48 protein-coding genes (2 of these 48 only partly in view) are annotated in these 57,671 nt (G+C 66.2%); 39 read left to right on the top strand and 9 right to left on the bottom strand.

The features are described from left to right. From F8O06_RS10620 to F8O06_RS10560, 13 genes are all read left to right on the top strand, one after another. A protein-coding gene (locus F8O06_RS10620) for an O-acetylhomoserine aminocarboxypropyltransferase/cysteine synthase family protein (protein WP_158038536.1) crosses the window boundary here: on the top strand, window positions 1-165 show its 3' end. 1,152 nt of this gene lie to the left of the window's left edge; the window shows 165 of its 1,317 coding nt (coding positions 1,153-1,317); the start codon falls outside the window, past its left edge; it ends in the stop codon at window positions 163-165. Between the two features lie 391 nt (window positions 166-556). Next, the gene (locus tag F8O06_RS10615) at window positions 557-1,624 is read left to right on the top strand and encodes an ATP-grasp domain-containing protein (protein WP_225733479.1); all 1,068 of its coding nucleotides are present in this window, start codon (window positions 557-559) and stop codon (window positions 1,622-1,624) included. Beyond that, window positions 1,621-2,649, top strand: a complete 1,029-nt coding sequence (locus tag F8O06_RS10610; RefSeq protein WP_158038535.1) for an LLM class flavin-dependent oxidoreductase — start codon at window positions 1,621-1,623, stop codon at window positions 2,647-2,649. The genes F8O06_RS10615 and F8O06_RS10610 overlap by 4 nt, the downstream gene beginning before the upstream one ends. Window positions 2,650-2,891: 242 nt before the next feature. Continuing rightward, window positions 2,892-4,184, top strand: coding sequence for an LLM class flavin-dependent oxidoreductase (locus F8O06_RS10605; protein ID WP_158038534.1), 1,293 nt, complete (start codon window positions 2,892-2,894; stop codon window positions 4,182-4,184). A 69-nt stretch (window positions 4,185-4,253) separates the two neighbouring features. Continuing rightward, window positions 4,254-5,636: an NtaA/DmoA family FMN-dependent monooxygenase gene (locus F8O06_RS10600; protein WP_158038533.1), complete on the top strand. Its 1,383-nt coding sequence runs from the start codon at window positions 4,254-4,256 to the stop codon at window positions 5,634-5,636. Beyond that, window positions 5,629-6,621 (top strand): PLP-dependent cysteine synthase family protein, encoded by a 993-nt coding sequence (locus F8O06_RS10595; protein ID WP_158038532.1) that lies wholly within the window; start codon window positions 5,629-5,631, stop codon window positions 6,619-6,621. The genes F8O06_RS10600 and F8O06_RS10595 overlap by 8 nt, the downstream gene beginning before the upstream one ends. A 206-nt stretch (window positions 6,622-6,827) precedes the next feature. Further along, the gene (locus F8O06_RS10590; protein ID WP_192496924.1) at window positions 6,828-7,415 is read left to right on the top strand and encodes a CE1759 family FMN reductase; all 588 of its coding nucleotides are present in this window, start codon (window positions 6,828-6,830) and stop codon (window positions 7,413-7,415) included. Between the two features lie 169 nt (window positions 7,416-7,584). Beyond that, complete coding sequence (locus tag F8O06_RS10585) at window positions 7,585-8,631, top strand: LLM class flavin-dependent oxidoreductase (protein WP_158038530.1); 1,047 nt, start codon at window positions 7,585-7,587, stop codon at window positions 8,629-8,631. Beyond that, a complete protein-coding gene (locus F8O06_RS10580; RefSeq protein WP_158038529.1) occupies window positions 8,631-9,716 on the top strand; it encodes an ABC transporter permease in 1,086 nt (361 codons plus the stop codon). The genes F8O06_RS10585 and F8O06_RS10580 overlap by 1 nt, the downstream gene beginning before the upstream one ends. Further along, a complete protein-coding gene (locus F8O06_RS10575; protein WP_158038528.1) occupies window positions 9,713-10,594 on the top strand; it encodes an ABC transporter permease in 882 nt (293 codons plus the stop codon). Before F8O06_RS10580 ends, F8O06_RS10575 begins: the two co-directional genes overlap by 4 nt. Next, window positions 10,591-12,291 carry a dipeptide ABC transporter ATP-binding protein gene (locus F8O06_RS10570; protein ID WP_158038527.1) on the top strand — a complete coding sequence of 567 codons (1,701 nt, stop codon included), beginning with the start codon at window positions 10,591-10,593 and terminating at the stop codon, window positions 12,289-12,291. The genes F8O06_RS10575 and F8O06_RS10570 overlap by 4 nt, the downstream gene beginning before the upstream one ends. A 102-nt stretch (window positions 12,292-12,393) precedes the next feature. Beyond that, the gene (locus tag F8O06_RS10565; RefSeq protein ID WP_158038526.1) at window positions 12,394-14,016 is read left to right on the top strand and encodes an ABC transporter substrate-binding protein; all 1,623 of its coding nucleotides are present in this window, start codon (window positions 12,394-12,396) and stop codon (window positions 14,014-14,016) included. Window positions 14,017-14,180: 164 nt separating this feature from the next. After that, entirely contained in the window at window positions 14,181-14,831 is a 651-nt protein-coding gene (locus F8O06_RS10560; protein WP_158038525.1) for a hypothetical protein, read from the top strand. Here the strand turns inward: F8O06_RS10560 and F8O06_RS10555 are convergent. Next, window positions 14,726-15,259 carry a GNAT family N-acetyltransferase gene (locus F8O06_RS10555; protein WP_158038524.1) on the bottom strand — a complete coding sequence of 178 codons (534 nt, stop codon included), beginning with the start codon at window positions 15,257-15,259 and terminating at the stop codon, window positions 14,726-14,728. The genes F8O06_RS10560 and F8O06_RS10555 overlap by 106 nt on opposite strands. Window positions 15,260-15,590: 331 nt before the next feature. On the opposite strand from F8O06_RS10555, the gene F8O06_RS10550 reads away from it, so the two are divergent. The 4 genes from F8O06_RS10550 to F8O06_RS10535 all read left to right on the top strand — a co-directional run bounded on the left by F8O06_RS10550 (window position 15,591) and on the right by F8O06_RS10535 (window position 19,512). After that, window positions 15,591-15,836, top strand: coding sequence for a hypothetical protein (locus F8O06_RS10550; protein ID WP_158038523.1), 246 nt, complete (start codon window positions 15,591-15,593; stop codon window positions 15,834-15,836). Window positions 15,837-15,936: 100 nt separating this feature from the next. Further along, a complete protein-coding gene (locus F8O06_RS10545) occupies window positions 15,937-16,830 on the top strand; it encodes a DUF1684 domain-containing protein (protein ID WP_158038522.1) in 894 nt (297 codons plus the stop codon). Between the two features lie 5 nt (window positions 16,831-16,835). Beyond that, a complete protein-coding gene (locus F8O06_RS10540) occupies window positions 16,836-18,002 on the top strand; it encodes an LLM class flavin-dependent oxidoreductase (protein WP_158038521.1) in 1,167 nt (388 codons plus the stop codon). After that, the gene (locus F8O06_RS10535; RefSeq protein ID WP_158038520.1) at window positions 17,950-19,512 is read left to right on the top strand and encodes an MFS transporter; all 1,563 of its coding nucleotides are present in this window, start codon (window positions 17,950-17,952) and stop codon (window positions 19,510-19,512) included. Before F8O06_RS10540 ends, F8O06_RS10535 begins: the two co-directional genes overlap by 53 nt. Before the next feature lie 16 nt (window positions 19,513-19,528). Here F8O06_RS10535 and F8O06_RS10530 read toward each other — a convergent pair whose 3' ends face one another. Further along, on the bottom strand, window positions 19,529-20,482 hold the full coding sequence (locus F8O06_RS10530; RefSeq protein WP_225733478.1) for a GNAT family N-acetyltransferase: 954 nt from the start codon (window positions 20,480-20,482) through the stop codon (window positions 19,529-19,531). A 195-nt stretch (window positions 20,483-20,677) separates the two neighbouring features. On the opposite strand from F8O06_RS10530, the gene F8O06_RS10525 reads away from it, so the two are divergent. The 3 genes from F8O06_RS10525 to F8O06_RS10515 all read left to right on the top strand — a co-directional run bounded on the left by F8O06_RS10525 (window position 20,678) and on the right by F8O06_RS10515 (window position 23,711). After that, window positions 20,678-21,763, top strand: a complete 1,086-nt coding sequence (locus F8O06_RS10525) for an amino acid ABC transporter permease (RefSeq protein WP_158038519.1) — start codon at window positions 20,678-20,680, stop codon at window positions 21,761-21,763. Beyond that, complete coding sequence (locus F8O06_RS10520) at window positions 21,760-22,593, top strand: amino acid ABC transporter ATP-binding protein (RefSeq protein ID WP_158038518.1); 834 nt, start codon at window positions 21,760-21,762, stop codon at window positions 22,591-22,593. The genes F8O06_RS10525 and F8O06_RS10520 overlap by 4 nt, the downstream gene beginning before the upstream one ends. Before the next feature lie 98 nt (window positions 22,594-22,691). Beyond that, a complete protein-coding gene (locus F8O06_RS10515; protein ID WP_158038517.1) occupies window positions 22,692-23,711 on the top strand; it encodes an ABC transporter substrate-binding protein in 1,020 nt (339 codons plus the stop codon). A gap of 8 nt (window positions 23,712-23,719) precedes the next feature. Here the strand turns inward: F8O06_RS10515 and F8O06_RS10510 are convergent, their stop codons facing one another. After that, window positions 23,720-25,069: a M20/M25/M40 family metallo-hydrolase gene (locus F8O06_RS10510; protein WP_158038516.1), complete on the bottom strand. Its 1,350-nt coding sequence runs from the start codon at window positions 25,067-25,069 to the stop codon at window positions 23,720-23,722. A 138-nt stretch (window positions 25,070-25,207) separates the two neighbouring features. On the opposite strand from F8O06_RS10510, the gene F8O06_RS10505 reads away from it, so the two are divergent. Further along, window positions 25,208-26,407, top strand: coding sequence for an LLM class flavin-dependent oxidoreductase (locus tag F8O06_RS10505; RefSeq protein ID WP_158038515.1), 1,200 nt, complete (start codon window positions 25,208-25,210; stop codon window positions 26,405-26,407). 3 nt (window positions 26,408-26,410) lie between these two features. Further along, complete coding sequence (locus F8O06_RS10500; RefSeq protein WP_158038514.1) at window positions 26,411-27,766, top strand: NtaA/DmoA family FMN-dependent monooxygenase; 1,356 nt, start codon at window positions 26,411-26,413, stop codon at window positions 27,764-27,766. Window positions 27,767-27,808: 42 nt separating this feature from the next. On the opposite strand, the gene F8O06_RS10495 is transcribed toward F8O06_RS10500, so the two are convergent. After that, entirely contained in the window at window positions 27,809-30,481 is a 2,673-nt protein-coding gene (locus F8O06_RS10495; protein WP_225733477.1) for an excinuclease ABC subunit UvrA, read from the bottom strand. A 61-nt stretch (window positions 30,482-30,542) separates the two neighbouring features. Continuing rightward, window positions 30,543-31,190, bottom strand: coding sequence for a GNAT family N-acetyltransferase (locus F8O06_RS10490; protein ID WP_158038513.1), 648 nt, complete (start codon window positions 31,188-31,190; stop codon window positions 30,543-30,545). A gap of 149 nt (window positions 31,191-31,339) precedes the next feature. On the opposite strand from F8O06_RS10490, the gene F8O06_RS10485 reads away from it, so the two are divergent. The 7 genes from F8O06_RS10485 (at window position 31,340) to F8O06_RS10455 (ending at window position 40,294) form a co-directional block, all read left to right on the top strand. Next, a complete protein-coding gene (locus F8O06_RS10485) occupies window positions 31,340-33,448 on the top strand; it encodes an FAD/NAD(P)-binding protein (protein ID WP_158038512.1) in 2,109 nt (702 codons plus the stop codon). After that, window positions 33,366-34,385, top strand: coding sequence for an LLM class flavin-dependent oxidoreductase (locus tag F8O06_RS10480; RefSeq protein WP_158038511.1), 1,020 nt, complete (start codon window positions 33,366-33,368; stop codon window positions 34,383-34,385). Before F8O06_RS10485 ends, F8O06_RS10480 begins: the two co-directional genes overlap by 83 nt. Window positions 34,386-34,491: 106 nt before the next feature. After that, window positions 34,492-35,142 carry an NAD(P)-dependent oxidoreductase gene (locus tag F8O06_RS10475; RefSeq protein ID WP_158038510.1) on the top strand — a complete coding sequence of 217 codons (651 nt, stop codon included), beginning with the start codon at window positions 34,492-34,494 and terminating at the stop codon, window positions 35,140-35,142. Between the two features lie 213 nt (window positions 35,143-35,355). Continuing rightward, on the top strand, window positions 35,356-36,732 hold the full coding sequence (locus tag F8O06_RS10470; RefSeq protein ID WP_158038509.1) for an aldehyde dehydrogenase family protein: 1,377 nt from the start codon (window positions 35,356-35,358) through the stop codon (window positions 36,730-36,732). Between the two features lie 183 nt (window positions 36,733-36,915). Next, a complete protein-coding gene (locus F8O06_RS10465; RefSeq protein ID WP_225733476.1) occupies window positions 36,916-37,746 on the top strand; it encodes a YceI family protein in 831 nt (276 codons plus the stop codon). A gap of 32 nt (window positions 37,747-37,778) precedes the next feature. After that, window positions 37,779-39,005, top strand: a complete 1,227-nt coding sequence (locus tag F8O06_RS10460; protein WP_192496923.1) for a glycosyltransferase — start codon at window positions 37,779-37,781, stop codon at window positions 39,003-39,005. A 2-nt stretch (window positions 39,006-39,007) separates the two neighbouring features. Further along, window positions 39,008-40,294: a glycosyltransferase gene (locus F8O06_RS10455; RefSeq protein ID WP_158038507.1), complete on the top strand. Its 1,287-nt coding sequence runs from the start codon at window positions 39,008-39,010 to the stop codon at window positions 40,292-40,294. On the opposite strand, the gene F8O06_RS10450 is transcribed toward F8O06_RS10455, so the two are convergent. Then, window positions 40,235-41,188, bottom strand: a complete 954-nt coding sequence (locus tag F8O06_RS10450) for a hypothetical protein (RefSeq protein ID WP_158038506.1) — start codon at window positions 41,186-41,188, stop codon at window positions 40,235-40,237. The genes F8O06_RS10455 and F8O06_RS10450 overlap by 60 nt on opposite strands. A 345-nt stretch (window positions 41,189-41,533) precedes the next feature. Here F8O06_RS10450 and F8O06_RS10445 point away from each other — a divergent pair, with 345 nt between their 5' ends. The 3 genes from F8O06_RS10445 (at window position 41,534) to F8O06_RS12525 (ending at window position 47,248) form a co-directional block, all read left to right on the top strand. Then, window positions 41,534-43,732 carry an ATP-dependent Clp protease ATP-binding subunit gene (locus F8O06_RS10445; RefSeq protein ID WP_158038505.1) on the top strand — a complete coding sequence of 733 codons (2,199 nt, stop codon included), beginning with the start codon at window positions 41,534-41,536 and terminating at the stop codon, window positions 43,730-43,732. Between the two features lie 352 nt (window positions 43,733-44,084). Further along, on the top strand, window positions 44,085-45,470 hold the full coding sequence (locus tag F8O06_RS10440) for a quaternary amine ABC transporter ATP-binding protein (RefSeq protein WP_158038504.1): 1,386 nt from the start codon (window positions 44,085-44,087) through the stop codon (window positions 45,468-45,470). After that, window positions 45,470-47,248 carry an ABC transporter permease/substrate binding protein gene (locus tag F8O06_RS12525; RefSeq protein ID WP_158038503.1) on the top strand — a complete coding sequence of 593 codons (1,779 nt, stop codon included), beginning with the start codon at window positions 45,470-45,472 and terminating at the stop codon, window positions 47,246-47,248. Before F8O06_RS10440 ends, F8O06_RS12525 begins: the two co-directional genes overlap by 1 nt. Window positions 47,249-47,293: 45 nt before the next feature. Here F8O06_RS12525 and F8O06_RS10430 read toward each other — a convergent pair whose 3' ends face one another. Further along, a complete protein-coding gene (locus tag F8O06_RS10430) occupies window positions 47,294-48,385 on the bottom strand; it encodes an alpha/beta hydrolase (RefSeq protein ID WP_158038502.1) in 1,092 nt (363 codons plus the stop codon). A gap of 65 nt (window positions 48,386-48,450) precedes the next feature. Here F8O06_RS10430 and lipB point away from each other — a divergent pair, with 65 nt between their 5' ends. The 3 genes from lipB to F8O06_RS10415 all read left to right on the top strand — a co-directional run bounded on the left by lipB (window position 48,451) and on the right by F8O06_RS10415 (window position 51,300). Continuing rightward, entirely contained in the window at window positions 48,451-49,116 is a 666-nt protein-coding gene (gene lipB, locus F8O06_RS10425; protein WP_225733475.1) for a lipoyl(octanoyl) transferase LipB, read from the top strand. Between the two features lie 203 nt (window positions 49,117-49,319). Then, window positions 49,320-50,357 (top strand): lipoyl synthase, encoded by a 1,038-nt coding sequence (lipA, locus tag F8O06_RS10420; protein WP_158038688.1) that lies wholly within the window; start codon window positions 49,320-49,322, stop codon window positions 50,355-50,357. 22 nt (window positions 50,358-50,379) lie between these two features. Beyond that, window positions 50,380-51,300 (top strand): AEC family transporter, encoded by a 921-nt coding sequence (locus F8O06_RS10415; RefSeq protein WP_192496922.1) that lies wholly within the window; start codon window positions 50,380-50,382, stop codon window positions 51,298-51,300. A gap of 285 nt (window positions 51,301-51,585) precedes the next feature. Here F8O06_RS10415 and F8O06_RS10410 read toward each other — a convergent pair whose 3' ends face one another. Continuing rightward, the gene (locus tag F8O06_RS10410; protein ID WP_192496921.1) at window positions 51,586-52,092 is read right to left on the bottom strand and encodes an endonuclease domain-containing protein; all 507 of its coding nucleotides are present in this window, start codon (window positions 52,090-52,092) and stop codon (window positions 51,586-51,588) included. Between the two features lie 662 nt (window positions 52,093-52,754). After that, complete coding sequence (locus F8O06_RS10405; protein WP_158038499.1) at window positions 52,755-53,567, bottom strand: exodeoxyribonuclease III; 813 nt, start codon at window positions 53,565-53,567, stop codon at window positions 52,755-52,757. A 151-nt stretch (window positions 53,568-53,718) separates the two neighbouring features. Between F8O06_RS10405 and pyrE the strand changes: the two genes are divergently transcribed. The 4 genes from pyrE to F8O06_RS10385 all read left to right on the top strand — a co-directional run. Next, window positions 53,719-54,282 (top strand): orotate phosphoribosyltransferase, encoded by a 564-nt coding sequence (gene pyrE / locus F8O06_RS10400; protein WP_158030673.1) that lies wholly within the window; start codon window positions 53,719-53,721, stop codon window positions 54,280-54,282. A 129-nt stretch (window positions 54,283-54,411) separates the two neighbouring features. After that, complete coding sequence (locus F8O06_RS10395; protein ID WP_158030674.1) at window positions 54,412-55,221, top strand: HAD-IIA family hydrolase; 810 nt, start codon at window positions 54,412-54,414, stop codon at window positions 55,219-55,221. 25 nt (window positions 55,222-55,246) lie between these two features. Beyond that, window positions 55,247-55,957 (top strand): TrmH family RNA methyltransferase, encoded by a 711-nt coding sequence (locus tag F8O06_RS10390; protein WP_158038498.1) that lies wholly within the window; start codon window positions 55,247-55,249, stop codon window positions 55,955-55,957. Window positions 55,958-56,156: 199 nt separating this feature from the next. Continuing rightward, on the top strand, window positions 56,157-57,671 hold the 5' portion of the coding sequence (locus F8O06_RS10385) for a phosphoenolpyruvate carboxykinase (GTP) (RefSeq protein WP_158038497.1). The gene runs 297 nt beyond the window's last position; only the first 1,515 of its 1,812 coding nucleotides appear in the window; the start codon lies at window positions 56,157-56,159; its stop codon lies beyond the right edge, outside the window.

Here is a 57,671-nt window from a genome sequence, read left to right as displayed (position 1 = left end):
ACGATTCACCGGAATCTGACCGAACAGCAGCGCGTGGAGGCCGGCATCACCCCCGGGCTCATCAGACTGAGCGTCGGGCTCGAGACCGTCGAAGACATCATCGCCGACCTGTCGCAGGCCCTCTCGTCGATCGACGAAGCCGACCACGGCCGTCACGATCGGTAATACGGAGCGAGGGGTGAAGCCGAGTTGCTAGATTCGACTTCACCCAACAGTGCTCAGACGTGTGCGAATGAGCCGTGCAACAGAGAGAAGAGTCATGACTCAGCGGTCTTGCGGCCGAACGGGTGAGCATGCTCGCCCTCCGCTCGAACCAGAGGCCTGCATCCGTCGGCTCTGGCCGGAAGCGAGCACGACGGCCCGCAGAGACTGCGCTGTCGGCTTTCTAACGGCAGCGCTATGACGCGAACGCGCGGACGACGGCCGAGGCCGCGCACGAGCTTCTGGCGGCCGGTCGCGCCGCCGCCGACCTCGTCGCCGATCTGCGAACTGCGCGCGAGACAGCTCACTGGCACGTCTGACCAAGCCCCCGTTCATCTGTGAAGGAGAACCCAGCATGACATTGCTCAATGACACGAATTCGCCGGAAGGTATTGAGACCTCGGCCGAGCGGGGCGCGGGCGTCAGCACAGCACCAGAGATCTTCGTCATCCATGAGAACCCAGAGTGGATCCCGCCGTTCGCTGCGGCCTTCGCACGGGCGGGTCAGCCCTTCCGCGAATGGCTGCTGACCGACGGGTCGATCGATCTTGACCGCGAGCCGCCTGAAGGCGTGTTCTGGTCGAGGCTCAGCGCCTCATCGCACAGTCGTGGGCACGAGCACGCAAAGGAGTACGGTCGCGCAGTGCTCGCGTGGCTCGAGTCGTACGGGCGACGGGTGATCAATGGCTCGTCGGTGCTCGAATTCGAAGTCAGCAAGGTGCGACAGTACCTTGCGCTGGCCCGGGCCGGGTTCCGCGTTCCGCAGACGGTCGCCGTCTTCGACCGCGGTGACCTGAGCGCTCGTGCTGCGCAGCTGCAGACGCCGTTCATCACGAAGCACAATCAAGGCGGCAAAGGGCTCGGCGTGCGGCGTTTCGACAGTCACGCAGAGTTCGCCTCCTACATCGCGAGCGAAGAGTACGAAGAACCGGTGGACGGCATCACGCTGCTGCAGGAATACGTACGCTCGGCCGAGCCGTTCATCACGCGAGCCGAGTTCATCGGCGGGCGCTTTCACTACGCGGTGCGGGTCGACACCTCTGCGGGATCGTTCGAGCTGTGCCCCGCTGATGCATGTGAGATTCCGTCTCAGAGCACGGCCGAGGAACTGCCTGCTCTGGCGGGTGCGGCCTGCGACGTGCCTGCGGCACCAGGCGCCTTCACGGTGCGCCCCGAGATCACAGCGTCGCATCCGCTGATCGAACAGCTGACTCGCTTTCTCGACGACAACGGGATCGAGGTGGCCGGGGTGGAGTTCATCGAGACCGCTGACGGCGATCTGGTCGTCTATGACATCAACACCAATACGAACTACAACAGCGCCGTCGAGCTCACCGTTCACACGCCGGCTGCAGATCGCCTGGTCGAGTTCCTCACGGCGGCGGCCGTGACTCAGCGACATGTGTCACGAGCGCACGCATGAGGTTCGGCTTTTGGACGCCGGTCTTCGGTGGGTGGCTGCGCAACGTCGAGGACGAACAGACCCCGCTCACCTGGGAACATCTGAAAGAGATCGCGCAGACAGCCGAGGCGATCGGCTACGACCTCACCCTGATACCAGAGCTGTATCTGAACGACATCAAGGGGCCTTCCGGGCCGACGTTCGACGCCTGGGCCACCGCGGCGGCTCTGGCGGCGTCGACTGATCGTCTGGAGATTCTCACGGCGATCCGGCCGAGCTTTCATCCGGTCGCTCTGACCGCCAAACAGATCGCGACGATTCAGGCGATCGCCGGCAATCGGCTCAGCCTCAACGTGGTGTCGGCCTGGTGGCAGGAAGAGGCCCGTCAATACGGCATTGACTTCGAAGACCACGACCACCGATACGCGGTCACTCAGGAGTATGTCGATGTGCTGACCGGGCTGTGGCGGGAGACCCCGTTCACGCACCATGGCCGCTTCTTCGATTTCGACAACACCTCTCTCGAGCCCAAGCCCGAGCAGCGGCCCGTGATCTACGCGGGAGGCGAGAGCGAGGCGGGTCGGCAGGCCATTGCGAACTTCGCTGACGCCTATCTGGTGCACGGCGGCACACCCCAAGAGGTGCAGGCGAAGATCGCAGACCTGCAGCGGCGGCGCGTCGAGGTCGGCCGGCAGCCGTTCCAGCACTTCGGCATGGCGGCCTATGTCATCGTGCGAGACACCGAGGCGCAGGCGCAGGCCGAGCTGGAGCGGATCACCCGTGTGCAGGCGGGCGCCGCGTATGACTCCTACCGAGATTTCGTCTCGAAATCGCAGTTAGACACCCAGGTGAGTCTGCATGACTACTCCGTCTCGAATCGGGGGCTGAGACCGAATCTCATCGGCACGCCCGTGCAGGTGGCCGATCGCATCCGGGCCTTTCACGAGGCCGGAGTCGACACCCTGCTCATTCAGGCCTCGCCCGTTCTGCCCGAGCTGCAGCGCATCGCCGAGCAGGTGTTTCCCCTGGTCGATCGTCAGGGCTGACCCGCCGGCCGCCCTGGCGCTGGCACGGCCGAGTCAGCTGCACGCATGGTCATGCGTCGTCGTGACATGCCGTTCCGGGCCCGCAGATAACACAATGTGACGCCTTCTGACCCTTCGTTACCGGTCGACGTGAGACGACTCGGTCGTGACCCTACGCTGAACGCAGCAGAGCGCAGCTCACCGTCGTCGAGAGGTCCACCCCACGGCCTCGAGCGCGGTGACGAATTCAGGAGGCCGCAGACATGACCGAAACCCATCTCATCCACATCGGCGTCGCACTCGAAGGCGCCGGCTGGCACCCGGCGGCGTGGCGTGAGGCCAGCTCTCGGCCGACCGAGCTCTTCGACGCCGGCTACTGGCTTGATCTGGTGCGCATCGCCCAGCGGGGAGCTCTTGACTTCGTCACGATCGAGGATTCGCTCGCTCTGCAGTCGTCTGACCGGCTGCGCCCCGACGAGCGAACTGACGAAGTGCGGGGGCGTCTCGACGCGGTCGTGCTGGCTTCGCGGCTCGCACCCGTCACCGAGCACATCGGTCTGATTCCGACGGCGACGACCACGTTCACCGAGCCCTTCCACATCTCGAAGGCCATCGCGACCCTCGACTTCACGAGCCGGGGGCGCGCAGGAGTGCAGCCGAAGCTCTCGCTGCGTCACGACGAGATCACGCATGTGGGCCGGCGCGAAGAGGAGTTCATCGCCGCGCTCGAACGCATCGACACCGTCGATCAGCTTCGCGACGAGGCTGACACCGCCGTGCGTCAGGCGTTCGACGAGGCGGCCGACTTCGTCGAGGTGTTGCGCCGTCTCTGGGACTCCTGGGAAGACGACGCCGAGATCCGAGACGTCACGACCGACCGTTTCATCGATGCAGACAAGCTGCACACCATCGACTTCGAGAGCGAGGCGTTCAGCATCCGCGGGCCGTCGATCACGCCGCGCCCGCCGCAGGGGCAGCCGGTGGTCGCATCGCTCGCGCATGCGCAGGTGCCGTATGAGTTCGCCGCGCAGCAGGCCGACGTGATCTTCACCACGCCCGATGCGGAGGCTGGTGCCGCAGGCGGGTCGGGTACCGCTGAAGAGGTGCTCGCCTCGGTGCGAGCGGCTGAGCGTGAGACGCAGCGCGGCGGCGAGCCGCTGCGTGTGTATGCCGATCTCGTGATCCTGCTCGACGAGGCCTCTGCCGTCGGAGAGACGGGGTCAGCTCGTCTGCAGAGACTGGACGCACAGGGTCGTGCTCTGCGCAGCGATGCGCGCATCGTGACGGGATCGGCAGCCGAGGTGGCCGACCTCATCAGTGCGCTGTCGCAGGCCGGCTACGACGGTGTGCGTCTGCGACCGGGAGTCGTGACCGACGACCTGCCGGCGATCGTCGACGTGCTCGTGCCCGAGCTGCGCAGCCGCGGGCTGTTCCGTGACGCCTACCCGGAACATGAGACGCTGCGCTCTCTGCTGGGGCTGCCGACCGACGTGCCCAGCCGCTATGCCGGCCAGCCGTCGCACCTCTCGCCTGCTCCGCAGACGGCACTGTACTGAGCGCTGCCCAGCGATCACGACTCACGCCACACACCCTTCCACCGCAGCATTCGAGAGGAACAGCACATCATGAGCACTCCGTCAGACTCCACACCACGCAAGCAGATCATCCTCGCCGCACACGTCGGCGGGGTCAACGAGCACACACTCTGGGAAGCCCCCGGTGCGGGCAGCCAGATCGAGTTCGAGACCTTCGAACACGTCGCCCAGACCGCCGAACGCGGCTTCTTCGACTACTTCTTTCTCGCCGAGGGACTCGCGCTGCGACAGCACGGTGACGCCCTGTTCGACCACGACATCGTCGGCAGACCAGACACCATTCCCGTGCTGGCGGCGCTCGCCGCGGTCACCGAGCACATCGGTCTGATCGGCACGCTGAACTCGACGTTCAACGAGCCCTACGAACTCGCGCGTCAGTTCGCGAGCCTCGATCAGGTCTCGAACGGCCGGGCCGGGTGGAACGTCGTCACCTCGTTCGACGCCTTCACCGGTGCGAACTTTCGACGCGGCGGCTACCTGCCTCGCGAACAGCGCTACGAGCGGGCCGAGGAGTTTCTGCAGACCGTGAGGCAGCTCTGGGACTCCTGGCCCGAAGATGCGATCGTCGCTGACAAAGAGACGGGGCGGTTCCTGGCCTCGGCCGAGGCCGGCGCCTTCGCGCACCACGGTGAGCAGTTCGACGTCGAGGGCCGATTCACGGTGCCGCGCAGCCCGCAGGGACGGCCCGTCATCGTGCAGGCCGGCGTTTCGAATGACGGCCGCGACTTCGCCGCCGCCAACGCCGATGTGATCTTCTCGCCGTTCCACGAGGCGGGTGAGGCCAAGCGCTTCTATGCCGACATTCAGCAGCGACTCGTGAAGTTCGGACGTCACCCCGGCGATCTGAAAATCGTGCCCTCGGTCGGTTTTGTCCTGGGAGAGACCGAAGCCGAGGCGCAGGAACGTGCCCGCGAAGTCCGGCATCAGGTCTACACGCCGAAGACGGTGCAGGTGCTCGCCGAACAGATCTGGAACCGAGATCTGTCGAACTACGACCCTGACGGGCCGCTGCCAGACCTCGACCCTGCCCTTGACGCGCCGAGATTCGTCAACGGCCGCACCTATCACTGGGACAGAACGGCAAAGATCGCCGAGCTGCGCGCCTATGCCGATGCACACGGCACGACACTCCGAGAGACGTTCGAACAGCTGCACGGCCGTCTCGACTACGTGGGGACGCCGGAGCAGATCGCCGACGCACTCGATGACTTCGTGCAGCAGGGGGCGGCCGACGGGTTCGTCATCGCTCCGCCGGTGATTCCGTCCGGATTCGACGAATTCGTCGACAAAGTCGTTCCGCTGCTGCAGGAACGCGGCTCACTGCGCACGGAGTATGCGGGCACCACACTCCGCTCGAACCTTGGGATTCCGGTGCCCGAGCGCGGAGAGCAGGCTCCGGCAGTGTATGCCTGAGCGGCCGGGACCCGCAGCGGTCGATGCTGCCGATCGAATCCGAGGCAGCATCCTCGAGCTGATCGGTGACACCCCGCTGGTCGAGCTCTCTCGTTATCGGGGGCTGCACGGTCTGGGCGGGCGTCTGCTGGCAAAACTCGAACGCGCGAACCCGGCAGGCAGTGCAAAAGACCGCATCGCGCTCTCGATGATCGAAGATGCCGAGCGGCGCGGCGATCTCAGCCCCGGAGACACCATCGTCGAACTCACCAGTGGGAACACCGGCATCGGCATCGCCGCCGTCGGAGCGGTGAAGGGATACCGCGTCAAGATCGTCATGGGGTCTGCGGTCAGTGCGGAACGGGCGAGGCTGGTGCGCGCATACGGCGCCGAGGTTGTGATCCTCGACGAGGACGAGTTCGCAACCGGCCCCGCCCGCCGTGACGAAGCAGACCGCATCGCTGCTGAGACGGAGCGGGGTGTGCAGCTGATCCAGAGCAGGAATCCCGCGAACCCTGCGGCTCATCGGCGCACCACCGGCCCTGAGATCTGGCGCGATACGGCGGGTCAGGTGGATGCGCTGGTCGCGTCGGCAGGCACTGGAGGCACCCTCAGCGGCACCGCTTCGTTCCTGCGCGAGCACAACCCCGATCTGCATGTGGTGCTGGTCGAGCCCACCTGGGAGTCGGTCCCCACACCTGAGCACACGCACCCGTCACATCGGATCGATGGCGTGCATCGCATTTCGGGCGAAGACGAAGAGACGCTGCCGTGGACGCTCGACCGCGACCTCGTCGACGAATCGATCGAGGTCGCGGTCGACGACGCCTATGCGGCCGCCCGTGAACTCGGTGCTCATGAAGGCATTCTGGTGGGCACCTCGTCAGGAGCGGCGCTCTGGGCCGCGGCGCAGCTGGCGGGCCAGGAGCGGTTCCGCGGACGCACTGTCGTGGTCATTCTGCCCGACACGGGCGAACGCTACCTGTCCACGCCGCTGTTCGACTGAGGCGATCCGACCTGTGGTCTCTCGACGACGAGGCAGGGAGCAGCGGAGTCACACTCTGACACACGATGCATCGGCGGGCGCGAGCACCGGTAGATTCTGCTCGCAGGGGTACTGATCACGCAGGTTCGGTTGTCGTTCGACCGGGCAGTGGCCAGGCCGTCCCCACAGACCGGACAGTCAGATCCGAGAAAGGTCGGGTGTTCTCCATGCCCAACAGCCCTCATACAGTGATCGTCTCGGGGACGCTGAGCACCCCGTCGAAGACCACGGCGTTGGGCGAGGCCATCGGAGCCTCGCTGGTCGAGCATCACGGCGGTGACGTCCAGACGATTGAGGTCGCCGCGCTGACCGGAGAGATCGGGCGGTCTCTGATCACGGGACACACGACCGAGGTGCTGCAGGATGCCGTGCGGCGCATCGAGCATGCCGATCTGCTGGTCGCTGTGTCGCCGGTGTTCAAAGGCAGCTACTCGGGGCTGTTCAAGCACCTCTTCGACTTGGTCGACCCCTACGCCCTCACCGCCAAACCGGTAATTCTCGGCGCGACCGGCGGCAGCCAGCGGCATTCGCTGACCGTGGACTACGAGCTGCGACCGCTCTTCACCTACTTCAACGCCAATGTCTCGCCCATCGGCGTCTATGCCACCGGTGACGACTTCGTCGACTATCAGGCGGTGTCGACGCAGCTGCTCCAGCGCATCGACCGCGCTGCCTCGACGCTCGCAGTGGGCGCTTCGGCGGCTGACGGCGGTCTGAACCGTGTGCCCGAGGCTGCTGCGGTCGCACTCGGCTGAGCCTCCGCTCGCTGGTGTCTGCGTCGTTTGCGGCTCGATCCGGGCTGCACCATGACGTCTACTGTGTCGCAGTGTTGCGACTCGGTGAACGTCGACTCGGGGCGCCTGCATAACATGACGAGGCATTCGACAACTCAGAGCGCACAGAAAGACGAACGACGGAACGACGATGACAGCAGATCAGCAGCGGGATCACTCAGCCGGCACCGGCACCGTACCGGTGGCGGGCGTGATCACTGCGGGGTCATATCCCGCGGATGATCCAGTCACAGGGCTCAGAGAGGTGCTCGAGCTCATCTCCTTCGTCGAGCAGCTGGGATTCGACACCGTCGGCGTGCGCCAGCGCCACTTGGAGCGGGGCATCTCATCGGCGCTGACCTTCTTGGGCGCCGCTGCAGAGCGCACGAGTCAGATCACACTGGAGTCGAACGTCGTGCCGCTCGGGTTCGAGACTCCGTTTCGGCTGGCCGAAGACTTCGCGACAGTCTGGGCCCTGGCAGCGGGCCGTCTGCACATCGGCGTGAGCTCTTCGGCGCCGCACGCCGACCTGCTCGCCGACCTCAACCGACCTGACGCAGACCCGAAGACCGACGCGTACGAACTCATCGCCCGATTCCTGGAGGCGCTTGAGGGCAGAACCCTGAGCGACCAGGGGCTGCAGACGCCGTATGGCATCGAGGAGCGACCGCACGTGCAGCCGAACATTCCCGGGCCGAATCGCCCAGTCTGGCTGGGCGGCGGGTCGAACCGCTCAGTCGACTGGGCCGCCCAGCACGGCCTCAACCTCTTTCTCGGCAACCTCACCGATGCCGAGGGTGACGCAGACTTCGGAACGTCGCAGTTCGCTCGGGTTCGTCGTTTCCGACGCGCAGCGGCGGAAACGACGTTCGGTCGAGAGCGCTCGGTGGCAGTCGAACGCGTGCTGCTGCCGACAGACACCGCTTCGGCCGAGCAGCGCGCGCACTATCGTGAGTTCGCCTCCTCACGCGAGGCGCGCACACACGTGGCCCATGGAGCCCGGCGCACGCTGATCGCGCGCGACCTGCACGGTTCGGCTGCAGAGATCGCCGAACGACTGGCCGCAGACCCGGTCTTCGACGGGTCGACGCAGCTGCGAGTGTCGCTGCCATACGGCTTCGAACTCGCCGAGTACCGACAGATTCTCACCGACATTCGCGAACGCGTGCTGCCGCTGCTCGGCTGGGAGGCACACTGATGCCGCGGTTCATTCTCGGTCGTCTCGGCCAGGCGCTTCTGGTGATCTTCGTGGCCTACACTGTGGCGTTCCTTCTGCTCTATGCGCTGCCGAGCGACCCGATCTCTCTGCTGCTCGGCACTGATGCCGGCGACGTCACCGAAGCGCAGCGTGCCGAGCTCGCCGCGCAGTACGGGTTCGACCAGCCGCTCATCGTGCAGTACTGGCATCATCTCACCAGCCTGTTGACCGGAGACCTCGGGTTCTCGGTGCAGCAGAGCAGAGACGTCGTCGCGATTCTGCTCTCGGCGATCGGCCCGACGCTGCAGCTTGCCGCCTTCGCATTTGTGCTCGCCCTGGTGTTCGGCCTCGGCCTCGGTCTCTGGGCAGCGGGAACGCGCACGTCCTGGCTCTCGCAGATTCTGCTGGGGCTGCCGAGCCTGGGCGTTTCGATTCCGGCCTTCTGGTTCGGACTGGTGCTCATCCAGCTCTTCTCGTTCCGCTGGCAGATCTTTCCCGCGTTCAACGCCGAAGGCCTGGCCGGGCTCATTCTGCCCGCTGCGACGCTCGCGCTGCCGACCGGCGCCATGGTCGCGCAGGTCTTCGCCCGGTCGCTGATCAATGTGCAGCGTCAGCCGTTTGCGACCACGGCACGTTCAAAGGGCGCGGGTCATCGCTATGTGCTTCTTCGCCATGTCTCGCGCAATGCGCTGCTGCCGGTTCTGACGATCACCGGGTTGGTCGTCGGCCAGCTGTTCAGCGGCACCGTCGTCACCGAGACGGTCTTCTCACGGCCGGGTCTCGGCCGCGTCATCGCGTCGGCTGTGACGAGTCAGGACATCCCGGTGGTGTTGGGAGCGGTGCTCATCGGAGCGCTGCTGTACACCCTGACCAACCTCGTCGTCGACCTGATCTACCCCCTCATCGATCCTCGCCTGCGCGCGTCGATCGGAGCGCGGTCGAATGCGCGTCGAAGGAAGAGTGCTTCGCCAGCCGGAGCGTCCGGAGCTGCGGTCGCCGCATCCCCCGACACGGTCTCGCTGCAACCAGGCGAAGTGAGCAGCGACGCAGAGACCGACTTCGCGGTGAAGGCGACCCACGCATGAGCACATCGACAGTGACGACTTCTGCTGCGAATGCAGCGACAACGCCCGCATTCGGCGTCTGGCAGCGCCTGCGCACCTCTTGGGCGGCCAGCCCCACGGTGATCGTCTCTCTGGCCTGGCTGCTCGTGGTGCTCGTCTCGGCGGTCGCACCTGCGGTGATCGCACCGGGCGACCCGCTGACGGGCGAGGTCTCTGAGAAGCTGAGGCCTCCGAGTCTCACACATTGGTTCGGCACCGATCAGCTGGGCAGAGACCTGTTCACCCGGGTGGTGCATGGCTCCGGTCTCACCCTGCAGGCCGTGCTGATCGCACTGGCTCTCGGACTCATCGTGGGCACGCTGTTGGGGCTTGTGGCCGGCTTCGTCGGGCACCGGACGGACGCGGTCATCATGCGCATCGCCGATGTCCTGCTGGCGATTCCCAATCTGCTTCTCTCGCTTGCCGTCATCGTGGCCTTGGGCTTCGGAACGGTCAATGTGGCCATCGCCGTGGGCGTCACGAGCATCGCGTCGGTCTCGCGCGTGATGCGGGCAGAGGTGCTCAAGGTCAAGCAGTCACCGTACATCGAGGCGGCCCGCGCCGGCGGAGCCCGTTGGGGGCGGATTCTGCTGCTGCATGTTCTGCCGAACGCCATCGCACCAGTCGTCGTGCTGGGCGTGCTCGAGTTCGGATCGGCGATTCTGGCCATCAGCGCTCTCAGCTTCTTGGGCTACGGTGCGACTCCACCAGCCCCGGAATGGGGTGCGTTGGTCAGTCAGGGACGCGACTTTCTCGCGGCACAGGGCTGGCTGTCGACGCTTCCAGGCCTCGTGATCGTCGCCACGGTGCTCTCGGCCAACCGCATTGCCAATGCGCTGAACGACAGGACAGCCTCATGACACAGGAATCCTCAGCGCTTCGTCACGACGCTGCAGCGAAGCCGCTGCTGGGCGTCAGAGACCTTCGGCTCAGCTACCAGACGAGCCGTGGCCCGGTCGCGGCCGTGCGCGGGGTCTCGTTCGACGTGCACGCCGGAGAGCGTGTCGCCTTGGTCGGCGAGAGTGGCTCGGGCAAGTCGACCATCGCCTCATGCGTCATCGGCCTGCCTCCGCGAAACCTGCAGATCGACGGCGGCAGCGTCGTCTTCGACGGGCAGGAACTGCTCGGTGCGAAAGACCGAGTGCTCAATGCGATTCGCGGCCGTGACATCGGGTTCGTGCCGCAGGATCCGACCGTCTCGCTGAACCCGGTTTTGCGTGTCGGCGAGCAGGTCGCAGAAGTGCTGAGACTGCATCACCTGCAGCCCCGCGACCGAGCGAGGCTGGCGGCGCTCGACGCGCTCAGACATGCCGGGATCGACGATGCGGAGCTCCGAGCCTCACAGTATCCGCATGAACTGTCTGGCGGGCTTCGCCAACGAGTGCTGATAGCGATCGGTCTGATCGCCGGGCCGCGCCTGCTCATTGCCGACGAACCGACCAGCGCCTTGGACGTGACCGTGCAGAAGCGCATCCTGGACCACCTCGATGCCCAGGTGGCCGAAGCCGATCTCGCCGAGCTCTTCATCACTCACGATCTCGGCGTCGCCGCCGATCGCACCGACCGCATTCTCGTGCTGCGCCGTGGCGAACTGGTCGAAGACGGTTCGCCCGAGCAGGTGCTGCATGATCCGCAGCATCCGTACACGCGTCAGCTGATCGCCGACGCTCCGAGTCTGCACGCGGTGCGCCGAGCGACGCGGGTGCGCAGCCGTGCGGATGCGGACGCGACCTCCGAGACGCACGACAGCGCGCAGCAGCCCCAGAATGCGTCGGCACTCGAGTTGAGGCACATCGTGAAGGAGTACGAGCTGCCGAACGGCGCCGGGGCCTTCCGGGCCGTGGACGATCTCAGCCTCAGCGTCGTTCGCGGGCAGACCACAGGTCTGGTCGGCGAAAGCGGTTCGGGCAAGACCACCACAGGGCGTATCGCACTTCGGCTCGAGACGCCGACCTCAGGAGAGGTCATCGTCGATGGCACGGACATCGCTCAGTGGCGGGGAGAACGGCTGCGTCAGCTTCGCCGTCGTATCCAGGTTGTGCAGCAGAACCCGTACGCCGCCCTGAACCCTCGCATGAGCATCTCGCACATCGTCAGCGAGCCGCTCGCCTCGTTCGGCATCGGCAGTCGCGCCTCTCGTCGAGTGAGAGCCGCAGAGCTGATCGATCAGGTGGCGCTGCCGAGCACAGTGCTGGACCGCTCGCCGAGTGAGCTGAGCGGGGGACAGCGGCAGCGAATCGCCATCGCACGGGCTCTGTCCATCGAACCGGCGCTCATCGTGCTCGATGAGCCGGTATCGGCACTTGACGTCACCGTTCAGGCGCAGATCCTGGATCTGCTCATCGATCTGCAGCAGGAGCATCGACTGAGCTATCTGTTCATCTCGCATGACCTCGCCGTGGTGCGAGACATCGCTCACGAGGTTGCGGTGATCAGGTCAGGGCGCATTCGCGAGAGCGGAGAGACCGAGCGCATCTTCGACCAGCCGCAGCATCCGTATACCAGAGAGCTTCTCGACGCGATACCGGGCCGATCCTTTCGCGCGACCGTGAGCTGAACCAGACGCCCAGAGACGTGGGCGCCCGGATCGGCCTCGAGCGCCGTTCTGCAGAAGCACAGATGACCTTCGCCACCGCACAGGAAGAAAACAGGAGACAAGATGTCACGAAAACGAACTCAGAGAGCCCTCATCGCCGCGGCCGCGGCGGGGCTGGCGCTGTCCCTTGCGCTGACCGGGTGCGCCAGCGGGGGAGGAACCGCATCGAACGACGCCGGGCCGGTCGACGGGGGCACCCTGAAATTCGCGATCGGCAACGATCCGATCAGCTTCAACCCGACCGGAGTCGGCAACGGCAACGACACCTGGTACGTGACGCGACAGGTGTATGACTCTTTGGTCTATCAGAATCCGGATAGCCAAGAGATCGAGCCTTGGCTGGCGAAGTCATACTCGGTGAACGACAACGCAACGGAGTTCACTTTCAACTTGAGAGACGACGTCACCTTCTCAGACGGAAGTCGGCTCACCGCCACGACGATCAAGGCGAACCTCGACGACGCGAAAGCAGCCGGGGCCGCGTCATCTGCGGCGAGCTATCTGGCGAGCTACACCGGAACCGATGTGACGGATGAGCATACGGCGGTCGTCAAGTTCGCCAAGCCAAACGCTTCCTTCCTCTCAAATGCAGCCACCGTGACACTGGGCATCGTCTCAGACAAGTCGCTGACGGTTCCCTTCGCCGATCGCTCGGCCGGCACGAACATCGCCGGCTCAGGGCCGTTCGTCCTCAAGTCGTACACGAAAGATCAGTCGACGACGCTCGCCAAACGCGACGGCTACACGTGGGCACCCGCATCGCGTGGCAACACCACTGGCGCTCATCTCGACGCGGTCGAGTTCTCTGTCGTGCCGGAGAGCGGCAACCGCACCGGCGGCCTGACGAGCGGTCAGCTCGATGTGGCCGGCGGCATCGCACCCAACGACATCGACACCGTTGCCGCCTCGAACAACACGGTCGAACGTGCGAACCCGGGCACGGTCTTCGGCGTCTACTTCAACGAACACCAGCCGGTCATTGCCGACGAGAGCGTTCGAGAGGCCGTCGGCTACGCGGTCGACGCCCAGGAGATTCGCGACGGAGCGCTGAACGACCACTTCGCTGTCGCTGACAGCGTGCTGTCTCAGACCACACAGGATCACGAAGACGCCTCGTCGGTGATCCCGGCACACGACCCCGAGAAGGCCAAACAGGTGCTGGAACAGGCCGGCTGGACCGAGGGCTCCGACGGGATCCGTGAGAAAGACGGGCAGAAGCTCAAATTCCGCATCTCGTACATCAACAACTTCGGCCCGAACGCTGACAGCATCGCCTTGCTGCAGCAGCAGCTGAAGGCCGTCGGCATCGATTCGGTGCAGATCAGCGGCACCGTGCCCGAGTTCCAGGAGACGATCAAGTCAGGAGACTACGAGGTGGCCTGGCGCAACCTCTCCCGCGTCGACGGCGATGTGCTGCGCACCGACTTCAGCAGCGCAGGCACGAGCAACTGGCCGGTCGACGACGCTGAGCTCAACCAGCGACTGCTCGACCAGGTCAGCATCGGCGATCAGGCGCAGCGCAGTGCTGAGATCAAGTCGCTGCAGAAGGCGCTGATCGAGCAGTATCATTTCGTTCCTGTGCACGAGCTCACGACGGTGCTCGGCACCACGAAGAGCGTGCATGGCGTCTCGCTCGGGGCAGACTCACGTCTCGACCTGCTCGTGAACGCCTACAAGGCGAACTGAGCGAAGCGCTCGCACGGTGCAGACGGCCGTCGGTCAGCAGCAGCAGCTGCGCCGACGGCCGTCTGTCGTTGACGGCAGCGATGCCGCGGTGACCGGTCTCCGGGCCGCTCGGTGTCCCTCGTAGACTGGTGCCGAGAATCCCTTCGCCTGAGGAGTGCAGCAGGATGCCCGACGAGTGTTCGCGACTGGCCCGCAGTCTGGTGCGTCACGGCATGCGTACGGTGCTCGTCGACGGTCGATCAGGCAGTGGCAAGACCTCGTTCGCTGCCGCCCTGAGAGCTGCATGGGTGGCCTCAGACGTGAATGCTTCCGCTGCGGGCGCCGCACCGGTCTCTGTGTGCTCGGTCGTGCACCTCGACGACGTCTATCCGGGGTGGGACGGCCTTCGCTGGGCCAGCGATCATGTGCGCGCCGACCTGCTCGAGCCCCGTGCCCAAGGTCGACCAGGCCGCTGGAGACAATGGGACTGGGCGACGAACCGCCCCGGGCCGATCCATGTGGTGCCTGCTGACGTCCGGCTCATCGTCGAGGGCGTCGGCTCGCTCACGTGCGCATCACGTCGTCTCGCAGACGTCGCGTTCTGGGTCGAGGCGCCGACCAGCGAGCGACGCATCCGGGCACTGCGACGTGACGGTGAACTGTATGCGCCGCATTGGGCGCGATGGAGTGCGCAGGAGGACGCATTCATCGAACGCGAACGCCCCCGTGACTATGCCGACGGGATCGTCGACAACGCTGCGACTCGAGATATCGCAGCCGCGTCGAGTCGCTGGGTGGTCCATTCATCCATCGGAACCGCCCCGAGCGAACGGTAGAACTGAATCGACGGTTCGTTCCAGTCGAGCACAGTCCACTCCACTCTGGCGTATCCTCGCTGCTGGGCGAGCTGCGCGAGATGGACCAGCAGGGCGAGTCCGTATCCCCGCCCGCGTTCTTCGGGCACGACGAACAAATCCTCGAGCCAGATTCCGGTCAGGCCGGTCCATGTCGAGAACGATCGGAACCAGATCGCGATGCCGATTACGTCTCCGTGCTTCTCGATCACCTGTGCACGAGCCGGAGCGTCGGCTTCGAACAATGCGGCGTGCAGCTGCTCTGCGGTGGTCCGAACGGCGTTCGGCTCTTTCTCATACGCTGCAAGGTCGCGGATGCGGTCAAGAATGCCGAGAACATCGGCGGGTGTGGCGTCGCGAAGAGTCGCATCGTCGGCAAGGGAACGGGGCGACAGCGAGGTCTCTGACATATCAGACAGCGTACTGCACGATCTGCCCGAGCGGCGTCGCGATGAGAGCGGTTCGATCACATGCGCAGGGCCTATCATGACCTGCCGGTCGGCTGACATGCTGCGGTCCTTGGGTGCAACAGTCTGTCCTCATACGGGGTTCAACGAGTGCATCGCCCGGTGCACCAGACGTTCAGCCTTCGAGAAGAACCCGGCGGACTCTGTGCACATCAGATCATGATCGGCCCCTGCCCCGGAGACGAATGAATGGCGATGCGGGGGAAGACGATCTCGTAAGATGTTCAGTGTCCGAAAACTCACCAGTATCCCCCGACGAATGAGAGACCCGAAGATGGCACGCAGACCCGCGAATCCAGACCGCACTTATGAAGTTGTTCTCGAAGAGTTCCGCGTCGCACGCGCCCATGCCGACGAGCTGAAAGAACAGAGCAAATCTGCCAACGCGGCGGCCGCGAAGCTCAAGGCAGAGGCCACCCGTCTGAAGAGGCGCGCCGTGTCAGAGGCCGAAAAGAAGCTCGAGAAGGCGAAAGAGGAGTACGAGAGGGTGATCGACCTCGTCGAGCACCCGGAAGACTGATCGGCCATTCGTGGGCCGCGATCAGGCGCAATGTGACGAGAGATGACCTCGTGTTGCGCCTGAGCGGGTTCACCGAGCACGAGCAGCATACGCTGCACGCATGACCATCACGAAGAGGCAGTCGCCTGCGCTTGACCGAGCGCAGTACATCGCAGACTGGGAGGCCTGGCACCGCGGCCAGGAGAGCCGACGATCAGACGACCACGGTTTTCTCGCTGTGACCACGATCGTCTGGCTCGACGAGCAGCCACAGCGCATTCCTGGAGTGCCCGGTCGCTGGGCCTCCACTGCGCTCGGCACGGTCATCGAGATCGATGCCGAAGGCGACGACCTGCTGCAGAGCGCGACGTCGGAGACGACTTCGCCGGCCGCTCTGCAGGTGCCGAGCGGTCACCAGCGAGAGATCACGCCGCAGGGAACGATCGTGTACCGACTCGGGCCAATCGCCGAACGATCAGGCCTGACGCTGACGTTCGGAGACATCGAGATCGAGGTCGCGACTCGTGGGGGCCGCACCATCGTACGCCCACGTGATCCGCGCAACGACCTGCTTGTGCAGTATCGGGGCACCCCGGTCTACCCGCCGAACCCACGGTGGATAGCCAGCGGCAGATTCGTGCCGTTCGACGAGCCGAAACCTGTCACGGTGGGGTCGGTGTCTCCAGAGATCGAACATGTCTACGAGGCTCCCGGAGTCGTCGAGTTCTCGCTGCGTGGCGAGGAGTTCACCCTCACGGCGTTCAACGGCCGAACCCCGGGCAGTCTGCTCGTGCTCTTCACCGACGCCACCAGCGGGCTGACGACGTATGCGGCCAACCGGAGTCTGCACATCGATGCGCCGGATGCATCCGGTCGTGTGACGCTCGACTTCAATCGGGCGGTCAACCTGCCCTGCGCCTACACCGACCATGCGACCTGCCCACTGCCTCCCGCAGGCAACCGTCTGCCAGTGGGCATCGAGGCGGGCGAGAAGACGCCGCTCGAGAGGGGCTGACCTCGATGAGATTTCAGATTCTCGACATCGTGCCGCATCGCGTCAACCCGGTCACCGGGCGTTTCGTGGCCCTTGCCGATCGGCTGGAGCAGACGCTGCTGACGGCACGACGATCCGAGCAGCTCGGCCTGGACGCCTTCGCCGTGGGCGAGCGTCATGCCGGTCATTTCCTGTCGTCGTCGCCGACCGTGCTCTTGGGCGCGATCGCAGCCGAGACCAATCGCATCCGTCTGAGCACCGGAGTCACCGTGCTCAGCATTCTCGACCCGATTCGCGTGGCCGAAGACTACGCCACGGTAGACCAACTCTCACGCGGCCGTCTCGAGATCACGATCGGCAAGGGCAACGAAGTGCAGCAGTACCCGCTCTTCGGGCTCGAGATCGACGACCAGTGGGATCTGCTCGCCGAGAAGTACGAGCTGCTGCGCACGCTCTGGTCGCACGAAGACGTCACGTGGCCCGGGTCAGCACTCACCCGGCCGCTGACGCATCCCACCACGACGCTGCCGCGACCGTTCGCCGGCACACCTCGCGTCTGGCACGGGTCGGCGACGACGCTCACCTCGGCCGCATTGGCCGCTCGCTGGGGCGACCCGCTGATCAGTGCCAACGCCATTCAGCCGCTGAAGAACTACACCGTGCTGGTCAGGCACTACCGTGACGAGTACGCTCGGCACGGGCATGACCCCAGACTCGCCTATGTCGGCGCCGGTGCCGGCGCGCTCTTCATCGCAGATACCACGCAGCAGGCGAGGGAACTCTATGGGCCCGTGTACGAGGCTCTGGTCAGAGCGACCAATGTGCCTGGCAACAACACGCCGTTCCGAGACATCGATCACGCGATCGCTGAGGGCCCTGCGCTGGTCGGCTCTCCGCAGCAGATCATCGACAAGATCGGTCGATTCCATGATGGCTTCCAGCACGACCTGCAGTCGGTCTCGCTGCCGACCACGGTGCCGTTCGAACATCAGCTCGACATTCTCGAACGCTTCGCCCATGAGGTCGTTCCCGTGGTGCGCGACGAGTTTCCGACCACACTGTGGGGAGCTGACGATCCGTGGGCATCTCGGGCTGCGTTCGCCGGCGGAGTCGGTCAGACGACGGGCGTCACGGCAGGACATGCCCCGACGGGTGCCGCCGCAGGGGCAGAGCGCCGCCAGACGACCCGCTGACGTGGTGCGAGAGGGCGATCGGGCGAGCACGAGAACAGGCGAACGGGGCCGACACGAGTTCGTCGTCTTGGGCTGCTGTCTGGGCGCCGGCTTCGGCACGCTCATCGACTCGTCGTCGGTCAACTACGCGGTGCCCAGCGTGCAGGCGTCTCTGGGCGCGAGCACGCAGCAGATTCAGTGGTTTCTCGCTGCGTATTCTCTGACGTTCGGGCTGGGCCTCGTTCCGGCAGGGCGCATCGGAGATCGCTGCGGCCGCAAGATTCCGCTCGTCCTGGGCCTCCTGTGCTTTCTGATCGGCGGCGTGATCGCGGTGGCCGCAGGCAGCGTCTGGTGGAGTGTGGCCGGTCGTGCGATGCAGGGGATCGGCGGGGGGACCATCAGCGCGCAGGTGCTCGGCATCATCCAAGACGAGTTTCGAGGGATGGCGCGCATCCGTGCGCTGTCGGCCTACGGCATGGCTTCGGCTGCGTCTGCGTTCGCCGGGCCGCTGCTCTCAGCGGCCGCCCTGCAGCTGCTGCCGCCGGAGTGGTCATGGCGGGGCATTCTCGCGCTGAACATGCCGTTCGTCGCGGCCACGCTGGTGCTCGCCTGCCTCTATCGGCCGGAGACGACGTCGTCGCATGCGCGGGCCGCGCCAACTGGCTCGCACCCCTCGCCTCGGCTGGTCAGCCTCGACCTGCCGGCGGTCGGACTGCTCGGAGCCCTCGTGGTCGTTCTGACGCTGCCGGTGATCGATCCCGTGCTGAGCCGACATTCTCTCTGGCTGCTGCTGATCGTGCCGGTTCTGGTCGTGACGCTGGTGCTGTGGGAGCGACACTATGCGGCGACCTCGCGTCTGCCGCTGTTCGTGCCCGAACTGATGCGCTCTTCCGGCTATGTCAGGGGCAGCGTGGTGGCGATGCTCTGGTTCGGGGCGATTCTGGCCAAGTCGACCGTGCTGACGCTGTACCTGCTGTCGACGACCTCGCTGAGCCCGATCGGTGTCGCTCTGCTGTTTGTGCCTGGGGCGCTGGCCCGCCTGTGGAGTGCGAACTTCGGCTCTCGTGCCTACAGCAGACTGGGGGCTCGTGCCGTGCCGGCGTCGATGGGGCTCGAGCTGTTCGCCGCCGTGCTGCTGCTGGTCGCGACATGGGACTGGGGTGGAGGGCCTGGAAGCGCCGAGCCCAGACTGATCTGGGCCACGATCGCCTTCGGCGTGCTGTCGGGCATCGGGTCGGGCATCACCGAACCGGTGCTTCGGGCGGTCACGCTCGATCACGCTCCCGAGTGGGCGCATGGCGTGGCCGCTTCGTTCCTGCAGCTGGTGCAGCGCCTGGCAGCGACGTTCTTCGTGGCGCTTGCCACGGGACTGCTGCTCAGCAGGGATGACGCATTCGGCCTGACTTTGGGAGTGGCCGTGGGCGTGGGCGGCACGGCTGCGGCCTGGGCGCTGGCACTCGGATCGGCGTTCCGACTGAGAACAGCGCCTGAGCAGCACGCAGCCGCGTCCGGCACCGCTGTGGAGTCCTGACTGGGGCCAGACCGGTTCAGGCGCGGAACGGCAGCAGGTCGCGCACCTGCCGAAGCCATTCGAGGTGTGCCTCTATCCGTGTCGACACCGAGAGCCGATCAGGAACGTCGGCGACGACGACGGGTCGGGGATGCGAGGTCAGCAGCGGTGCGGGGGATGCCGTCTTCTTCTGTCTCAGCACGGGACGATGCGTCAGGACCGCGCCGACGAGCCTTCCGGTGGTGCGGTGCTCGACCACCCAGAGCTCGTGCTCGTGGGCCAGGCGGGCGAGAGCGTGCGCGGCAGCCGAATCGTCTGCCGTCGGCGACTGTGCCCACAACGCGGCCGCGTCGCCGAAATCCTCCGGCCGTGCGAGTCTGACGAGCAGCGGATCCGTCGAGGCGAAGTCGTAGACGAAAACGGCCAGCGGCCATCCGTTCGAGGCCGGCGTGGTCTCGCGTTCGAGCCGCCGTTCGAAGCCGAGACGGTGGTACAGGCGCTGCGACGTGAAGTTCGTCGGCCCGGTGTCGAGCACGAGAGTCCGCACGCCCCACGCTCGTGCACGACGAAGAGCCTCAGACATCAGCGACCATCCTGCGCCGGTGCCGCGGGCCTGTGGCAGAACCGCCAGAAGGCGCAGTTCCGCTTCGCCGGTGCGCGCCTGTCTCGTCAGACGTGCGCCCGGGCGCAGCAGGCTCGCCGTGCCGATCAGAGCGGGCTGCTCGCGCACGGGTGTCGACGATGTGGGCACCTCGCCGTGCGGTCTCCGGTCGGCGACCAGCAGGTCGCCCTGTGCGGCGCGGCCGGCCGCATCGAGCAGCAGCTGCCTGCGCTGCGCGTCGGGCTGACGCGCGCCGGGCAGGGCATGGCCGAAGCCTTCGAAGGTCAGTCGGCCGATCGCCTCCAACTCGTCGCGGCGGGCGGTTCGTATCTCGATCGCTGAGCGCGGAGTGACTGCGGCCGGGGGCTGTGGCGTGGAAAGTGCGTTCACACGCGCATTCTGCGGGCAGGCGGCTGCGGAGTCCAGTGGTCATGTCACGGGAGGTCGCAGAGTCGTCATGCGGTGCCATCTTCGGCAACAAAACGTTCGATTGACCCGTCGGCCTCGGCGCGCTGTCAGCATGGCCTACATATTCAACGCAAGGTCTCTGACCGACAGCAGGGAAACGAAGAGAGGAGGCGCATGATGACCGTCACATCACAGAAGACGCGGCAACAGCAGACAGAGCCGTCAGCGCCGAGTGGGCGGGAACCCGACGACGAGAGGCGAGAGGAACGACCGGCGAAGCGCAGTGCGCAGGGCGACCCGGGCACTGCAGACAGTCTGAGGGTCGTGCCGATCAGACATTGGGGGCGATGGATCGTCTCTGCGGTGATCCTGTTTCTGGTCGCCCAGTTCGTCTGGTCGCTGTTCACGAACCGGCAGTACGGCTGGGATGTCTTCGCCGAGTACTTCTTCAACGATGCGGTGATCAAAGGGCTGTGGCTGACACTGTGGCTGACCGCGATCTCGATCGTCGGCGGCTTCGTCATCGGCACCGTGCTGGCGGTCTTCCGCCTGAGCAAGTCGCCGCTGCTGAACGCATTCGGCTACTGGTACATCTGGTTCTTCCGCTCTGTGCCGCTGCTGGTGCAGATTCTGGTGTGGTACAACCTCGGCTACCTCTATCCGACATTGGGCTTGGGAACGCCGTTCACCGACAACTACTGGATCGTCGAGTTTCCGACCACCACACTGCTGACCGCGTTCGCCGCTGTGGCGATCGGGCTGACGCTGCACCAGGCGGCCTATTCTGCCGAGATCATCCGCGGAGGGATTCTTTCGGTCGACAGCGGACAGACTGAGGCTGCGGCCGCGCTGGGGTTGCCCGCGCATGTGCGCTTCTTCCGAATCATCCTGCCGCAGGCTGCGCGTTCGATCATTCCGGCTGGCTTCAACGAGGTCATCGGGCAGGTCAAGGGCACATCCGTGGCCTTCGTCGTGGCGCTGCCTGAGCTGTTCTACACCGTGCAGGTCATCTACGGGCGCAACCAGCGGGTGATTCCGCTGCTGCTCGTGGCCGTGGTCTGGTACGCGATCATCACGACGGCCTTGTCGATCGTCCAGTTCTACGTCGAACGTCACTACGCCAAGGGCACAGTGCGAGAGCTGCCGCCGACACCCATTCAACGACTCCGGCGAGGCGTGACCGAGTTCTGGCGGCGTCTCGGTGACGACGCTGCCAGCGACAGTCAGACCCCGAGCGCGAAGACTCAGAAGGAGACCGCATGACCACCTCATCTGCTGCAGTGAGCGGCACCGCCCAGACCGACGACAGCCAGAGCGTCGACCGAGCGCCGACCGAAGGATTGGTCGAGATCGACGGCGTCTCGAAGTCGTACGGATCAGTGCAGGTGCTCAGAGACATCAGCCTGACCGTGCTCCCCGGCGAGGTCGTCTCGCTGATCGGGCCTTCCGGCTCGGGAAAATCTACCTTGCTGCGGGCGATCAATCATCTTGAGACCGTCGATCGGGGGTCGGTCACGGTCGACGGGCAGTACATCGGCTATGAGCGTCGCAGCGGTCTGCTCTACGAGCTGCCGGAACGCGAGGTGCTGCGCCGACGCACGCAAGTCGGCATCGTGTTCCAGGATTTCAACCTGTTTCCGAACCTCACCGTTCTCGAGAACATCACCATCGCTCCGATCTCGCTGAAGCGTGCCGATCGCGCCGCCGCAGAGCAGGAGGCACATCAGCTTCTCGAACGCGTGGGACTGGGCGACAAGGGTGACCGCTTTCCCCGACAGCTCTCTGGCGGCCAGCAGCAGCGTGTGGCGATCGCACGAGCGCTTGCCCTGCACCCCAAGGTGCTGCTCTTCGACGAGCCCACGAGCGCTCTTGACCCGGAGCTCGTCGGCGAAGTGCTCGAGGTCATCCGAGGACTCGCCAGTCAGGGCCGCACGCTCATCATCGTCACGCACGAGATCGGGTTCGCACGCGAGATCTCTGATCGCGTCGTCTTTCTCGAAGACGGGCAGATCGTCGAGACGGGAACGCCGGACGAGGTGATCGTCAACCCACGAAATCCTCGGACTCGCGCATTCGTCAACCGCGTTCTCTGAGCCGTTCAGCACTCGGCCAGCGGTCTGTCTCACGGCAGCGGCATGGCCCCTCACAACTCCATCAAACGCACTTCTGCGGAAAACGAAAGGTCAACATCATGGCTCTCAGCAAGAAACAGGGCGGGGTGCTGCTCGGCGCAGTCGCCGTCATCGCCGTCGCGGGCGTCGCCGTCGGCATCGGTCTCAGCGGGGCTCGGGGAAGCAACTCCGACACCGCCACAGAAGAGCAGGTCGCCCAGAAAGTGCAGTTCGACCTCACCTCGAAGAATGTCGAGGGGCGGCCGCACATCGACCCGGTGCCCGAAGCCGTCGCGGCGCTGAAAGAGAGTGGCTTCTCTCCGATCGAGGCAGGCAAACTCACTGTGGTCGGCACCGCTGGAGCCGGCGGTGCGCCACTCGGCGTGACCGCTTCGGACGACAACACGACGCGCATCGGCAGTGAGGCGGACTTCGGTGCGCTCATCGCCCAAGGCCTCGGCCTGGAATACCAGCAGGCCGTGACTTCGTGGGCAGACTGGCCGCTGGGCATTCAGTCGGGAAAGTACGACCTCGTGACGTCGAACGTCACCGTCACCGATGAACGCAAAGAGGTCTATGACTTCGCCACCTATCGAGTAGATCTGCTGGGGTTCTATGTGAAAGCGGACAGCCCCATCGAGAAGATCGACGGAGCCGACGACATCTCTGGTCTCAAGATCGTGGTCGGATCGGGTACCAACCAAGAAGAAGTGCTGCTCGCCTGGAATAAGGAGCTCGAATCCAAAGGCAAAGCCCCGGCCGAACTCGTCTATTATGACGACGACTCAGCAGCCACCCTGGCCATTCAGTCTGGTCGCGCTGACGCCACGTTCGGGCCGAACGCCACGGGATCGTTCAAAGCCAAGTCGACCGGCGAGACCAAACTGGTCGGCACGGTGAACGGCGGCTGGCCGCTCACCGCAGAGATCGCCGCGGCAACGAAGAAGGACAACGGCCTGATCAAGGCCGTCAACATCGTGCTGAACAAAGCGATAGAAGACGGCCAGTATCAGCAGATCCTTCAGCGTTGGGGGCTGGAGGCCGAAAGCGTCGAGTCATCGCAGATCAACCCGCCCGGGTTACCGAAAAAGTCCAAATGACAGACTCCTCAGCGCTGGCCGAAGATCACTTCGGCCAGCGCTGTCGTCGTCAGACGCACCGATTCGACGTCGACCCGTTCGTCGTTGCCGTGCAGCCGACGCCGGAACTCGGCGACGTCGATCTGCTTCGAGAACAGCCCGAACCCGTAGACGTTCGTGCCCGTCGGCCGCAGAAAACGGCCGTCGCTGCCGCCCGGCCCGATGACTGACGCCGGCACGGCATCCGGATAATGGCGGCGGAAGACGTCGAGGATGCGCGCGTACATTGGCGTGTCGGTCGGAGTGATGTTGCCCGGTGAGAACTGGTCGCCGGTGATGCGCACGCAGTCTGCCCACGGCTTCAGCAGCCTTTCGAGCAGCCCGTCGACGTCTTCGGGCGTCTGGCCCGGCAGCACGCGTATGTCGAGATCGATTGTCGCGGTGCCCGGAATCACATTGTGCTTGTCTCCGGCGCGCAGAATGTTCGGCGAGACCGTCACTCGGGTCAGGGCGTGACCGAGGGGCGCCAGCGGGCCAAGCGCGGGCAGCGCACCGTCGAGGCGCGCCGGGTCGAGCAGACGCTCGGTGAGATCGGCGTCGAGCTGCAGAGCATGTACGAGACTCGCCCAGTGCGGCTGTACCACCGGAGGCGCCGGGTTGCGCAGCAGCTCGAGCACGATCTCGGCGGCGATGCCGGCGGCGTTGCGTGATCCCCATGGCACCGAGCCATGGCCGGGCACACCGGTGATGAGCAGGCGACGTGCAGCCTGCCCCTTCTCTCCGACGCCGACGGTGATGCCCGAGGTTGCGCTCTCCGGCCGCAGCAGCACGCCGCCCTGCTCGGTCAGCGCCTCGTCGGCGTGCAGCAGATCGGGCCGATGCTCGCTGATCCATTCGGCTCCGTACTTGCCGCCGGCCTCTTCGTCGGCGACGGCGGCGAGCACCAGATCGCCTGCAGGGCGGTGCCGTGGGTCGGCCGCGTGCCGAAAGACAGTCGCCATCGCCGCGGTCAGGGTGAGCATATCGATGGTGCCCCGACCCCAGACCTCGTCGTCGATGAGCTCGCCCCCGAACGGGTCGTGCTGCCAGTGCTCGGCATCGGCCGGCACGACGTCGATGTGCCCGAGCAGACACAGTGATCTTGCGTTTGGGTCGCGTCCGGGAATGCGTGCGATGAGGGAGGCCCGACCGGCGTGCGGCTCGACGACTTCGCTGACCACGCCGGGCTGCTCGAGCGCGTCGCGCAGAAACGCCTGCAGCGTGCGCACGCTGGTGAGCTCCTGGCCCGAGTCGGGAGTGCCGTCGTTCACGGCGGCGTTGCGGACGAGACGCTGCAGCAGCTCGAGCGACTGCTGAGACATGGCGGAGAAGTCGTTCATGACATCTCACGATACCCTGCCGGTTGTTGCGCACTGTGACCGGTCGTTGCGGTGTGTGACCACAGGTCGGTGGTCGGTCGTGAGCCTGGTCTAGCCTCGCCGGAGGCATTCGAGAGACGACGAAAGGGAGCACACTCCATGAGCAGCACGTTCACCGTGGGTCTGCACATCGACGGAGCCGGTTCACACCCGGCTGCAGCCGCCGACGCGCTGGAGGCCGGCCATGACATCCTCAGTGCACGATGGGCGACACAGATCGTCGATCGTGCCGAGACCGCCGGGTTCAGCTACGCGACTTTCGCCGGTTCGCACCTGCCGCCCGCAGGTCCGGGCGCGCCCGCGACGACCGGGCGTATCGATGCGGTGCAGCAGGCCGCGTTCTCCGGGCCGCTGACCTCGCGAATCGGTCTGATTCCGCAGGTTCCGGTCACGTATCTCGAGCCGTTCCACACCGCCACACAGCTGGCGAGCGTCGACTACGCCTCTCGGGGCCGAGCCGGCTGGCTGGTCTCGGCCGAGAACTCCGTCGAGGCGGCCGCGCAGTTCGGCCGCACCGTGCTCGACGACGCGACGACGCCAACGGGGGAGTCTGAGCTGCAGCATGAGCTGCGCGACGTGGTGGCCGTCGGCCGGCGCCTCTGGGACACCTGGGAAGATGACGCCGTGATCCGGGACCTGCCCACAGGCCGTTATCTTGATCGCGACAAGGTGCACGACGCCGATTTCGCCGGTGCCTCGTTCAGTGTGCGGGGTGCTTCGATCGTTCCGCGGCCGCCGCAGGGCCAGCTGCCCGTGCTGGTGCCGGCGGCACGTGCCGCGATCGGCACGGAGCACGCGGTGTCGGCGGATGCCGTGCTGCTGCCCGCCTCGCGAGACCTCGCCGAGCAGGCACGTCGGCTGCGCCAGCAGGCCGCCACCGCATCCGCGGCGCCACAGATCATCGCCGATCTGCAGGTCGTGCTCGACTCCCGAGGCGAGTCGGCCACCGATCGACTCGCGCGACTCGACGGCGCCGCCGTCTGGGGCGACCCGGACGGCGCGCGTTTCGTCGGCACCGCAGACGAGCTGATCGAGAGAATCGAGCAGCTGGCGCACGTGGTCGACGGGGTGCGACTGATCCCGGCCGAGCTCGGGGCCGACCTCGACGAGCTGCGCTACGCGGTGCTGCCTGCGCTCATCGCGCGCGGAGTGGTCAGTGCGCCCACAGTCGGCACGACGCTCCGCGAGATCTTTGGTCTGCCGGCGGCTCATAACGCATTCGCGGTCGAACGCGATGGCGATCTGGCCGGCGACGACATCCGCATCACTGACAGTGCCGCGCTCGCGGGAAGGAACTGACCCATGACCAGCATCGCACCAACGGCGACACGGCATCCTGCCACCAAGCAGATCCAGTTCGGCGTCTTCTTTCAAGGCGTGAACTTCTCGACCATCTGGCATTGGCCCGAGAGCGGCGACCAGGTCGCCTTCGAATCGTTCCGCCGCGTCGCGCAGACCGCAGAGCGAGGCAACTTCGCGGCACTCTTCGTCGGCGAGGGGCTTCGTCTGCGCGAGCATCTCGGTCGGCTGCATGATCTCGACATCGCCGGTCGCCCGGATGCACAGACGCTCGACGCGGCGCTCGCCGCGGTCACTGAGCGCATCGGTCTCGTCGCGACCCAGAGCACGACGTTCAACGACCCCGCCGATCTTGCCTATCGTCTGGCCAGTCTGAACAGACTCAGCGGTGGGCGCAACGCCTGGAACATCGTCACCACGCACAATGCCTGGACCGGTGAGAACTTTCGCCGCGGCGGCTACCTCGACGGTGCCGACCGCTACCGGCACGCCGAGTCGTTCGTGCGTGCGGTCAAAGCGATCTGGCGGGCCGGCGGCGACCCCGATGCGGTGCCGGTTCGCTACCGAGACGAGTTCTACGACATCACGGTCGAACGCACGCTGCCGCTGGTCCGCGGCGGTCGCCCGGTGCTCTTTCAGGCCGGAGACTCGCCAGAGGGCCGCGACTTCGCCGCGCGACATGCCGATCTCATCTTCTCGGCGCATCCTGAGTTCCATGACGCCACGGCGTTCGCCGCAGACATCGCACACCGAGTCGAGGCCGCCGGCCGGCCGGCCGGGGCCGTGCGTGCGTTTCCCGGTTCGACGTTCGTGATCGGAGACACCGACGCCGAGGCCAGAGAGAAGTACCGCGAGGTGCGGCTTGCGCAGATCACCCCGCAGACGGCGATCGCCTATCTGGAGCAGTTCTGGGGGCGCGACCTGAGCGCCTACGACCCGGACGGGCCGCTGCCCGAGCTCGACCCGGCCGTCGAGGTCTCGAACGAGACGCGTGGTGCGGGCTTCCAGAACGCCCGAGCCCGAGAGGTGGCTGCCGAGTGGCGCAAGCAGGCCCACGAGAACGACTGGAGCATCCGGGACTTCGTCATTCAGCACACGGCTCGAGGCAATGACGACAACGGCTTCGTGGGCAGTGTGCAGACCATCGCCGACAGCCTCCAGCGTTACGCCGAGACCGGCATCGTCGCAGGCTTCAACATCACGCCGTACCTCACGCCGACGGGTCTCGACGACATCGTCAACAAACTCGTGCCCGAGTTGCAGAGCCGCGGCGTCTATCCGTCTGAGTACGCCGGCAGCACGCTGCGCGAGCATCTCGGGCTGTCGCCCGAGTTCGCACCCGAGCTCGTCGCGGTCTGAGAGCTCCTCGACAGCCGCACGGCACAGCGCTCGAAGAGCGCGTCAGCGTTTCGGCTGCGGCGCCAGGTGCCTGGCGAGATATCGGCCAGTGAGCGAGTCAGGGTCGTGTGCGATCTGGTCGGCGGTGCCGCAGGCGACGATGCGTCCGCCCGCCGTGCCGCCGCCCGGCCCCATGTCGACCACGAAGTCGGCATTGGCGATCATGTCGAGGTCGTGCTCGATGACGATCACCGTGGCTCCGCGCGCGGTCAGCCGGTCCAGCACGTGCAGCAGCGTGCGCACGTCGAGCGGGTGCAGCCCGACGCTCGGCTCGTCGAGCACGAACACGGCGTCTGACTGGTCGCGGTGCAGCTGGTTGACGAGCTTGAGCCGCTGCGCCTCGCCGCCCGAGAGCGCCGGCGTCGCCTCGCCCAGCGTGAGGTAGCCCAGGCCGAGGTCGTCGAACGCCCGCAGTCGCCGGGTGACCTTCGGCAGACTCGTCACCGTCGTGATGGCCTCGCGAATGGTGAGACCCAAGAGGTGCGGCAGCGACTGCCCGTCGATCAGGTAGCCGTCGGCGGCCGGGGCGAAGCGCGACCCGTGGCAGTCGGGGCAGGGGATGTCGATGTCGGGCAGAAACTGCACGTCGAGTGACACCTGACCGGTGCCCTCGCATCGCGGGCAGGCGAGCGAGCCGGTGTTGTATGAGAAGTCGGATGCGGTGCGGCCGTCCGCCTGCGCCCGCTCGGTGGCGGCGTAGGCCTTGCGCAGCTCGTCCATCACGCCGGAATAGGTGGCCACGGTCGAGCGCACGTTGATGCCGATCGGCGTCGCGTCGACGACGTGTGCGGTGGCGATGCCCGGCGCCGAGATCGCGCGCACATGCGCCGGCAGCCTGGTTCCGGCGGTCGAGGCCGCGATCGCCGGCACCAGCGACTCGAGCACCAGTGTCGTCTTTCCCGACCCCGAGACCCCGGTGACGGCGGTGAGTCGCCCGCGCGGAATGCGCACCTGGAGAGGATGCACGGTGTGGACCGCCTCAGTGGCCATCTCGATGGCGCCGAGGGCGAAGACGTCGCCGGCGGCCGGTCGCTCGCGCACGACGACCGGCTCGGCGCCGGTCAGAAAGCCGGCGAGCCGAGACCCACGCCCGATCGGCTGGTCGTCGTCATGCGGGCCGCCTGCGGCATCCGTCGTCGCCGCCTCGGGGCGCTGCGAGGCGACCAGATCGTCGACGCTGCCCTGGGCGATCACACGACCGCCCTCTCGGCCCGAGCCCGGCCCGATCTCGATCAGCTGCGAGGCTTCGCGCAGCACCTGCACGTCGTGATCGACGAACACCACCGAGTTGCCGTCGGCGAGCAGATCGTGCATCACGCCGACGAGACCCTCGACGTTGGCGGGATGCAGCCCGATCGACGGCTCGTCGAGCACGTACAGCACGCCGGTGGTGCGATTGCGCACGGCGCGAGCCAGCTGCACGCGCTGGCGCTCGCCGGTCGAGAGCGTCGACGCCGCCCGGTCGAGCGTGAGGTAGTCGAGGCCCAGCTGCATCAGGCGCTGCGCCATCTCGGCGAGGGTGTCGATCAGGCTGTGCGCCATGGGCTGCATGTCATCGGGCAGGGTGTCGAACACGTTCGGCACCCAGTCGAGCACCTCAGCCAGCGTCATCCCGGTGACCTCGGCCAGGTTGCGCTCGCCGATGCGCGGAGCCCGTGCGGCCGCGCTCAGTCGGGTGCCGTGGCAGTCGGGGCAGGTGCGTTCGGTGAGAAAGCGAGCGACGCGTTTGAGGCGGCGCTCGTCGCTGGCCCGTTCCAGCTCTTTGGTGACAGTGAGACGCGCGTTGCGAAAAGTGAAGTCGAGCTCGTGCACGCCTTTGCGGCTGGTGACCGTGATGTGCTTCTTCTCTTCGGGGCCGGTGAGCACGATCTCGCGCTCGTGGTCGGTCAGATCGCGCCAGGGCACGTCGGTGCGCACGCCGAATTCGCGGGCGATCGCAGGCTGCACGTTGAAGCCGAACATGTTCCACGGCACCACGGCACCCTCATCAAGGGTCTTGCCGGGGTCTGGCACCAGAGCATGGTCGTCGACGTCGCGCACGACGCCGGTGCCCTGGCAGCGCGGGCAGGCTCCAGCCGAGTTGAAGGCGAGCGCCTCGGCACCTGGAGCCTGGACGGTCGCGCCGCACACGGGGCAGACGATCGGCCGTTCAGCCGCGACGTCGATGGTCGGCGGCACGTGGTGGCCGTTGGGGCAGACGTGACTGGCAAGACGCGAGAACATCAGTCGCAGTACGTTGAGCAGCTCGCTGGAGGTGCCGAAAGTCGAGCGCACGCCGGGAACGCCGGGACGCTGTCGCAGCGCGAGCGCGGCGGGCACGTGGTCGACTGCGTCGACGGCCGCTCGCGGGGCCTGCGACATGCGCCGCCGCGTGTAGGTCGAGAGGGCCTCGATGTAGCGACGTGAGCCTTCGGCGTAGAGCACGCCCAGCGCGAGCGACGACTTGCCCGAGCCCGAGACGCCGGCGATGCCGATCAGTTGGTGCAGCGGTACGTCGACGTCGACGTCGCGCAGGTTGTTCACGCGTGCGCCGCGCACGCTGATGTGATCGGGCAGCTCGGCGAGCGGTGCGAGGAGGCCTCGGTCGCGCCCGTCGTGGTGCCCGCTGACTGTTTCGCTCGCGTCATGATGCGCGACGGCATGCTGAGAGGGCTTCATCGACTTCACGATAGTCACGAATGCTCTGTGCGGCACCCGCGAAATCGAGACGGCCGGCCCGCTCGCTGCGGGGAGTCGCTCAGTGCGTCGGCTCGGTCGCAGCGAGGTCGTCGAGCCGCACCGCCGGCGCCGGGTGGTACTGCTGCGCCCAGACGATGCGCTCCAGCTGCTTCGCCTGCCTGCCGCGATCGCTCTCGCTCAGATCACGCACCCGCGGTCCCGTCGGCACGATGCGCTTCTCGAAGGCGAGATGCACGACCTTCTCAGGGTCTTCGTCGACGTCGAACAGCGGGGTGAACCCGGTGCGCAGGTAGAGCTGCTTCGCCTCGGGCTGTCGCGGCCCGGTGGTCAGGTAGACCCGGGAGTAGCCGCGTGCCGCGGCCTCGACGTCGAGCGCGGCGAGCACACGTCGCGACAAGCCCTGTCGGCGGTGCGCCGACGAAGTCCAGATGCGTTTGTACTCGACGGTGCGGTCATCGAGGTGCATGAACGCACCGCCGGCGACCGGCACGCCGCTGCGCACGATCAGCAGGGCGAGGCCGAGCGGCGGTTCGAAGACGAACGGCGGGTACAGCTCGATCTCGCTGGGTGCGTCGCGGGGCTGATCGAAGCCATGATAGTCGGCGTAGCGCGTCGAGTACTCGTGGTCGAGCTCGTCGAGCAGAGGCTGCGAGATCGGGTCGGCCAACGAGACGACGACGATCTGATCGGTCTGCACATCTGTCATGCAGGGAATGCTAAACGGCAGACGGGCCTCGAACTCGGCGTGTGACGCTGCGTGTCGTCTCGACTGGGGAGCACCGCTCGACGCACATAGCCTTGGGCTGTTCTCGCCGCAGACGCCCTCGGCGAGCGCGTCGAAAAGAGGGGAGCCCCATGAGCGCACATCGCACGCTCGTGCTGATCGGCGGTGGCCCGCGAGCCATCGGCGTTCTGGAACGCCTGGTCGAGAACGGACGCCGTGACGCCGCGGCCTCGACGCTCGACGTGCACCTCGTCGACCCGTATCGCATCGGTCCGGGGCGCATCTGGCGCCGTGAGCAGTCGGCCGAGCTGCGTCTCAACTCGCTCGCCGGCGAGGTCTCGCTCTTCAGCGACCGCTCGTCGACCTTCGCCGGGCCGATCGCCCCCGGCCCCAGCCTGTACGAGTGGGCTCATCAGGTGCATGCGGGAACCCTTCGCCTGTCGGCGGCGCTGACCGCCGACATAGACGACGGTGTGCGCGCCGAGATCGCACGGATCACTCCGCGCAGCTTTCCCAGCCGCCGACTGCAGAGCCACTACCTGCGGTGGTTCTACGAGCGTGCGCGCGACCGGGCGCCGAGCGGCTGGCGCGTGATCGAGCATCGCGGCACGGTGGTCGGCGTGCATGATGCGGATGCCGGCGCCGGCCACGAGCTCGACGTGACAGTTGCCGAGGGCACTGGTCGAGATGCAGACGTACGTTCCGTGATCGCGGCAGACGCGGTGCTCTACGCGATCGGCCACGTTGACGCGCAGGTTGCACCTCGGCATCGTGCGATTGCACAGCAGGCCGCGGCACACGGGCTGCGCTACCAGCCGCCCGGCTATGCCTCAGACGTCGACCTCGACGGCCTGACCGCACACGACACGGTGCTGCTGCGAGGCGCCGGGCTCAGCTTCATCGACCTCGTCGTCAGGCTCACCGTCGATCGAGGCGGCCATTATGCGTTCGATCCCGACAAACCGCTCGGCCAACGGGTGACCTACGTCGCCAGCGGTCGCGAGCCTCGCATCCTGACCGGATCACGTCGAGGCGTGCCCTATCATGCCAAGACGACCTCACGGGTGCAGGGTGAGGATCACGGCTTCGCGACGACGTTCTTCACCACAGAGTGGCTGCGACACCATCTCGATGCGCACCTCGAAGCGTGGCAGCGCGTCGACTTCGTCGCCGACGTGTGGCCATGGGTGCAGGGCGAGTTGGGGTATGCCTACTACCGCGAGCTGTTCAGCGGTCATCCCGATCGTGTGCGTGGCAGCTGGGCTGAGCTGCGACAGCTCGTGCAGGCGGCCGGCGGCGTCGGCACCCCGGTTGTCGACGCCTGGCTGCGTGCACGGGTCGACGACGACGACCGACTCGACCTGGCGCGGCTGCAGCATCCGTTGGCAGAGGTGCGGGCCGAGAGCCCCAAAGCGCTCGGCGCCCGTCTGCGCACGTATCTGCTTGACGACCTGCGGAGACACGAGACCGACGAACACAGCGAACAGACCGCACTGGTGCAGGCGATCATCGGCTGCACCTTCGTGCTCGCCGAGACGCTCGACCACCCGGCTTGGAGCGACGCCGCGCAGGCGGCGCAGTTCACCGGCTTCTGGCAGAACCTGTTCAGCTTCATCGCGAGCGGCCCACCCGGCGAACGCCTTGAACTGCTGCTGGCGCTTGCCGACGCCGGCGTGCTGGAGTTCCTCGGCTCTATCGATGATGTGCAGCCGACCGCCGGCGGGTATGAGGTGCACAGCCGTACGCTCGACGAGCGACGCACGGCCGACGTGCTGATCGAGGCGTACCAGCCGCAGTGCTCGGTGTCGGCCTCGGCGAACCCGGCGCTCGGCGACCTGCATCGCACCGGTCTCGGCCACGAACGTCGTCTGCGCGTCGACGGTCGTGCGGCGACCAACGGCAAACTCGTCGTCGCGCCGGCGTCGTTCCGTGTGGTCGCAGCAGATGGCCACGCGCTGCCGAATCGGTGGGCGCTGGGGGAGTTCACCGACGTGGGGCGGCCGGCCGCCTTCGCACGCCCCGACACGAACGCGCCGAGCTTCAGATATAACGACCGGGTCGCACGGGCGATGCTCGCATCAGTCGGTCTGCTCGACGCGACCATGGCATCCTCATGTGACTCAACGCATTCGACGAGCATAAAGGAGACCACACACCATGACCGACAACCTACCGCTGCGACGCCTGGGCTTTCTCACGATCGGGCTCTTCGACGAGAAGAACCCGCGCGGCGGGCATGAGACCACGCTTGAGGTGATCGAGCGCGGCGAACGGCTGGGCTACGACAGCGCTTGGCTGCGACAGCGTCATCTGCAGTACGGCATCTCGTCGCCGGTCGCGGTCATGGCCGCTGCGACGCAGCGCACCTCGCGCATCGAGCTGGGCACCGCGGTCATCCCGCTCGGCGCAGAGAACCCGCTGCGTCTGGCCGAAGATTTGGCCACCGTCGACGTGCTGTCGGGCGGTCGGGTGAACCCCGGCGTGAGTGTCGGGCGGCCGTTTCACTATGATGACTGGAAGCACGCGCTCTATCCAGACACCTTTGACGATGAAGACTTCACCTATCGACGCGTCGAACGACTGATCGAGGCGGTGCGTGGCGACCGCGTCAGCGAGTTCTCGGGCGCCGACGGCATCGTCGAAGAATACTCTGATCACGTGCAGCCGCATGCCGCGGGGCTCGTCGATCGGCTCTGGTACGGCGCCGGATCGGAGCGCTCGGTGCGCTGGGCGGCCGAGCACGGCCTCAATCTGCTCACGTCGAGCGTGATCAGCGGCGAGCTCGGCGACAACTTCGACGAGAACCAGCGGCATCAGATCGAGGTCTACCGCGAGAACTACCAGGGAACCGGGGCGCCCCGTGTGTCGCAGGGGCTCGTGGTGATTCCCACCGACAACGCGACGTCGGATCAGGTGCGCAAGTACGAGGAGTATGTCGAGCGACGACTGCCGCGCACGACCTCTGGGCACGGTCCGAAGAACACACTCTTCTCTCGCGACCTGGTCGGCACCTCGGCGCAGATCGCCGAGCGGTTAGACGAACTGCAGGCGTTTCGACTTGTCGACGAGGTGGCATTCGCACTGCCGTTCAGCTTCGAACAGGCCGACTACGACCAGTTGATTGAAGACATCGCAGGCGAACTCGGCCCGCGTCTGGGCTGGCAGCCCCGCGTCTAGCAGATTCCTGTGAACACGAGCGGGCCTGCGAAGGCCACGGAATAACGGGGCCGTCGACTCGTTCAATTTCTTGAAGCATCAACAATTTCTGACAGAAAGGCTCGTCATGACGACCATCAGCATCTTCGGCGGAACCGGCTACACCGGCGGAAACATCGCGAAGGAAGCCGCATCACGCGGCATCAGCGTGATCTCGTACTCTCGCCACCTGCCGGCCGACGACGCTCGCACAGACGGCGTCGACTACCGCACCGGGTCGCTCTTCGACGAGGCCGTGGTGCGCTCGGCAGTCGATGCGAGCGACGTGGTCGTCGTGGCGCTGCCGGCACGCGAGATCGACGGGCGCAAGCTCATCGAGGCGATTCCCGAGGTGACCGCGGCTGTGGCCGCCGCAGGCAAGCGTCTGGGCGTCGTCGGCGGCGCCGGGTCGCTGAACGTCTCAGAGGGCGGCCCCAAGGTGCTCGACACCCCGGAGTTCCCGGACGCCTTCAAAGAGGAGGCCGGTAACCACGGGAAGGTCCTCGATCTGCTGCGCACAGAGCCGAACGACGTCGACTGGTTCTACCTGAGCCCTTCGGGCGAGTACGGTTCGTTCAACCCCGGCGAGCACACCGGCACGTTCCGCCTCGGCGGCGACGTGCTGCTCACCACCGACGACGGTCACTCGTTCATCTCGGGTGCTGACTACGCACAGGCCTTCGTCGACGAGATCGAGCATCCGGCGCACAGCCGTCAGCGTTTCACCGTCGGGTACTGACAGCGGCCTCGACATCTCAGCGCTGTGTGCACACGTGGTGACCGGGCGACCCCGTCAGGTCGTCGTTCGGCACCACGCCCGTGCGCTGTGAGCGTACCCGGTGGAAGGTCGTCGATCGCAGCGATAATCTTTTGCTGGGAATCCACGGCCACGGTCGCATGAGCACCCGCACGCCGCGTCACCTGTTCAGAGAAGAAGAGAGGCCCACCAGACATGTCCATTGCAACCGTCAACCCCACCACGGGTGCCGTCGAGAAGTCGTTCGACGAGATCGACGACGCCGAGCTCGAACGCCGCCTGCAGGTCGCGCATGACGCCTGGCTCGCTCATCGCAAGACCACGTTCGCAGAGCGCTCGGCGTTCCTGCTGAAGGCCGCCGACCTGCTCGACGCCGATGCCGAGACGCTCGGCCGCACCATCACCGTCGAGATGGGCAAGCCGCTGGCGCAGGCCGTCGGCGAGGTGCACAAGTCGGCCAAGGCGCTGCGCTTCTACGCTGAGAAGGCTGAGGGGTTCCTCGCCCCCGAACCGCTCGACGATCCGTCGATCGTCGACGCCAAGCAGGCGTTCTCGGTCTTTCAGCCGATCGGCCCCGTGCTTGCGGTGATGCCGTGGAACTACCCGGTCTGGCAGGTCATCCGATTCGCGGCTCCGGCCATCATGGCCGGCAATGTCGGGCTGCTGAAGCACGCATCGAACGTTCCGCAGACCGCGGTGTACCTCGAAGAGCTCTTCCTTCGCGCCGGCCTTCCCGAGGGCGTCTTCCAGACCCTGCTGATCGGGGCACGCCGCGTCGAGAAGGTCATTCGTGACACTCGCGTCGCCGCTGTCACGCTGACCGGCAGCGAGCCTGCGGGCCGTTCGGTCGCCTCCATCGCCAGTGACGAGGTTAAGAAGAGCGTGCTCGAACTGGGCGGCTCTGACCCCTTCGTCGTCATGCCGTCGGCCGATCTCGACCAGGCGGTCGCGAGTGCAGTGACCGCACGCGTCTCGAACAACGGCCAGGCCTGCATCAACGCGAAGCGCTTCATCGTGCACGCCGATGTCTACCATGAGTTCCTTGAGAAGTTCGTTGACGCGTTCTCCAAGCTGCGTCTCGGCGACCCGCTCGACGCCGCCACCGACATCGGTCCGGTGTCGACCGAGCAGGGGCGCGAAGACCTGGTCGAGCTGATCGAGGATGCCAAAGCCAACGGCGCCAGCGTGCTCGTCGGCGGCAGCGTGCCCGAGGGCGACGGCTGGTTCGTCGAGCCCACGGTGATCGCCGACCTGACTCCCAAGGCGCGTCTGTTCTACGAAGAGGCGTTCGGCCCAGTGGCATCGGTCTACAAGGTCTCGAACCTCGACGAGGCGATCGATCTGGCGAACGACACGCCCTTCGGTCTGGGCTCCGCGGCGTGGACCAACGACGAGGCCGAGCAGCAGCGTTTCATCGCCGAGCTCGATGCAGGTAGCGTCGTGATCAACAGCTCGACGATCTCGTACCAGGAGCTGCCCTTCGGCGGCACGAAACGGTCGGGCTACGGCCGCGAGCTCGCCGCAGAGGGCATCCGCGAGTTCACGAATCTGAAGTCGGTGCGCGTCTGCTGATCTGAGTCGGCCGCATCCGAACGCCCCGTGGCGTCGGCATCACATGATGCCGGTGCTGCGGGGCGTTCTCTGTGAGGGGTCGACAGAGGTACTGTCTCGCCCCGCAGGTCACAGTGGTTCGCCCCGCAGATCACAGTGGCGGCACAGCCGGCCGCCCTAAAGTTGCAGGTACAAACAACGTGCATGCGCGGTCTGAGACAGCGAGACATGATCAGGCTGCTGCCCGACGAGCAGAAGGAGCACACGATGCCCGCCACCTCCTCCCATGAACCGACTCCGGCATCCGACGAGGCCTCAGCAGATGGCCAGTCGAAGACGAGTCCCATACGTCGGCGCCGGGTGTGGGGCTGGACGATCGGCGTCGTCGTCGTGCTCGCCGCCGCCGCACTCATCTGGGGTCCGTCGGTCTATCGGGCGGCATTCGTCGCCCCAGCTGCCGAGAGCCCGATGGACGAGCTGCAGAACGATTCGTCAGGTGTGCAGGCCTCGCCGGTCGCAGCCGGGCAGTGGTCGGTCGCATCCGGGTCATACGCCGGCTACCGCCTCGACGAGGTGCTGCGGGGCGAGAACGTCACCGTGACCGCACGCACCCAACAGGTCACCGGCACGGCCGAGATCACGGCGACGCAGCTCACGGCAGCGCAGCTCAGCGTCGACGTCGGCTCCATCGCGAGCGATGCCGATGCGCGCGACCGCTACTTTCGCACGCAGGCCGTCGACGTGAGTCAGCATCCGACAGCGACGTTCACCCTGACGCAGCCCGCCGACATCGCCGACGCAGGCGGTGCCAGGCAGGAGTCGGTGCGACTGCATGGCGATCTCGAGATCAACGGCGTTCGACAGGCGGTGACTGTGGATGCCACCGTCGCCTCTGATGGCACCGGTGTGCGCGTCGCCGGGCAGATTCCGATCGTGTTCGCCGACTACGGGGTGCAGGCGCCGAATCTCGGCTTCGTCGCCGTCGAAGACCACGGATTCGTCGAGTTCTCGACCGTGCTGAGCCACGTCAGCTGATCGTCTCGGCGCTCTTCGGTACTCTTGAGGGCGTGACTCAGACGCCCCACGACCCACCCCTCCGCATTCTCATCGGCTGCGACACCTTCTCACCCGATGTGAACGGCGCGGCGAGATTCACTGAGAGGCTGGCCGCAGGGCTCAAACAGCGCGGCTACGACGTGCACATCGTCGCCCCGGCCACCAGCCGTCGCACCGCGGGCACGTCGACCGAGGTCATCGAGGGAGTGCCGATGACGGTGCACCGGTGGCCGTCGTGGCGGTGGTACCCACACGACTGGCTGCGTTTCGTGTGGCCGCTCACGATCAGACGTCGGGCGCGTGCGCTGCTCGACGAGGTCAAACCCGACGTCGTGCACTTTCAGTCGTTCATCATCGTGGGCCGCGGGCTGGCCATCGAGGCGCACGCCCGGGGCATCAGGGTGATCGGCACCAACCACTTCATGCCCGAGAACGGCGTCGAGTTCACCGGTCTGCCGGCGAACCTCGATCGCAAGCTCATCGATGCGGTCTGGCGCGAGGCCCGCAAAGTCTTCGCGCTGGCGCAGTTCGTGACGACGCCGACGCAGCGGGCCGCCGACTACCTCGAGCGGTGCACCGGCCTGCGCGACGTGCTGCCGGTCAGCTGCGGCATTCGCGCCAGCGACTACACGCCCCGGCTCGTCGCGGACGACCCGGGCGTCGATCAACGGCTGGTGTTCGTCGGCCGGGTCACCGAAGAGAAGCAGATCGACGTCGCGCTGCGGGCGCTCGCCTCACTGCCGCCCGAGCTGCACGTGGGCTTCGACATCGTCGGCGGCGGCGACCAGCTCGACCGTCTGAAGCGGCTGGCAGTGGTGCTGGGGGTGAGCGACAGCGTGGTCTTTCACGGCCGGGTGACCGACGAGCACCTGCTCCGTGTGCTCTCTGAGGGCAGCGTCTTCGTGATGCCCTCGATCGCCGAACTGCAGTCGATCGCGACGATGGAGGCCATGGCGTCAGGGCTTCCCGTCGTCGCCGCAGACGCGATGGCGCTGCCGCATCTGGTGCACGACGGTGAGAACGGCTACCTCTTTCGCGCCGGCGACGTCGCAGACCTCACGGCCAAGCTCACCACCGTGCTGCGGCAGAGTCAGGCTGAGCGTCTGCGCATGCAGCGCGCCTCTCTGCAGGGCGTTCGCGTGCACGACATCGATCGCACGCTCGACGTCTTCGAGCAGCTCTATCACGGGCATCGCCCGAAGACGCAGCCGGCGGACGAATCGAACGAACCGCGCTGATCATGCATGTGCTCATCGTCACCGACCAGCACGCCGACTCCCTCGGCGGGGCGCAGGTGTCGATTCGGCAGCAGCAGGCGGCGCTGACCGACGCCGGCCATCTCGCCACGGTGGTGGCCCCACGTCTGCACCGGCCGCATCCGCCCCGCGCTCATGACATCGACCTGCCCTCGATGCGCATCACCTGCGACGGCGAGTACGGCATGTCCTGGCCAGGGCGCCGCATCGACCGATTTCTGCTGCAGCGCCTTGGCCAGCTTCCGCCGGTCGACATCGTGCACGTGCAGGGCGACTTCTGGGGCGCGCTGATCGGCTACCGCATCGCACGACTGCTGCACGCGCCGGTGGTGCACACGCTGCACAACGACGTCGACTCCGGCACGCGCGCAGTCACGCCGCTGGCAGGCCTGGTGTTCGTCGCGCTGCGTGCCTGGCGGCGGATGCTCCTGGGGCGTTCGCTGCCCGTGTCACCTCGCGCTCGGGGGGCGTGGCGATATCTCGCCGAGCTCACCGCCGCGGCCCGAGTGGTGATCTCTCCCAGCGCGCACTTCGCCCGACGGCTGCACGAGCATGGGGTCGAGGGAGCGATCGTGATGCCGACGGGCGTCGACGACCGACTGATCGCGCAGGCCCAGACCGGGGCAGAGCCACAGGAGTCTGCGCCGGTTCGGCTCGTCTGGCTGGGACGCATGAGCAGCGAGAAGCGCATCGTCGAGGCCGTCGAGGCGTTCGCCGCAAGCGAGCGCGCAGCCGCAGCCTCGGCCGAGCTGCACGTCTACGGTCACGGGCTGCTCGAAGCGATGGTGCGACGGCGCATCGACGAACTGGGCATCAGCTCTCGGGTGCGGCTGTACGGCGCTGTGTCGCATCCTGAGGCGCTGCGCGCGATCGCGCGGTCAGACGCACTGCTGCAGACCTCCGTGGGGTTCGAGACCCAGGGCATGACCGTGTACGAGGCCTCGGCACTCGGCACCCCGGTGGTGTTCTGTGATCGTGCGATCGCCGACGAGGTCGACGTGCAGCCGAGCTGGGTGACGGCTGGCTCGTCGACCGCCGATCTCGTGCGAGCGATCGACGAGGCCGTCGCCGCGATCGCTCAGAGTCGAGCCGATGGCCGTGAGCTGCGCGTCACCGACGTCGATCGCATGCGCTGGCTGCAGAGCCGGCTCACCGAGCAGATGCTGCGACGGTATCGAGCCCTCATCGACGAGCGAACGACCGTGCGACGCTCAGGCGCGGCGGCGTCGAGCGATCACGAAGATCGTTCGGCTGACCAGGGCAATCACTAAGAAGACCACGCCGATGACGGTGGCCAGCGTCTGCAACGGCATCGTCACGCTGGTGAAGAGCGGCTGTGCGGCGTCGCCCAGCTGGCGCTGCAGCAGATTCGCCATCAGCCAGGCACCGGCACGCGCGAGCGCGAAGGTCGCCGCACACGCGACCACCAGCCACGTGGCCACGCGACTCAGCGCTCGCATCCGCCCGCCGGCCGCGAGCGCAACGCCGGCGACCAATGCGATGACGACACCGGCGATCAGCGGAGTGGCGTACTGATCGGCGATCGCCACGACGGGCTTGGCCTTGTCGATCGACCCGGTCGGGCCGATGGACATCGTGATGTCGGCATCAGGCAGCATGGCGGCCAGCGGTGCGTTGATCGTGGCCAGCTGGGTGCGTGCCTGGTCGACGAGGGGGCCGAGCTGCAGGGTGAACGAGTCGTCGGTGGGAGTCGTCTCGCCGCGCAGGGCCGCGACGTTCTGCTGGTGCGACGCGGAGAGCAGGGCACGCCACGTCTGCTGCATGGTGTCCGGGGCGAGGGCGGCGTCGATCCCGGCTCGCAGATCTTTCTGCACCGCGTCGCCGATGACGGCCTGTGCCCCGGCGGGCAGGGTGACCCGTGCCTTGATCGTGTTGGTCGCTTTCGTCACGATGGCGTCGCGAACGTTCGAATCGTTGATCAGATCGGCGTTCTGGGCCACGAACGCGTCGGTGTCGAGCAGATCGTGCTCGAGCCACCAACCTCCCATGGCCAGCGGCGAGGCCAGCACGGCGAGGGTCAGCAGCAGGCCTGAGAAGAAGCTCGCCCAGCGTGAGCCGATGCTGCGGCGCTCCCGCGTGGGGGCGTCTTCGGCGTCTCCGACGAGCTCGTCGAAGCTGACGGACTGGGCATGCTGTCTCGACATGGGGGCCTTTCCTCGTCGGGCTGCGCCGACTTCGCGGCGGCGCTGTGACCGACTGAATGGTGCTGCGCTCTCTGCATCACTGTAGTGGTGACGCAGCGGATGTCGCCGGTGACCTGCGCAGCGCAGGTGTTCTCGGGCGCTGTGCTGCTGGTGCCGACCGCCGGGCTTCGCATCAGCTGTGCGAATCAAAGTTGAGTGGAATAGACTCAAGTTGTGAGGAGTTGTGAGAGATGTGAACGTGAGAGTGGGGTCGCGGTGGCGGCCCCAGGTATCGCACATGTCTGACTGAGGTTTCACCGCAGGTGCGGACGAGACGACAGGGCTCGCCGCACGAAAGGAGACAGCATGGCACAGCAGCCACAGGGCCAACAGCCCAATCAGCAAGAGGAGAAGTCGGCGCTCGAGCAGTACGGCACCGATCTGACCGAGATCGCGAAGAGCGGAAAGCTCGACCCGGTGATCGGTCGTGACGCCGAGATTCGTCGGGTGTCGCAGGTGCTCACCCGTCGCACGAAGAACAACCCGGTGCTCATCGGCGAGCCCGGCGTCGGCAAGACGGCCGTCGTCGAAGGGCTCGCACAGCGCATCGTGAAGGGAGACGTTCCCGACTCGCTGAAAGACAAAAAGCTCATCTCGCTCGATCTGGGCGCACTCGTCGCCGGTGCAAAGTATCGCGGCGAGTTCGAAGAGCGGCTGAAGAAGGTGCTCGCCGAGATCAAGGCGAGCGAAGGTCAGGTCATCACCTTCATCGACGAGATCCACACGCTGGTGGGTGCGGGCGCCGGTGACGGGCAGGATGCCGCGAACATGCTGAAGCCGATGCTGGCTCGTGGCGAGCTGCGCCTGATCGGCGCGACCACCCTGAACGAGTATCGCGAGTACATCGAGAAAGACTCCGCACTGGAGCGTCGCTTCCAGCAGGTCTATGTCGGCGAGCCCAGTGTCGAAGACACCGTGGCGATCCTGCGCGGCCTGAAAGACACATACGTGAACTTCCACGGGGTGCGCATCACCGACGGCGCACTCGTCGCCGCCGCACAGCTGTCGAACCGCTACATCCCCGATCGTCAGCTGCCCGACAAGGCTATCGACCTGATGGACGAAGCGGCCAGCCGACTCAAGATGGAGCAGGAGTCTTCACCTGAAGAGATCGACGCGCTCAACCGTGAGCTCGCACGACTGAACATCGCCGAGGCCTCGCTGAAGAAGGAGTCCGATGCGGCGAGCCAGGATCGTCTGAAAGACGTGCAGAAGAACAAAGCGAAGGTCGAGCATGATCTCGACGAGCTGAAGACGCGCTGGGAGTCGGAGCGCCAGGTCTTCCAAGGCGCAAAAGAGCTGCGCGAACGCAAAGCCGACCTTGAGAAGCAGCAGGAGCGGCTGCTCAACGAGCAGCTCGCCAGCGGCAGCAACGATCCGGGCGTCTGGAAGAAGCTGTCTGAGATCGAGAGCAGGCTTCGTGCCATCGAGGGCCAGCTGAAACAGGCGGAAGAGGCCGAACAGACAGCCGAGCACAATGGCGAGCGCATGGTCAGCACCGAGGTGACCGAAGACGACATCGCCGAAGTCGTGGCCGCCTGGACCGGCATCCCCGTCGGCAAGCTGCTGCAGGGCGAGACCGAGAAGCTGCTGCACCTCGAAGACGAGCTGGGCAAGCGTCTGATCGGGCAGAAGGCCGCCGTTCACGCGGTCGCCGAGGCTGTTCGGCGCACCCGCGCAGGCATCGCCGACCCGAATCGTCCGACCGGATCGTTCCTGTTCTTGGGGCCGACCGGTGTGGGCAAGACCGAGCTGGCGAAGGCGCTCGCCGAGTTTCTCTTCGACGACGAACGCGCGATCGTGCGCATCGACATGTCGGAGTACGGAGAGAAGCACACGGTCTCCCGTCTCGTCGGAGCTCCTCCGGGCTACGTGGGCTACGAACAGGGAGGCCAGCTGACCGAGGCCGTGCGGCGCCGCCCGTACTCAGTGGTGCTGCTCGATGAGGTCGAGAAAGCTCATCCCGACGTCTTCGACGTGCTGCTGCAGGTGCTCGACGACGGTCGCCTGACCGATGGCCAGGGTCGTACGGTCGACTTCCGCAATACGATTCTGATTCTCACGTCGAACTTGGGCAGCCAGTTCCTGATCGACGCATCGCTCGCCGACGACGTCAAGCGCGAGCAGGTCATGCAGGTCGTGCACCAGACGTTCAAGCCGGAGTTCCTGAACCGCCTCGATGACATCGTGCTCTTCGATTCGCTCACCAAAGAGGAGCTCACGAAGATCGTCGATCTGTACATCAAACGGCTCGGCGTTCGCCTGGAGTCGCGCCGGCTGCGCCTGGTCGTCTCGCCCGAGGCGAAGACCTGGCTGGCCGACAAGGGGTACGACCCGGTCTATGGGGCTCGCCCGCTGCGTCGTCTGGTGCAGAAACAGGTCGACGACCAGCTCGCCACGAAGCTGTTGGCCGGCGAGGTGCGTGACGGGCAGAGCGTGCGCGTCACGGTGAAGCCTGACGGAGACGGCTTGGAAGTCGATGCCGAGGGGGTCGTCGAAGGGTGATGTGAGACCGCTGCGGTGACAGCGCCGTGGGTCGCGGATGTGGGGTCGAGTCTGAGGGCTCGGCCCCATATCTCTTTCACCAGGTAAAGAAGTCGCGGCGCAGTGGCGTACACTGCTTGGAGCACAATAGAACGCGCGTGATCGCGACGGGCTCTGCTCCGCGGTCATTCGTATGGTTGTCGTAGGGGCGTGCGAACCGCGCACGTATAGTCTCACTGATCGCCGCCATGAAGGCCAGGCTTGATCCGGTGAGTGTCTCAGACCCGCGGCAACCCGTTCGCGACACTCGGCACGACGTCTGAGCGCCACGCATTGCAGCGCCAGCTCCCGACGACGTGCCACGGAGGTGAGCATGACGTCTGCCGTGATCGAAGTCGAGCATCTGTACAAGGTGTTCGGCAGAAAACCCCAAGAAGTGATTCGGCGCCTCAAAGAGGGCGCCGACCGCAGCGAGCTCACCCAGCTCGGCACAGCCGCGGTCATCGATGCGAGTTTCACCGTCGATCGCGGCGAGTTCTTCGTCGTCATGGGGCTGTCGGGTTCGGGCAAGTCCACGCTGATCCGCATGCTGAACGGGCTTAACGAGCCGACCGCAGGGTCGGTCAGCATCTTCGGCCATGACTTGAGCGATCTCGATCCCAAAGAGCTGCGCGCGCTGCGTCGCAAACGCATCTCGATGGTCTTCCAGCACTTCGCCCTGCTGCCCAACCGCACCGTGCTCGAGAACGCCGCATACGGCCTCGAGGTGCAGGGCGTCGACCTGGCCGAACGCACCGAGCGGGCCATCACGGTGCTCGAACGCGTCGGGCTGCGTGACTGGGCGAGCAAGTATCCTGGCGAGCTTTCGGGCGGCATGCAGCAGCGCGTCGGGCTGGCGCGTGCGCTCGCCGCCGACACCGACATCCTGCTCATGGATGAGGCGTTCTCGGCTCTCGACCCGCTGATTCGCCGAGAGATGCAGGAGCAGCTGCTCGACCTGCAGGAAGACCTCAAGAAGACCATCGTGTTCATCACACACGACCTGAACGAGGCGATGTTCCTCGGCGACCGCGTCGCGGTGATGCGCGACGGACGCATCGTGCAGAGCGGCACGCCCGAAGACATCCTCACTGACCCGGCGAACGACTATGTCGCGCAGTTCGTGCAGGACGTCGACCGAGCGCGCGTGCTCACCGCGCGCAGTGTGATGGAGCCGATCCTCGGTCAGGTGCAGATCGGTTCGGGCCCGCGCACCGCGCTTCGGCTGATGCGCGAGCAGCAGATCCCCTTCGTGTTCGTGCTCGACCGCGGCCGCAAATACCGCGGAGTGGTCTCGGACCGCGACGCGACCCGTCTCATCAAAGACGGCGTCACCGATCTCAGCTCGGTCGTGCAGCCCTCGATCACCGTCGGCCCCGACGAGCTGCTGGCCGATCTGGTGCGCCCGTCGGTCATCTCGAAGATTCCGCTCGGCGTCGTCGACGACCACGGCCGGCTGCTCGGGGGCATCCCACGCGCCACGCTGCTGGCCTCGCTCGGCAGCGTGCCGGCGACGACACAGGCGATCGACGTGATCACCCCGGAGGTGCGGGCGCTGGCCGAGGGTGACACTCTGACCGAACAGGCGCACGCAGCGCTGCAGGGCGCCATCGGCAGCGAAGGCGAGCCTCGCGAGTCGGTGAGCATCGGCACCGGTGCGACGGCGGATGCCGTGGCTGCGCCCGAAGCGGCGGCTGACGACCGAGAGGAGGCCAACTGATGGATCCCATCGTTCGCATTCCGCTCGGTGACTGGGTCGCCGACTTCATCTCCTGGATCACCGACGTGCTCGGCTGGTTCTTCACCGGCATCGGCGTCGGCTTCGGCGGCATCTACGACGGCCTCGCCTGGCTGCTCGTCACCCCGCCGTTCTGGGTGGTGATCCTGCTGCTGGCCGCACTGGCCACGTGGGTCGCGACCTGGCGTCTGGGGCTTTTCTCACTGGTCGGGCTCACCCTCGTCTACACGCTGAATCAGTGGTCGAATGCGATGGACACGCTCGCGCTCGTGATCGTCGCGAGTCTGATCGCCGTGATCATCGCCGTGCCGCTGGGCATTCTGGCGGCGAAGTCGCAGACCGCCTCGAAGATCATCAGACCGGTGCTTGACTTCATGCAGACGATGCCTGCCTTCGTCTACCTGATTCCCGCGATCATTCTCTTCTCGGTCGGCGTGGTGCCGGGCATCGTCGCCGCGATCATCTTCTCGCTCGCTCCCGGCGTGCGTCTCACCGAGCTCGGCATCCGCGGCGTCGACGCCGAAGTCGTCGAGGCCGGGCGGTCGTTCGGAGCCTCGCCCTGGCGCATCCTCAAGCAGATTCAGCTGCCGCTCGCCCTGCCGTCCATCATGGCCGGTGTGAACCAGGTGATCATGCTGAGCCTCTCGATGGTCGTCATCGCGGCCATGGTGGGCGCCGACGGGCTCGGCAGCCCGGTCGTGCAGAGCCTGAGCCGCATCGACGTGGCGCTCGGCTTCGAAGCCGGGCTGTCGGTCGTGATCCTGGCCGTCTACCTCGACCGCGTGACCTCGGCCATGGGGCGTCGCGTCTCGACGTCGGCGCGCCCCGTTTCGGCGGATGCCGGCGCAGGGGAGTCGGTCAGCCCGGCTGCCAGTCACACGCGTCGCAACACGCTGATCGCGTTGGGCGGGGTCGTGGTGCTGGTGCTGGCGAGCATCTTCAACGGCGGTCTCTCCGGGCTCGGCTCGACGCAGAAGACTGTGCGCATCGCCGTCATGAACGGCTGGGACGAGGGCATTGCGGCCTCGTGGCTGTGGAAGCAGGAGCTCGAAGGCAAGGGGTACAAGGTGCAGCTGACCAATGTCGACCCGGCCGCCGCCTACACCGGTGTCGCGCAGGGCAGCTTCGACTTGGTGCTCGACACCTGGCTGCCTGAGACCCATCGCGACTACATCGAGCAGTACGGCGACAAGATGATCGACCTGGGAGCTTGGAACGACGAGGCCAAGCTGACCATCGCCGTCAACGAGGATGCGCCGATCACGTCGCTCTCCGAACTGGCGGCGAACGCCGACGCGTTCGACAACCGCCTGATCGGCATCGAACCGGGCGCCGGGCTCACCCGCATCACCAAAGAGGCGGTGATCCCGCAGTACGGTCTGCAGGGCATGGACTACACGACGTCGTCGACCACAGCGATGCTCACCGAGCTGAAGAACGCGACCAGTGGCGGCAAGAACATCGTGGTCACACTGTGGAAGCCGCATTGGGCGTACGACGCGTTCCCGATCCGCGATCTCGAGGATCCACTGGGCACACTCGGTCAGGCGGAGCAGATTCACAGCTTCGCCCGGGCCGGTCTCGAAGACGACGACCCAGATCTGGTGCGCTGGATGCGCGGCTTCCGGATGGATACCGCGACGCTCGCCTCGCTCGAGAACGCGATGTTCAACAGCGGCGTCGACGGCAATGACTACACGCGTCCCGTGCGCGAGTGGTCTGACGAGAACCGCGAATACGTCGACCGGCTCACGCAGTGAGCAGTCGCCGGTTCGTCCGGCCGCGATGATCAGGCCGGCGGCACCTCAGCGCAGGTAGCCGCCGGCCCAGCGGGCGATCGAGTCGAAGGCGGCCTGCCGCACCCGAGGTCGTGACAGAAAGATGTCGTGCAGGGCGTCTTCGATGCGCACCACTGTGACCTCCGGCCCCAGGCCGAGGGCTCGCTCGGCGACGTCGCGAACGTTGAGCACGCTGTCTGTGCGAAGCATCGCATCGTTCCACGTGGTCGACAGCGTGCTGTGCGCCGAGGTCATGGTGAGAATGGGGATGCGTACGTCGAGCCCGGCGGCGACGCGCGCGTGCCCGGCGAGCACCGCCGACAGCCAGATCGCCGGCATGTCGCAGCCGCGGGGCAGCCGCCACTCTTCGTTGAACGTCCACTGTCCTCGGCCCTCGGCGCTGACCGAACGGTTGTAGTAGCCCAAGTCGATCGACGGCAGCGTGTTGTGCGGATCGACTCGGGACTGCAGCTCGAGCATCGGCGCGATCACCTGTCGCCCGATGGCCTTCGCCTGCAGCTCGAGCCAGGGGCTGTTGAGCAGCAGAGCGTCTGCCTGACCGGCATGCCGATCTGCCCAGAGGCTGAAGATCAGACCGCCGGTCGAATGTCCGAACAATGCCAGTCGACGCTTGTGAGCGTGGTGGCTGCGTGCGGGAGTGAGCAGGCTCGCGATCTCTTCGAGCGGGCGTCTGGCTCGTGTCGGCTCGAACGGATCGTCTGCCATCGCCTCGAGCGCCGCAGCGATGTCATAGTCGTATTCGCTCAGATTCGAGATCAGCCCATGCGTCTGCCCGGGACGCAGGCTTCGGCCGTACTTGCGCAGGTCGAGCGCATAGAAGCGCGCCCCGCGTTCGGCGAACCATCGTGCGACGTGAGGATGGAAGAAGTAGTCGTTCCAGCCGTGCACATAGAGCACGTCCCATCCGGCGAAGATCTGCCCGACGGCGGGCAGACGTCCGGGCTGCGGGCTGCGGGCGGCATCCTTCGTCCGATATCTGACCAGGGTTGCGAAGACGTCGCCTTCTGCGTCGACGCCCAACGGCAGGGTGCGCTGTTCGAAGTCGTCGCCGAGCACATCCGGGTGCCAGCGACCGTCTGGCGGCGTGAAGGTCTGCATGCCTCACATTATGGTCGAGTGGCGGGTGTCATTTCGTGTCATCGAGATGGGATAGTGTGACAGGTGTGAACGTCAGCACTGCCACCGGGATACCCATTAAGGTGGTCGGGCTCGCCCCCGACCTCGTCGACTACCGCGAGGCCCTCGACCTGCAGGAGCGAACCGAGGCCGCCGTGAAGGCGGGCGACAGCCGTGGCGACGTCTTTCTGCTCGAGCATCCGGCGGTCTACACCGCAGGTCGTCGTGCAGACCCCGCAGACTACCCCACAGACGGCACGCCCGTCGTGCCGATCAACCGCGGCGGCAAAGTGACCTGGCACGGGCCGGGCCAGCTGATCGGCTATCCCGTCTTCGAACTGCGCGAGCACCTGCGACTGGTTCCCTACGTGCGGTCGGTCGAGCAGGCGCTCATCGACTCGCTGGCCGAGATCGGCATCGACGGCTTTCGCGTCGAGGGTCGGTCAGGAGTCTGGGTCAACACAGGGCTGCCGACCGACGAGAAGATCGCGCAGATCGGCATCCACGCCTCGCGCGGCGTGACCACGCACGGCTTCTCACTGAACTGCAGCACTGACAACTCCGTCTTCCACACCTTCGTGCCCTGCGGCATCACCGATGCCGGTGTGACCAGCATCACGCAGGTGCTCGGCCGCACCGTGACGCCCGCCGACATGGTGCCGATCGTCACCCCCCATCTTGAGAAGCTCATCGAGGAGGTCGCCGTCTCATGACTCAGCCTGTTCCCGATCATGTCGCCCGAATGCTCGCAACTCGTGTCGAGACCGCGCCGGGCGCGGCGGCGCAGGACGCCGGCTGCGCCTGCGGGGGCTCGCATGAGTCGAATGCTGACGCGGCCCACGCCGCTGGCGGCTGCGGATGCGGCTCTCACGGTGCCAGCGCATCCGCCGGCCCGGCCAGTCTCGGCATGCCTACCATGCCGGCACGCACCGCGGGGCCGTCGCGTGGCAACCTGCGCAACCTCAGACAGGACGGCGAGCGAAAGCTGCGCCGCGTCGAGCGCCGCAACGCCGAGACCCCGATCGAGAAGAAGCCCTCGTGGATCAAGACGCGAGCGCACTTGGGCCCCGAGTACCAGCAGCTGCACGGCCTGGTGAAGAACGAGGGGCTGCACACGGTCTGCCAGGAGGCCGGCTGCCCGAACATCTTCGAATGCTGGGAAGACCGTGAGGCGACGTTCCTCATCGGCGGCGCGATCTGCACTCGGCGCTGTGACTTCTGCGACATCATGTCGGGCAAGCCCGAGCCGCTCGACATGGACGAGCCGCGTCGTGTCGGCGAGTCGGTCGCGCGCATGGATCTGCGCTATGCCACGATCACCGGTGTCACCCGCGACGACCTGCCCGACGACGGCGCCTGGCTGTATGCCGAGACCATTCGCCAGATTCACGAGCAGAACCCGGGCACCGGCGTCGAGGTGCTCGCCGACGACTTGAGCGGCAGGCCAGAGCGCCTACAGCTGGTGTTCGACGCGAAACCCGAGGTGTTCGCGCACAACCTTGAGACGGTGCCGCGCATCTTCAAACGCATTCGCCCGGCGTTCCGCTATGAGCGCTCGCTCGATGTGCTCACCCAGGCGCGGGCTGCCGGCATGATCACGAAGTCCAACCTCATTCTCGGCATGGGCGAGACCCGTGAGGAGATCTCGCAGGCCATGCACGATCTGCATGAGGCCGGATGCGACATTCTGACCATCACGCAGTACCTGCGGCCGTCGAAGCTGCACCACCCGATCGATCGCTGGGTCAAGCCGCAGGAGTTCGTCGAGCTCAAGGCCGAGGCCGAACAGATCGGCTTCCCCGGGGTGCTCTCCGGGCCGTTGGTGCGGTCGTCGTACCGGGCCGGTCGGCTGTGGGCGCAGACCATGCGCAAGCGCGGGCGTGCCATTCCTGCGCATCTGCAGCACCTTGCAGACAAGGCGGATCAGCCGGACGCGTTCCGGCAGGCCGTCTGACCATGCATCCTGGAATCAGCTCGTGAGCGGGGTGCTCGTCGGCTTCGGCGTCATCACGGTCATCATTCTCGTCGGCTTCGGTCTCGGGCGTGGCGGGGTGCTCGGGCCTGAGGCTCGGCCGGTGCTGTCGAAGCTGATCTTCTATGTGGCTCAGCCCTGCCTGCTGTTCAGCCTGATCGTCAAGACGCAGCCGCAGGATCTGCTCACCCCGGCTCTCGGAGTGCAGATGATCTCGGTCGCCGCGGCGATCGTGACCTATCTCGCCGTGGTCGTGCCGATCTGGCGCCCCAAGGGCGGCGAGACGGTGATCGGAGTCATGTCGGCGTCATACGTCAACATCGGCAACCTCGGTATTCCGATTGCGGTATATGCGCTCGGTGACTCCTCGCAGATTGCTCCGATCATGCTCTTCCAGATGGCGCTCTACACGCCGATCGCGATGATCTGTCTCGACGTCGTGACCGGCGGAGGAGACGGCTTGTGGCCCACCCTCAAACACGTGCTGCTGAACCCGGTGCTGATCGCGAGTGTCGTGGCCATCGCGGTGGTGACGATCGGCATTCCGGTTCCCGATGTGATCTATGAGCCCGTTCACCTGATCGCCGGCATCTCGGTGCCGACGATGCTGATCAACTTCGGCATGTCACTGGCCGCGAAGCGTCCGTTCTCAGCAGGCAGCCCGATCGGGCGCATCACGGTGGCCGTGCTGGTCAAGAGCTTCGTGCAGCCGGCGATCGGGTGGGTGCTCGCCGTGCATCTCTTCGGTCTGTCGGGGCATGCGCTCATGGTGGCCGTGGTGATGGCCGCGCTGCCGACGGCGCAGAACACGTACAACTACGCGACGACCTATGGTGTGGGGCAGACGCTTGCGCGAGACACCGCGTTCACCAGCACGCTGATCTCGGTGCCGGTCGTCGCTGGCATCGTCGCGCTGCTCTACTGAGCCTCACCCCGCCGGCCTGCTCACCAGTATCTGCACCTGTCTGCTCCTGCCAGCCCTACTTCACCCCGCCCCAGCCCATCAGCCACCTGCCCACCACTCAGCACCTGCCTGCCCGCCTCAACATCCGCACCGGCCTGCTCCTGCAGAGCGCGCACCTGCGCGGATTGCAGCTGGCCGCCACGGATTGGCGAAAATATGGGGGATTCTGGCCAATCGAGGTGTACAGCGTGCGAATTCGGGTGGCGTCGCGCTCGGGCAGCTCATACAACAGGAGCTGCAGACGTGTCAGTGCATGGTGAGCAGTCGCAGAATGTCGGCATAGACACCAGCCCAGTTCTGCATGATCTGCGGATAGCTGTATCTGGCCAGACGGTAGCCGGCAGCGCGGATGTCCGCCTCTTTCGCGCGATCCTGCAGCGTGCGCTGGTGCCCATCGTGTGTACGCCCATCGACTTCGATCGCCAGGATTTCGTCGACCACCAAATCGATGCGCTGACTGCGTACGATGACCACCTGAGTCTCAACATGGTGGCCGGCTAAGGTCAGCAGCACTCGTACGATGCTCTCGAGCCCCGACTCGGCAGCCGAGTCGGAATGCGCGATGACTCGGCGTCCGAAAGGCGTACGCGAGAGCTCTGCGAACAGATCGGTGGGGCTGAGCGTGAGGGACTGTCGGTTGCGCTGGGGCTTCGCCAGCGTGCAGAATCGAGCCAGTGAGTCGACGACCGCGACCGCCTGTTCAAGCGGCTGATCCGACAGCCCATGACGCAGCGCGATGATCGTCGGGACCACGCCGAACTGCACATCTGGGCTGCACAGTCGGGGCCAGCGGTGGCCAACCCATCCCTGGGCGTGAGCAGGGTGGTGCGTGTACATGTGAGGTGGTGAGTTGGGCGGCAGCCAGATACCGTCGGCGAGGAGTTTGAGACGGTGGAGTCCGCTCAGCACCCCGCCGGCCTGAACCGCTGCCAGAACGGCGCTCTCTGCGTTGCGTTCGGCATGCCAGCCCTGTCCGCACCGTTGTGAGCGTGCCGTCGGCGTGCAGGCTTCTGATCTGCCACCGTGAGATGCCTGCACGGGCGAGCGTCGCAGTCGTGCAGACGCCGAACGGTGAGAATCTGTGCGGTAACGGCATGGCTCTGATGCTCGCAGCAAATGGCAGCTCGCTATAGGGGCGTTTCGCCGTTGTGGAGAATTCCGGGTCTGCCTGCCCAATGTGGAGAACCCAAAGTGGAGAACCCAAAGTGGAGAATCTGTCACGTGCTCTGCGCCTCGCACTCCGTCTGAGCGCTTTATGAGACGACCCCGCCGGCAGGCTTTCGCACACAGCCCAGCTTGCGCGGTTGACCCAGTGTGCCTGCGGGGATTGCACCTCGCCGCCACGAATTGGCAGAATACGGGCGATTCTGAGCAATCGCGGTAGACAGCCTGCAATCTCCGTCAGTGTGCCGCGCTCAGAACGCCATCGGCCGGTCGTCGTCGAAGGTGCCGGGCACATCGATGTCGACGACCACGGGTACATGGTCGCTGGGCTGCACACCCTCGCGTGCACCGCGGTCGACGAACGCGTTCTCGACGCCCGCGGCAAACGCGGGCGACCCCATCACGAAGTCGATGCGCATGCCTTCGTCGCGGATGAAGCGCAGCTGCTTGTAGTCCCAATACGTGTACCCGGGCGCGTAGGGGCGCACGACGTCAGAGAACCCCGCGCGTTCGAACGAGGCGAAGGCGTCGCGCTCCGGCTGCGAGACGTGCGTCTTGCCCGCGAACGCCTTCATGTCCCACACATCCGTGTCGCGCGGAGCGATGTTCCAGTCGCCGACCAGCGCGATGCGGGCGTCAGGGTCGTCGGCAAGCCAGCCCACGGCATCCGCATGCAGCTGACGCAGCCAGGCGAGCTTGTAGGCGTAGTGCGGGTCGTCGAGCTCGCGGCCGTTCGGCACATAGAGGCTCCAGACGCGCACGCCGTCGAAGGTCGCGCCGATTGCTCTCGCCTCGACCACATCGCGAAACTCCGGCTGCCCGGCGAAGCCGCGCTCGACGTCCTCGGCAGGAATGCGGCTGACCAGCGCCACGCCGTTCCACTGGTTGAGGCCGTGCATGTGCACCTCGTAGCCGAGCTCCTCGAAGCGACCGAACGGGAACTGCGACTCCTTGCACTTGATCTCCTGCAGGGCGAGCACGTCGACGTCGTTCTCGTCGAGCCATTCGACGACCCGATCGATGCGGGCCCTGATCGAGTTCACGTTCCAAGTTGCGATGCGCACGGGGTCACTTTATCAACGTCGGGGGATGCCGGAGGCGCGCTGGGGCTGTGAGCCGCGCGCTGGTCGGGTGTGCAGGGCCCCGCCGGGGGGGCGCACGCCCCGCTGGCCATCAGCGCCAGAGCCACTCGCCGCGCACACGTAGAATGGCGGCATGACTTCTGCGCCCGCAATCGACGACGTTCGCCGTCAGCTCATCTCGTACATCAACTCCGACGCGGTGTTCCATGGTGACTTCACCTTGGTCAGCGGTAAGCATGCGACCTACTACGTCGACATGCGCAAGGTGAGCCTCGACTACCGAGTGTCACCGCTGATCGGCCAGGTCATGGTCGATCTGATCAAAGACGTGCCAGACATCTATGCGGTGGGCGGGCTGACCCTCGGGGCAGACCCCATCGCCACCTCGATTCTGCATCAGGGCGTCGCGGCGGGGCAGCACTATCACGCCTTCGTCGTGCGCAAAGAGCCCAAAGACCACGGCCGCGGCCGTCAGGTCGAGGGTCCTGACCTCACGGGCAAGCGCGTGATCGTGGTCGAAGACACCTCGACGACCGGAGGGTCGCCGCTGAAGGCAATCGAGGCCCTGAAGAAGGTCGGCGCAGAGATCGCCGCGGTGGCCGTGGTCGTCGACCGCCATACCGGTGCGAAAGAGGCCATCGAGGCTGAGGGCATCCCGTATCTGGCTGCGATCAGCGTCGACGAACTCGACGTCTGAGATCTCAGGTCTGGCGTCGTCTTCTGCCGCATCGCCGGATCCGGCGTCTGCCCAGAGGCCTGCGCACGGCGAGCTGAACAGACGCTGAACGCGCCCGTCACCCTCGCGCGTCTGTGGCATTCTGGAGTCATGAGCGAAGACCTGCAGCCCGAGTCACCCGTCGAGCCGGAACGGCGCTCGCGCATCGTCTCGTGGCTGACCGACATGGATGGCGTGCTGGTCAAGGAGGGGCGCGCCCTGCCTGGCGCGGGTGAGCTGATCCGCAGCTGGCGAGCGGCCGGTCGACGCTTCTTGGTGCTCACCAACAATTCGATCTACACGCCGCGTGACCTGAGCGCACGGCTGCACTCGATGGGCATCGACGTCGCCGAAGACGAGATCTGGACCTCGGCGCTCGCCACCGCGCACTTTCTGAAATCGCAGATGCCCGGCGGCAGCGCCTATGTGGTCGGCGAAGCGGGGCTGACTACGGCGCTCTACGAGGCCGGGTTCGTCATGACCGATCGTGACCCCGACTACGTGGTCGTGGGCGAGACCCGCACCTATTCGTTCGAGGCGATCGCCAAGGCGATCAGGCTGATTCTCGGCGGCGCTCGTTTCATCAGCACGAACCCCGATCCGACCGGACCCGGCCCTGAAGGGCCGCTGCCCGCCACCGGCGCGATCGCCGCACTGATCTCGAAGGCCACGGGCGGTCACGAGCCCTATATCGTGGGCAAGCCGAACCCGATGATGTTCCGCTCGGCGATGACGCGCATCGGCGCCCACTCGCAGACCACCGGGATGATCGGCGATCGCATGGACACCGACGTGGTCGCCGGCATCGAGGCCGGCCTGCACACCGTGCTCGTGCTCACCGGAATCTCAGACCGTGCCGAGGTCGAGCGCTACCCGTTCCGTCCCGACGAAGTGCTCGACTCGGTGTCAGACCTGATCTGACGGCCTGCGGCGCTACACTCGTCGGGTGAACGAGCAGAGCAACGCAACCGACAGCCGACCTGACGCGCAGCAGTCTGAGCCGCGCACGGCATCCCCGGAACGCACCACGCACGGTGTCGGCCCGTGGCCCGGCGGTCAAGCCAGCTGGCCCGACGACCCGCGCTACGACCCTGAGCTGCTCGAGCACGGCGACTCGCGCAACGTGATCGACCGCTACCGGTACTGGAATATGGCGGCCATCGTCGCCGATCTCGATCAGCATCGGCATCCGTTCCATGTGGCGATCGAGAACTGGCAGCACGACATGAACATCGGCTCGATCGTGCGCAGCGCCAACGCGTTTCTGGCCGAGCGCGTGCACATCATCGGCAACCGACGCTGGAACAAGCGCGGTGCGATGGTCACCGATCGCTACCAGCACGTCGACCATCACGCGACGATCGAGGAGTTCGTCGACTGGGCGCATCGCCTTGAGCTGCCGATCATCGGCGTCGACAATGTGCCGGGGTCAGTGCCGGTCGAGGGGCTGCACCTGCCTGAGCGGTGTGTGTTCCTGTTCGGGCAGGAGGGCCCCGGGCTCAGCGAGGCTGCGATCGAGGCGTCGGACGAGATCGTCAAGATCACGCAGTTCGGGTCGACCCGGTCGATCAACGCGTCGGCGGCGGCTGCGGTGATCATGCATGACTGGGTGCGGGAGCACGCCGTGATCCCGGGAACGGCCGCTTCGGCACACTGAGATCACGCGGATGCCGTGCGCGGCGCGCGCCCCTCGTCTCACGGTGCGTCTCACAGCGCGTGTCTGGTCTCTGACGTGGAGCGGACGCTCGGTCGGTCACCGGTTCGCACAAAATATATTGCCGGTATAGTGTAGGTCTTGCAGGGCCAACGGCGTCCCCCTGAAACACCTCAGCTATCAATGAAGAGAGTCGAATTCCATGGTTCAGCACAATGAGTCCGTACGCCAGTGGGTCGATCAGTTCGCAGAGATTCTGCAGCCTGATCGCATTGAGTGGGCTGACGGCTCGCAGGAGGAATGGGATCGCCTGACCCAGCAGCTCGTCGACGACGGCACCTTCATTCGGCTGAACCCCGAGAAGCGTCCGAACAGCTTTCTCGCTCGCACCGACCCCACCGACGTGGCACGCGTCGAAGACCGCACCTTCATCTGCTCGAAGCGCGAGGCAGACGCCGGGCCGACTAACAACTGGCGTGACCCCGACGAGATGCGCGCAGAGCTCAAAGAGGCGTTCACCGGCGCCATGCGCGGCCGCACCATGTACGTCATCCCCTTCTCGATGGGCCCTTTCGGCGGCGACATCTCGAAGGTCGGCATCCAGCTCACCGACTCTCCCTACGTCGTGGTGAGCATGCACCTGATGACTCGCGTCGACAACGACAAGGTCGCCGAGCAGATCAACGCCGGTGCCGAGTGGGTTCCGGCTGTGCACTCGGTCGGTCACCCGCTGCGCGACGAGGCGGGCAACGAGATCGCCGACGTGCCGTGGCCGTGCAGCAAGAAGAAGTACATCGTTCAGTTTCCCGAGACCCGCGAGATCTGGTCGTTCGGCTCGGGCTACGGCGGCAACGCCCTGCTCGGCAAGAAGTGCTACGCGCTGCGCATCGCCTCGGCGATGGGGCGCGATCAGGGCTGGCTCGCCGAGCACATGCTGCTGATTCGCGCCACCAGCCCGGCAGGCCGCAGCTACCACATCACCGCGGCGTTCCCCTCTGCCTGCGGCAAGACGAACTTCGCGATGATGCGCCCGACGCTGCCCGGCTGGAAGGTCGAGACGCTCGGTGACGACATCGTCTGGATGCGCCCCAAGGCAGACGGTCGCCTGTACGCGATCAACCCTGAGAACGGGTTCTTCGGCGTTGCTCCGGGCACTGGCGTCACGACGAATCCAAATGCGATCGAAGCGCTCAGCGAGAACGTCATCTTCACCAACGTCGCACTGACAGACGACGGCGACGTGTGGTGGGAGGGGCTCACCGAAGAGGTGCCCGAGCACCTCACCGACTGGCGCGGTCGCGAGTGGACTCCGGCCAGCGAGACGACTGCCGCGCACCCGAACTCCCGCTTCACGGTGCGTGCCGACCAGGCGCCGTCGCTCGCTGATGACTGGGATGCCCCGGAAGGCGTGCCGGTCGATGCGATTCTCTTCGGTGGTCGCCGTCGTACCAACACCCCACTCGTGGTCGAGTCGAACTCGTGGCGTGACGGCGTCTACATCGGGGCCACCATGGCCAGTGAGCAGACCGCCGCCGCTGAGGGCACCGTGGGGCAGCTGCGCCGAGACCCCTTCGCGATGCTGCCGTTCTGCGGCTACAACATGGCCGACTACTGGGGGCACTGGCTTGAGATAGGCGAGACGCTCGGTGAGGGTGCTCCGCGCATCTTCGGCGTCAACTGGTTCCGTCGCAGCGCTGACGGATCGTTCCTCTGGCCG

The organism is Pseudoclavibacter sp. CFCC 14310 (assembly GCF_008831165.1).
Taxonomy (GTDB): Bacteria; Actinomycetota; Actinomycetes; order Actinomycetales; family Microbacteriaceae; genus Pseudoclavibacter_A.
Note: the sequence above shows the minus strand (reverse complement) of the source record. Positions and strands in the feature narration are given on the sequence as shown.

Coding starts and splice junctions, on each gene's coding strand:
- F8O06_RS10615 (WP_225733479.1), top strand. CDS start 557: ATGACATTGCTCAATGACACGAATTCGCCGGAAGGTATTGAGACCTCG.
- F8O06_RS10610 (WP_158038535.1), top strand. CDS start 1,621: ATGAGGTTCGGCTTTTGGACGCCGGTCTTCGGTGGGTGGCTGCGCAAC.
- F8O06_RS10605 (WP_158038534.1), top strand. CDS start 2,892: ATGACCGAAACCCATCTCATCCACATCGGCGTCGCACTCGAAGGCGCC.
- F8O06_RS10600 (WP_158038533.1), top strand. CDS start 4,254: ATGAGCACTCCGTCAGACTCCACACCACGCAAGCAGATCATCCTCGCC.
- F8O06_RS10595 (WP_158038532.1), top strand. CDS start 5,629: ATGCCTGAGCGGCCGGGACCCGCAGCGGTCGATGCTGCCGATCGAATC.
- F8O06_RS10590 (WP_192496924.1), top strand. CDS start 6,828: ATGCCCAACAGCCCTCATACAGTGATCGTCTCGGGGACGCTGAGCACC.
- F8O06_RS10585 (WP_158038530.1), top strand. CDS start 7,585: ATGACAGCAGATCAGCAGCGGGATCACTCAGCCGGCACCGGCACCGTA.
- F8O06_RS10580 (WP_158038529.1), top strand. CDS start 8,631: ATGCCGCGGTTCATTCTCGGTCGTCTCGGCCAGGCGCTTCTGGTGATC.
- F8O06_RS10575 (WP_158038528.1), top strand. CDS start 9,713: ATGAGCACATCGACAGTGACGACTTCTGCTGCGAATGCAGCGACAACG.
- F8O06_RS10570 (WP_158038527.1), top strand. CDS start 10,591: ATGACACAGGAATCCTCAGCGCTTCGTCACGACGCTGCAGCGAAGCCG.
- F8O06_RS10565 (WP_158038526.1), top strand. CDS start 12,394: ATGTCACGAAAACGAACTCAGAGAGCCCTCATCGCCGCGGCCGCGGCG.
- F8O06_RS10560 (WP_158038525.1), top strand. CDS start 14,181: ATGCCCGACGAGTGTTCGCGACTGGCCCGCAGTCTGGTGCGTCACGGC.
- F8O06_RS10555 (WP_158038524.1), bottom strand. CDS start 15,259: ATGTCAGAGACCTCGCTGTCGCCCCGTTCCCTTGCCGACGATGCGACT.
- F8O06_RS10550 (WP_158038523.1), top strand. CDS start 15,591: ATGGCACGCAGACCCGCGAATCCAGACCGCACTTATGAAGTTGTTCTC.
- F8O06_RS10545 (WP_158038522.1), top strand. CDS start 15,937: ATGACCATCACGAAGAGGCAGTCGCCTGCGCTTGACCGAGCGCAGTAC.
- F8O06_RS10540 (WP_158038521.1), top strand. CDS start 16,836: ATGAGATTTCAGATTCTCGACATCGTGCCGCATCGCGTCAACCCGGTC.
- F8O06_RS10535 (WP_158038520.1), top strand. CDS start 17,950: ATGCCCCGACGGGTGCCGCCGCAGGGGCAGAGCGCCGCCAGACGACCC.
- F8O06_RS10525 (WP_158038519.1), top strand. CDS start 20,678: ATGACCGTCACATCACAGAAGACGCGGCAACAGCAGACAGAGCCGTCA.
- F8O06_RS10520 (WP_158038518.1), top strand. CDS start 21,760: ATGACCACCTCATCTGCTGCAGTGAGCGGCACCGCCCAGACCGACGAC.
- F8O06_RS10515 (WP_158038517.1), top strand. CDS start 22,692: ATGGCTCTCAGCAAGAAACAGGGCGGGGTGCTGCTCGGCGCAGTCGCC.
- F8O06_RS10510 (WP_158038516.1), bottom strand. CDS start 25,069: ATGAACGACTTCTCCGCCATGTCTCAGCAGTCGCTCGAGCTGCTGCAG.
- F8O06_RS10505 (WP_158038515.1), top strand. CDS start 25,208: ATGAGCAGCACGTTCACCGTGGGTCTGCACATCGACGGAGCCGGTTCA.
- F8O06_RS10500 (WP_158038514.1), top strand. CDS start 26,411: ATGACCAGCATCGCACCAACGGCGACACGGCATCCTGCCACCAAGCAG.
- F8O06_RS10490 (WP_158038513.1), bottom strand. CDS start 31,190: ATGACAGATGTGCAGACCGATCAGATCGTCGTCGTCTCGTTGGCCGAC.
- F8O06_RS10485 (WP_158038512.1), top strand. CDS start 31,340: ATGAGCGCACATCGCACGCTCGTGCTGATCGGCGGTGGCCCGCGAGCC.
- F8O06_RS10480 (WP_158038511.1), top strand. CDS start 33,366: ATGACCGACAACCTACCGCTGCGACGCCTGGGCTTTCTCACGATCGGG.
- F8O06_RS10475 (WP_158038510.1), top strand. CDS start 34,492: ATGACGACCATCAGCATCTTCGGCGGAACCGGCTACACCGGCGGAAAC.
- F8O06_RS10470 (WP_158038509.1), top strand. CDS start 35,356: ATGTCCATTGCAACCGTCAACCCCACCACGGGTGCCGTCGAGAAGTCG.
- F8O06_RS10465 (WP_225733476.1), top strand. CDS start 36,916: ATGCGCGGTCTGAGACAGCGAGACATGATCAGGCTGCTGCCCGACGAG.
- F8O06_RS10455 (WP_158038507.1), top strand. CDS start 39,008: ATGCATGTGCTCATCGTCACCGACCAGCACGCCGACTCCCTCGGCGGG.
- F8O06_RS10450 (WP_158038506.1), bottom strand. CDS start 41,188: ATGTCGAGACAGCATGCCCAGTCCGTCAGCTTCGACGAGCTCGTCGGA.
- F8O06_RS10445 (WP_158038505.1), top strand. CDS start 41,534: ATGGCACAGCAGCCACAGGGCCAACAGCCCAATCAGCAAGAGGAGAAG.
- F8O06_RS10440 (WP_158038504.1), top strand. CDS start 44,085: ATGACGTCTGCCGTGATCGAAGTCGAGCATCTGTACAAGGTGTTCGGC.
- F8O06_RS12525 (WP_158038503.1), top strand. CDS start 45,470: ATGGATCCCATCGTTCGCATTCCGCTCGGTGACTGGGTCGCCGACTTC.
- F8O06_RS10430 (WP_158038502.1), bottom strand. CDS start 48,385: ATGCAGACCTTCACGCCGCCAGACGGTCGCTGGCACCCGGATGTGCTC.
- lipA (WP_158038688.1), top strand. CDS start 49,320: ATGCCGGCACGCACCGCGGGGCCGTCGCGTGGCAACCTGCGCAACCTC.
- pyrE (WP_158030673.1), top strand. CDS start 53,719: ATGACTTCTGCGCCCGCAATCGACGACGTTCGCCGTCAGCTCATCTCG.
- F8O06_RS10395 (WP_158030674.1), top strand. CDS start 54,412: ATGAGCGAAGACCTGCAGCCCGAGTCACCCGTCGAGCCGGAACGGCGC.